The sequence below is a fragment of the Stenotrophomonas sp. 05N37 genome (assembly GCF_056397365.1).
Genome location: NZ_JBFTNG010000001.1, coordinates 792,105 through 849,636, shown reverse-complemented (window position 1 = coordinate 849,636; position 57,532 = coordinate 792,105). Strand labels below are relative to the sequence as shown.

Annotated in this window: 42 protein-coding genes (2 of these 42 only partly in view); 27 read left to right on the top strand and 15 right to left on the bottom strand. The window is 69.1% G+C overall.

Features of this window, described 5'->3' with window-relative positions:
* From AC1DGC_RS03730 to AC1DGC_RS03720, 3 genes are all read right to left on the bottom strand, one after another.
* Positions 1-380: the 5' portion of a CopL family metal-binding regulatory protein gene (locus AC1DGC_RS03730; protein ID WP_449334618.1), read on the bottom strand. 13 nt of this gene lie to the left of the window's left edge; 380 of the gene's 393 nt are visible here — the first part of the coding sequence; the start codon lies at positions 378-380; its stop codon lies off the left edge, out of view.
* Positions 381-475: 95 nt separating this feature from the next.
* Positions 476-2,278 (bottom strand): DNA helicase RecQ, encoded by a 1,803-nt coding sequence (recQ, locus tag AC1DGC_RS03725; protein WP_259206307.1) that lies wholly within the window; start codon positions 2,276-2,278, stop codon positions 476-478.
* A gap of 789 nt (positions 2,279-3,067) precedes the next feature.
* The gene (locus AC1DGC_RS03720; RefSeq protein WP_394161121.1) at positions 3,068-3,619 is read right to left on the bottom strand and encodes a Dps family protein; all 552 of its coding nucleotides are present in this window, start codon (positions 3,617-3,619) and stop codon (positions 3,068-3,070) included.
* Positions 3,620-3,708: 89 nt separating this feature from the next.
* Between AC1DGC_RS03720 and hrpA the strand changes: the two genes are divergently transcribed.
* Complete coding sequence (gene hrpA / locus AC1DGC_RS03715; RefSeq protein WP_478047237.1) at positions 3,709-7,806, top strand: ATP-dependent RNA helicase HrpA; 4,098 nt, start codon at positions 3,709-3,711, stop codon at positions 7,804-7,806.
* A 52-nt stretch (positions 7,807-7,858) separates the two neighbouring features.
* Here hrpA and AC1DGC_RS03710 read toward each other — a convergent pair whose 3' ends face one another.
* On the bottom strand, positions 7,859-8,383 hold the full coding sequence (locus AC1DGC_RS03710) for a hypothetical protein (RefSeq protein ID WP_478047236.1): 525 nt from the start codon (positions 8,381-8,383) through the stop codon (positions 7,859-7,861).
* Between the two features lie 170 nt (positions 8,384-8,553).
* On the opposite strand from AC1DGC_RS03710, the gene AC1DGC_RS03705 reads away from it, so the two are divergent.
* Both AC1DGC_RS03705 and AC1DGC_RS03700 read left to right on the top strand, forming a co-directional pair.
* The gene (locus AC1DGC_RS03705) at positions 8,554-10,734 is read left to right on the top strand and encodes a RelA/SpoT family protein (protein ID WP_394161116.1); all 2,181 of its coding nucleotides are present in this window, start codon (positions 8,554-8,556) and stop codon (positions 10,732-10,734) included.
* A gap of 29 nt (positions 10,735-10,763) precedes the next feature.
* A complete protein-coding gene (locus AC1DGC_RS03700; protein ID WP_478047235.1) occupies positions 10,764-12,320 on the top strand; it encodes a tetratricopeptide repeat protein in 1,557 nt (518 codons plus the stop codon).
* 4 nt (positions 12,321-12,324) lie between these two features.
* Here AC1DGC_RS03700 and AC1DGC_RS03695 read toward each other — a convergent pair whose 3' ends face one another.
* Positions 12,325-14,424: a glycosyltransferase gene (locus AC1DGC_RS03695; RefSeq protein WP_478047234.1), complete on the bottom strand. Its 2,100-nt coding sequence runs from the start codon at positions 14,422-14,424 to the stop codon at positions 12,325-12,327.
* Between the two features lie 104 nt (positions 14,425-14,528).
* Here AC1DGC_RS03695 and mrcB point away from each other — a divergent pair, with 104 nt between their 5' ends.
* From mrcB to tsaB, 4 genes are read left to right on the top strand one after another with little or no spacing between them, the layout of a single operon-like run.
* Positions 14,529-16,967, top strand: a complete 2,439-nt coding sequence (mrcB, locus tag AC1DGC_RS03690; RefSeq protein WP_259206297.1) for a penicillin-binding protein 1B — start codon at positions 14,529-14,531, stop codon at positions 16,965-16,967.
* A 22-nt stretch (positions 16,968-16,989) separates the two neighbouring features.
* Positions 16,990-17,520: a tetratricopeptide repeat protein gene (locus AC1DGC_RS03685; RefSeq protein WP_478047233.1), complete on the top strand. Its 531-nt coding sequence runs from the start codon at positions 16,990-16,992 to the stop codon at positions 17,518-17,520.
* A 36-nt stretch (positions 17,521-17,556) separates the two neighbouring features.
* On the top strand, positions 17,557-19,620 hold the full coding sequence (locus tag AC1DGC_RS03680) for a DNA repair helicase YoaA (protein ID WP_394161109.1): 2,064 nt from the start codon (positions 17,557-17,559) through the stop codon (positions 19,618-19,620).
* Between the two features lie 5 nt (positions 19,621-19,625).
* The gene (gene tsaB / locus AC1DGC_RS03675) at positions 19,626-20,333 is read left to right on the top strand and encodes a tRNA (adenosine(37)-N6)-threonylcarbamoyltransferase complex dimerization subunit type 1 TsaB (RefSeq protein WP_478047232.1); all 708 of its coding nucleotides are present in this window, start codon (positions 19,626-19,628) and stop codon (positions 20,331-20,333) included.
* A gap of 98 nt (positions 20,334-20,431) precedes the next feature.
* Here the strand turns inward: tsaB and AC1DGC_RS03670 are convergent, their stop codons facing one another.
* Together AC1DGC_RS03670 and gshB are read right to left on the bottom strand one after the other, a co-directional pair.
* The gene (locus tag AC1DGC_RS03670; RefSeq protein WP_259206290.1) at positions 20,432-21,319 is read right to left on the bottom strand and encodes an energy transducer TonB family protein; all 888 of its coding nucleotides are present in this window, start codon (positions 21,317-21,319) and stop codon (positions 20,432-20,434) included.
* Positions 21,316-22,266 (bottom strand): glutathione synthase, encoded by a 951-nt coding sequence (gene gshB, locus AC1DGC_RS03665; protein ID WP_259206289.1) that lies wholly within the window; start codon positions 22,264-22,266, stop codon positions 21,316-21,318. The genes AC1DGC_RS03670 and gshB overlap by 4 nt, the downstream gene beginning before the upstream one ends.
* A gap of 250 nt (positions 22,267-22,516) precedes the next feature.
* Between gshB and pilG the strand changes: the two genes are divergently transcribed.
* From pilG to AC1DGC_RS03630, 7 genes are all read left to right on the top strand, one after another.
* Entirely contained in the window at positions 22,517-22,918 is a 402-nt protein-coding gene (gene pilG, locus AC1DGC_RS03660) for a twitching motility response regulator PilG (protein ID WP_017356958.1), read from the top strand.
* 18 nt (positions 22,919-22,936) lie between these two features.
* Positions 22,937-23,299 carry a response regulator transcription factor gene (locus AC1DGC_RS03655; RefSeq protein WP_394161106.1) on the top strand — a complete coding sequence of 121 codons (363 nt, stop codon included), beginning with the start codon at positions 22,937-22,939 and terminating at the stop codon, positions 23,297-23,299.
* On the top strand, positions 23,299-23,829 hold the full coding sequence (locus AC1DGC_RS03650) for a chemotaxis protein CheW (RefSeq protein ID WP_259206286.1): 531 nt from the start codon (positions 23,299-23,301) through the stop codon (positions 23,827-23,829). The genes AC1DGC_RS03655 and AC1DGC_RS03650 overlap by 1 nt, the downstream gene beginning before the upstream one ends.
* A gap of 43 nt (positions 23,830-23,872) precedes the next feature.
* Complete coding sequence (locus AC1DGC_RS03645; protein WP_259206284.1) at positions 23,873-25,909, top strand: methyl-accepting chemotaxis protein; 2,037 nt, start codon at positions 23,873-23,875, stop codon at positions 25,907-25,909.
* Between the two features lie 94 nt (positions 25,910-26,003).
* The gene (locus tag AC1DGC_RS03640) at positions 26,004-32,993 is read left to right on the top strand and encodes a hybrid sensor histidine kinase/response regulator (RefSeq protein ID WP_478047231.1); all 6,990 of its coding nucleotides are present in this window, start codon (positions 26,004-26,006) and stop codon (positions 32,991-32,993) included.
* The gene (locus AC1DGC_RS03635) at positions 32,980-34,305 is read left to right on the top strand and encodes a chemotaxis protein CheB (RefSeq protein ID WP_449335896.1); all 1,326 of its coding nucleotides are present in this window, start codon (positions 32,980-32,982) and stop codon (positions 34,303-34,305) included. The genes AC1DGC_RS03640 and AC1DGC_RS03635 overlap by 14 nt, the downstream gene beginning before the upstream one ends.
* Positions 34,306-34,339: 34 nt before the next feature.
* Entirely contained in the window at positions 34,340-34,813 is a 474-nt protein-coding gene (locus AC1DGC_RS03630) for a chemotaxis protein CheW (protein ID WP_259206278.1), read from the top strand.
* 286 nt (positions 34,814-35,099) lie between these two features.
* Here the strand turns inward: AC1DGC_RS03630 and AC1DGC_RS03625 are convergent, their stop codons facing one another.
* Together AC1DGC_RS03625 and bioA are read right to left on the bottom strand one after the other, a co-directional pair.
* Positions 35,100-35,834: a 16S rRNA (uracil(1498)-N(3))-methyltransferase gene (locus AC1DGC_RS03625; RefSeq protein ID WP_478047230.1), complete on the bottom strand. Its 735-nt coding sequence runs from the start codon at positions 35,832-35,834 to the stop codon at positions 35,100-35,102.
* Positions 35,825-37,216, bottom strand: a complete 1,392-nt coding sequence (bioA, locus tag AC1DGC_RS03620; RefSeq protein WP_259206276.1) for an adenosylmethionine--8-amino-7-oxononanoate transaminase — start codon at positions 37,214-37,216, stop codon at positions 35,825-35,827. Before bioA ends, AC1DGC_RS03625 begins: the two co-directional genes overlap by 10 nt.
* A gap of 50 nt (positions 37,217-37,266) precedes the next feature.
* On the opposite strand from bioA, the gene nudE reads away from it, so the two are divergent.
* The 10 genes from nudE (at position 37,267) to AC1DGC_RS03570 (ending at position 44,811) form a co-directional block, all read left to right on the top strand.
* Positions 37,267-37,815 carry an ADP compounds hydrolase NudE gene (gene nudE / locus AC1DGC_RS03615; RefSeq protein ID WP_259206275.1) on the top strand — a complete coding sequence of 183 codons (549 nt, stop codon included), beginning with the start codon at positions 37,267-37,269 and terminating at the stop codon, positions 37,813-37,815.
* Complete coding sequence (cysQ, locus tag AC1DGC_RS03610; protein ID WP_259206274.1) at positions 37,812-38,615, top strand: 3'(2'),5'-bisphosphate nucleotidase CysQ; 804 nt, start codon at positions 37,812-37,814, stop codon at positions 38,613-38,615. Before nudE ends, cysQ begins: the two co-directional genes overlap by 4 nt.
* Positions 38,616-38,635: 20 nt before the next feature.
* Complete coding sequence (gene mazG / locus AC1DGC_RS03605; protein WP_478047229.1) at positions 38,636-39,448, top strand: nucleoside triphosphate pyrophosphohydrolase; 813 nt, start codon at positions 38,636-38,638, stop codon at positions 39,446-39,448.
* Complete coding sequence (locus AC1DGC_RS03600; protein WP_259206272.1) at positions 39,445-39,768, top strand: YnfA family protein; 324 nt, start codon at positions 39,445-39,447, stop codon at positions 39,766-39,768. Before mazG ends, AC1DGC_RS03600 begins: the two co-directional genes overlap by 4 nt.
* 109 nt (positions 39,769-39,877) lie before the next feature.
* Positions 39,878-40,180, top strand: coding sequence for an Mpo1-like protein (locus AC1DGC_RS03595; RefSeq protein WP_478047228.1), 303 nt, complete (start codon positions 39,878-39,880; stop codon positions 40,178-40,180).
* Positions 40,181-40,230: 50 nt separating this feature from the next.
* A complete protein-coding gene (locus AC1DGC_RS03590; RefSeq protein ID WP_259206269.1) occupies positions 40,231-41,193 on the top strand; it encodes an SPFH domain-containing protein in 963 nt (320 codons plus the stop codon).
* Position 41,194: 1 nt separating this feature from the next.
* Complete coding sequence (locus AC1DGC_RS03585) at positions 41,195-41,626, top strand: NfeD family protein (protein WP_259206267.1); 432 nt, start codon at positions 41,195-41,197, stop codon at positions 41,624-41,626.
* Positions 41,627-41,701: 75 nt separating this feature from the next.
* On the top strand, positions 41,702-42,814 hold the full coding sequence (gcvT, locus tag AC1DGC_RS03580) for a glycine cleavage system aminomethyltransferase GcvT (RefSeq protein ID WP_259206264.1): 1,113 nt from the start codon (positions 41,702-41,704) through the stop codon (positions 42,812-42,814).
* An 89-nt stretch (positions 42,815-42,903) separates the two neighbouring features.
* Positions 42,904-43,299 carry a glycine cleavage system protein GcvH gene (gcvH, locus tag AC1DGC_RS03575; RefSeq protein WP_259206262.1) on the top strand — a complete coding sequence of 132 codons (396 nt, stop codon included), beginning with the start codon at positions 42,904-42,906 and terminating at the stop codon, positions 43,297-43,299.
* A gap of 960 nt (positions 43,300-44,259) precedes the next feature.
* Positions 44,260-44,811, top strand: a complete 552-nt coding sequence (locus AC1DGC_RS03570; protein ID WP_128097885.1) for a histone — start codon at positions 44,260-44,262, stop codon at positions 44,809-44,811.
* Between the two features lie 487 nt (positions 44,812-45,298).
* Here AC1DGC_RS03570 and AC1DGC_RS03565 read toward each other — a convergent pair whose 3' ends face one another.
* Both AC1DGC_RS03565 and AC1DGC_RS03560 read right to left on the bottom strand, forming a co-directional pair.
* A complete protein-coding gene (locus tag AC1DGC_RS03565) occupies positions 45,299-46,672 on the bottom strand; it encodes a serine hydrolase domain-containing protein (protein ID WP_259206255.1) in 1,374 nt (457 codons plus the stop codon).
* A gap of 154 nt (positions 46,673-46,826) precedes the next feature.
* Positions 46,827-48,419: a GMC family oxidoreductase gene (locus tag AC1DGC_RS03560; RefSeq protein WP_478047227.1), complete on the bottom strand. Its 1,593-nt coding sequence runs from the start codon at positions 48,417-48,419 to the stop codon at positions 46,827-46,829.
* Positions 48,420-48,634: 215 nt separating this feature from the next.
* Here AC1DGC_RS03560 and AC1DGC_RS03555 point away from each other — a divergent pair, with 215 nt between their 5' ends.
* Positions 48,635-49,969 carry an NTP/NDP exchange transporter gene (locus tag AC1DGC_RS03555; RefSeq protein ID WP_259206253.1) on the top strand — a complete coding sequence of 445 codons (1,335 nt, stop codon included), beginning with the start codon at positions 48,635-48,637 and terminating at the stop codon, positions 49,967-49,969.
* 28 nt (positions 49,970-49,997) lie between these two features.
* Positions 49,998-50,354, top strand: coding sequence for a DUF1304 domain-containing protein (locus AC1DGC_RS03550; protein ID WP_394161084.1), 357 nt, complete (start codon positions 49,998-50,000; stop codon positions 50,352-50,354).
* A gap of 42 nt (positions 50,355-50,396) precedes the next feature.
* Here the strand turns inward: AC1DGC_RS03550 and AC1DGC_RS03545 are convergent, their stop codons facing one another.
* The 3 genes from AC1DGC_RS03545 to AC1DGC_RS03535 form a co-directional block, all read right to left on the bottom strand.
* A complete protein-coding gene (locus tag AC1DGC_RS03545; protein WP_478047226.1) occupies positions 50,397-50,867 on the bottom strand; it encodes a hotdog fold domain-containing protein in 471 nt (156 codons plus the stop codon).
* Positions 50,868-50,929: 62 nt separating this feature from the next.
* On the bottom strand, positions 50,930-53,410 hold the full coding sequence (locus AC1DGC_RS03540; RefSeq protein ID WP_259206249.1) for an acyl-CoA dehydrogenase: 2,481 nt from the start codon (positions 53,408-53,410) through the stop codon (positions 50,930-50,932).
* Entirely contained in the window at positions 53,407-54,327 is a 921-nt protein-coding gene (locus AC1DGC_RS03535) for an alpha/beta fold hydrolase (RefSeq protein ID WP_259206248.1), read from the bottom strand. The genes AC1DGC_RS03540 and AC1DGC_RS03535 overlap by 4 nt, the downstream gene beginning before the upstream one ends.
* A 165-nt stretch (positions 54,328-54,492) precedes the next feature.
* On the opposite strand from AC1DGC_RS03535, the gene AC1DGC_RS03530 reads away from it, so the two are divergent.
* Entirely contained in the window at positions 54,493-55,095 is a 603-nt protein-coding gene (locus AC1DGC_RS03530; RefSeq protein ID WP_259206247.1) for a TetR/AcrR family transcriptional regulator, read from the top strand.
* Positions 55,096-55,241: 146 nt separating this feature from the next.
* Here the strand turns inward: AC1DGC_RS03530 and AC1DGC_RS03525 are convergent, their stop codons facing one another.
* Positions 55,242-57,532, bottom strand: partial view of a TonB-dependent receptor plug domain-containing protein gene (locus AC1DGC_RS03525; protein ID WP_478047225.1) — the 3' portion only. The gene runs 670 nt beyond the window's last position; only the last 2,291 of its 2,961 coding nucleotides appear in the window; its start codon lies off the right edge, out of view — the gene reads right to left on this strand; the stop codon is at positions 55,242-55,244.

Here is a 57,532-nt window from a genome sequence, read left to right as displayed (position 1 = left end):
GGGCGGGTGATGCGGTCCAGCGGCGGCGCTGGCAGTGCTGGGCGCGGCAGGCTCACCGGTGCCAGCGACAGCGGCGGCGGGCTGGGCAGCCAGGCGATGGACGGGGGCAGGCTGGATTGCTGCGCGCAGCTGCGCAGGCAGTCCTTGATCGCGCAGTGGTCGCCGTCGTGCGGCGCCTGGGCGCCGGCATCGATGTGGCTGTGGTGGCCAGGCTGCATCGGCGTTGCGGCCGGTGCGTCGTGGCAGGGCGGGGCCGCCGTTGCGGCAGCGGGCGGGGTGGCCATCGCCAATGCCATGGGCGCGGCCATGGCGGCGTTCAACCCGTTGAGCAACAGGCTGAGCATCAACACCACGCGCAGGAGCAGGCCACCAGCAGACATGGGGCTTACCCTAGCGCCAAACCGGGCGGTGCGCACCTGCGGCTGAACGCGGTGTTCAACCCTGGACCCGGCTCCGTCAGGGCGCACGCGGGCCATCAGCCCTGCTCGCGGACGATTTCGACCAGGCGCTCACCGTAGCGGGACAGCTTGGTGCCGCCGATGCCGCCGACCCGGCCGAGCGCGTCGACGCTGGTGGGGCGCTGTTCGGCGATGTTGCGCAGGGTGCTGTCGTGGAAGATGACGAAGGCCGGGACATTCTGTTCCTTGGCCAGTTCGGCGCGCAGGCTGCGCAGCGCGTTGAACAGGGCCAGGTCCTCGGGCAGCACGGACAGGCCGGTGCGCTGGCCGCTGCGGTCGCGCTCGCGGGTCTTGGGGCTTTCGCGCCGCATCATGACCTTGCGCTGGCCCTTGAGGACCTCGCGGCTGCCGTCGGTGAGGCGCAGGCCGCCGTAGGCTTCGCTGTCCACTTCGAGCAGGCTGGCGGCCACCAGCTGGCGGAACACGCTGCGCCAGGTGCGGGCGTCGAGGTCCTTGCCGATGCCGTAGGTGCTCAGTTCGCTGTGCCCGAACTGGCGGATCTTGTCGTTCTCGCCGCCGCGCAGGATGTCGATGAGGTGGCCGACGCCGAAGCGCTGGCCACTGCGGTAGACGCAGCTGAGGGCCTTCTGCGCGGCGACGCTGGCATCCCATGCATCGGGTGGGGTGAGGCAGTTGTCGCAGTTGCCGCAGGGCTGGGGGTAGGTTTCACCGAACCCGGCCAGCAGGACCTGGCGGCGGCACTGCATGGATTCGCAGTAGCCGAGCAGGTGGTCGAGTTTGTTGCGCTCCAGGCTTTTGCGTTCCTCGCCGGCCTCGGACTGCTCGATCATCTGCTTGAGCAGGACGACATCGCCCAGGCCGTAGCAGAGCCAGGCGTCGGCCGGTTCGCCGTCGCGTCCGGCGCGGCCGGTTTCCTGGTAATAGCCTTCCATGGACTTGGGCAGGTCGGTGTGGGCGACGAAGCGCACGTCGGGTTTGTCGATGCCCATGCCGAAGGCGATGGTGGCGCACATGACGATGCCGTCCTCGCGCAGGAAGCGGCGCTGGTTGGCGGCGCGCACGTCGGCGGGGAGGCCGGCATGGTAGGGCAGGGCGTTCATGCCCTCCTTGCACAGGAACTCGGCGGTTTCTTCGACTTTGCGCCGCGACATGCAGTAGACGATGCCGGCCTGTTCGCGGTGGACCTTGAGGAAGTCGAGCAACTGGCGCTTGGCGTTGTCCTTCTGGACGACGGTGTAGCGGATGTTGGGGCGGTCGAAGGAGCTGACGAAATGCTGGGCACCGGTGAGGTCGAGCCGCTCGGCGATTTCGCGCTGGGTGGGCGGGTCGGCGGTGGCGGTGAGGGCGATGCGCGGGACGTCGGGCCAGCGTTCGTGGAGGACGGTGAGCTGGCGGTACTCGGGGCGGAAGTCGTGGCCCCACTGGGAGACGCAGTGGGCTTCGTCGATGGCGAACAGGGCGATGCGGCTGCGCGAGAGCAGGGACAGGAAACGGCCGGTGAGCAGGCGTTCGGGGGCGACATACAGCATGTCGAGCTCGCCGGCGAGGAGTTCGCGTTCGACCCGGGCGGCGGTCTCGCCATCGAGGGTGGAATTGAGGAATTCGGCACGGACGCCGAGCTGGCGCAGGGCTTCGACCTGGTCCTGCATGAGGGCGATGAGCGGGGAGATGACGATGCCGGTGCCGTCGCGGAGCAGGGACGGCACCTGGTAGCACAGCGACTTGCCGCCGCCGGTGGGCATCAATACGAGCGCGTCATTGCCGGCAGCGACATGTTCGACGATCGCTTGCTGCGGACCGCGGAAATCGTCGTAACCAAAGATGCGGCTGAGCAGGTCGTGCGCGGGGCGGGAAGACATCGGGCTAGTTTACCCCGGCGGGCGGGTTGGCCGTGTCCTCCAACAGAGGATCAGTGGGTAGGGGCTTGCCTTCGGGCCTCACGAGCCGCAGCGCAAGCCAAAGCCAGAGCCAAGGCCAGAGCCAAGGCCAGAGCCAAAGCCCATGGTCTCTGTGCTGATGGTTGGCGCGGGGTGGGTGGGTTGGCGGGACACGCCGTAAATCCATCCCTGGAGGCTCGTGGGCGCCATCCATGGCGCCCAACGGTCCCGCCAACCCACCCACCCCACGCCCCGACAGTTGGCTGGTGCGTATGGGAGGGTGGGGCAACGGCGAATGCGGGCCGGCGTTGGTGCTGGATCCAGAGCAACGGGTCAAAAGCAAAGAGCAAAAGGGGGGAAGGGGCCAAGAGCCAAGAGCAAAGGGCCAAGAGTAAAAGGCAAAAGGCAAAGGCAAAAGGCAAAGGCAAAAGGCAAAGGCAAAGGGCAGGAGGTGGAGCCAGATCCACAGCCAAGGGCAAAGACAAAGGGCAACGTGCGGAGCCACTGCCGAATCCGGGTCCAGAATTTTGTCTTCCATCCAGCAAAAGAGGGCCCATAACGCAGAACAGGCGCCACCGGGCGCCTGTTCTGCATGCTTTTCTCTCTTCCCAACCGCCGGATGCACATCCATCTGGGCGAGGGTCCGACCCCCTTGCCGGGACCGTCGGGCGCCATGGATGGCGCCCGCGAGCCCCCAAGGATGGGTTTACGGCGTGTCCCGGCAAGGGGGTCGGACCCTCGCCGCGCGCAGATGCCAGAAGCGCAAACGCTTTACTGCAACAAAGAACGCAGCATCCAGGCGTACTTTTCGTGCGTCTGCAGGCGCTGGGTCATCAGATCCTCGGTCGGCGCGTCGTCGGCGTCGTCGGCCACGTCCAGCACCTTGCGGGCGGTGCGGCACACGGCCTCGTTGGCCGCGACCAACTGGCGTACCATCTCACGCCAGTCCGCGCTGTCGGTCAGGCCCGGCTCCTCGGCGATCGAGGTCAGGGCCGCGAACTCGCGGTAGGAGCCCGGGGCATTGAAGCCCAATGCGCGGATGCGTTCAGCGACGTCGTCCAGGGCTGCCCACTGCTCGGTGTACTGGGTCTCGAACATGGTGTGCAACGAGTTGAACATCGACCCGGTGACATTCCAATGGAAGTTGTGCGTCTTCAGGTAGAGCGTGAACGCGTCCGCCTGGAAGGATGCCAGCCCATCGGCAATCTTCTTGCGATCGCCTTCCTTGATCCCGATATCGATGTTCGGGGCCGACGGGGCGGCCGATGCCAGCTTCTGCTTACCGGTCTGGGTCTTCTTGGCCGGTGTCTTGGTCTTCGCCATGGGGATGATCCTCCTTGTGGATTGGATGGCCTTCACAATAGATCAGACTACGCTTTCAGTAGTGATCAAAGTTCTAAACGATTCGATTGATGAGCACTATCGACAGACAAAATCTTCCACGCCTGCGCGAACAGCGCGCCGCGATTGACGGGGCCATGAGCCGCGACCGCGGCCGCTTGCTCGGGTTGCTTTCGCGCTGGCAGTCCAAGCCCGCCGATGCAGGCGTGGCCGCCGCGTTCGAGCAGGCCTTGCAGGCGTCGGTGCAGCGGCGCGAGACGCGCGCGCGGCACCTGCCGGCGATCAGTCTGGACGATAGCCTGCCCATTGCGCGTGAAGCTGAACGCATCACGGCCTTGATCCGCGATCACCAGGTCGTGGTGATCGCCGGTGAAACCGGATCGGGCAAGACCACCCAGCTGCCCAAACTGTGCCTGGCCGCCGGCCGCGGCGTGGCCGGGATGATCGGCTGCACCCAGCCGCGACGGATTGCCGCGCGTGCGGTGGCTACCCGCGTGGCGCAGGAGCTGAACACCGAGCTGGGCACGGTGGTCGGCTACCAGGTGCGCTTCACCGACCGGGTGGGGGATGACACCCGCATCAAGTTCATGACCGACGGCATCCTGCTGGCGGAAATCAGCAGCGACCGCTGGCTGTCGCAGTACGACACGATCATCGTCGACGAAGCGCACGAGCGCAGCCTCAACATCGACTTCCTGCTGGGCTATCTCAAGCAGCTGCTGCACAAGCGCCCCGACCTGAAGCTGATCGTCACCTCGGCCACCATCGATACCTCGCGTTTCGCCGAGCATTTCAACGATGCCCCGGTGATCAGCGTCGAGGGCCGCACCTTCCCGGTCGAGGTGCGCTATCGACCGCTGGAAGGCGAGGGCGGTGGCGATGCGGACGGTGGGCGCGACGGCGAACGCACCGTCAACGACGCCATCGTGGCGGCGGTGGATGAGATCACCCGCATCGATCCGCGCGGCGACATCCTGATGTTCTTCCCTGGCGAGCGCGAGATCCGCGACGCGCACCAGGCGCTGGAACGGCGCAAGTACCGCGAGACCGAGGTGCTGCCGCTGTACGCGCGGCTGTCGGTCAAGGACCAGGACGAGGTCTTCAACCCGGGCGGCAAGCGCCGCATCGTGCTGGCCACCAACGTGGCAGAAACCTCATTGACCGTGCCGCGCATCCGCTACGTGGTCGATCCGGGCCTGGCCAGGGTCAAGCGCTACAGCCCGCGCCAGAAACTGGACCGCCTGCATATCGAGGCGGTGTCCCAGGCCAGCGCGAACCAGCGCAAGGGCCGCTGCGGGCGTGTCTCCGAAGGCATCTGCTACCGGCTGTACTCGGAAGCCGATTTCCTCTCGCGCGCCGAGTTCACCGATCCGGAAATCCGTCGCTCCAGCCTGTCCGGGGTGATCCTGCGCATGCTGCAGCTGGGCCTGGGCCGGATCGAGGACTTCCCGTTCCTGGAAGCGCCCGACGAGCGTGCCATCGCCGATGGCTGGCAGCAGCTGGGCGAACTGGGCGCGGTGGATGCCGAGCGCCGGCTGACCCCGGTCGGGCGCCAGATGGCGCGCCTGCCGGTGGACGTCAAGCTGGCCCGCATGCTGGTGGCCGCCCAAGCGCAGGGCTGCCTGCGGCCGATGCTGGTGATCGCCTCGTTCCTGGGCATCCAGGACCCGCGCGAGCGTCCGCCGGAAGCGCGCGGCGCAGCCGATGCCGCCCACGCGCTGTTCGCCGACGGGCGCTCGGAGTTCGTCGGCGTGCTGCGCTTGTGGGACGGCTATCGCCAGGCCCACGAAGAGCTGACCCAGTCCAAGTTGCGTGGGTGGTGCGAACGGCACTTCCTGGGGTTCCTGCGCATGCGCGAGTGGCGCGAGCTGCATCGCCAGCTGCGCGTGCTGTGCGAGGAACTGGGCTGGACGGAGGAGCCGGCGGCGACGTCGTTGGCCCCGCTGCTGGCCGGGTCGTCCGCGCCGGCGCCGGCGCGCGACGACGACGCCCGGATCAAGGCGACCCGCGGTCAGCAGCATCGCGCCGCGCGCCTGGCCCGCGAGGGCAAGACCGAACCGGTGGCGGCCCCGGCCGCCGTGCCGGTGGCCGATGCGCGCGAGGCCGGGGGCGGGTTCACCGAGAAGGTGCGCGCGGCCGCCTATCAGACCCTGCATCGCGCGCTGATCGCCGGCCTGCCGACGCAGATCGGCCACCGCAGCGACAAGGGCGATTTCCTGGCCCCGCGCCAGCGCCGCTTCCTGCCGTTCCCCGGTTCGGTGCTGGCCAAGCGGCCGCCGCCGTGGCTGCTGACGGCCACGCTGCTGGACACCCAGAAAATCTGGGGCCTGACCAACGCCGCGATCGAGCCGGACTGGGTGATCGCCGAGCTGCCGCACCTGCTGCTGCGCAAGCATTTCGATCCGCACTGGTCGCGTGCCCAGGGGCAGGTGCTGGCCTCCGAGCAGATCAGCCTGTTCGGGCTGGTGCTGGCCCCGAAGAAGCCGGTGCACTACGGCCGCATCGCGCCGGGCGAGGCGCATGACATTTTCGTGCGCCAGGGCCTGGTGACCGGTGAGATCAATACCCGCGCCAGCGTCATCGCCGACAACCTCAAGGTGCTCGAACAGGCTCGGGAAGAGGAGGCCAAGCTGCGCCGCGCCGGCATCGTGGCCGACGAGGCCTGGCAGGCACGCTGGTACCTGGACCGGGTGCCGGCGGAGATCCATTCGGCCACCGCGCTGGACACCTGGTGGAAGGGGCTGGCCCCGGACAAGCGCCGCGGGTTGGCCTGGACCCTGGCCGACCTGTTGCCCGGCGAGGGCAGCGATGCCGAGCGCTATCCCAAGTACCTGCCGCTGGGGGATGCGCGGTTGGCGCTGCATTACCGCTTCGAGCCCGGCAGCGAGGACGACGGGGTCAGCCTGGATGTGCCGTTGCACCTGCTCAACGCGCTGGATGCGGCGCGCCTGTCGTGGTTGGCGCCCGGCTTCGTGGCCGACAAGGCGTCGGCGCTGATCCGCGGCCTGCCCAAGGCGATGCGCCGCAACTACGTGCCCGCGCCGGACTTCGGCCGCGCGTTCGCCGAGGCCTTCCCCGATCCCAGCGCCGACGACATCCGCGGCGAACTGGCGCGGTTCCTGTCGCGTGCCACCGGCGCACAGGTGGCCGCCACCGATTTCGACGATGCCGCGCTGGAAGCGCACCTGCGCATGAACCTGCGCCTGTTCGATGCGGGCGGAAAGCTGCTGGCCAGTTCGCGTGACCTGGACGCGCTGCGCGCGCGCTTCGGCGACAAGGCCGGCGAAGCCTTCGCCGCGCGCGCCGGGCGGGCATTGGCGGTAGAGGGCCTGCGCGACTTCCCGGCCACGCCGATTCCGCTGCAGGTGCCTGGCGAAGCCGGCGTGCCGGCGTACCCGGCACTGGTGGACGAGGGCGACACCGCCGCGCTGCGCATCTTCGCCGACCGCAACGAAGCAGCCGAACAGCATCCGCGTGGCGTGCGCCGGTTGCTGGAGATCGCCCTGGCCGACAAGGCCAAGCAGGCGCGCAAGCAACTGCCGGTGCCGCCCAAGACCGGGCTGCTGTACGCCGCGATCGAGTCGCAGGAGCGGCTGCGCGGCGACCTGGTCGATGCGGCGATGAACGCCGTATTGGCCGAAGGCCTGGCGGAGATCCGCGATCCGGCGGCCTACGCGCAGCGTCGCGACGCGGCCGCCAAGGGTTTGTTCGCCGAGGCGATGGCCCGGCTCACGCTGGCCGAGAACATCCTGGCCCACGTGGCGGAATTGAAGCCGCTGCTGGAATCGCCGCTGATGGGGTGGGCGCGCGGCAACCTGGATGACCTGGAGCAGCAGCTGGCCGCGCTGGTGCATCCCGGGTTCCTGCGTGAGACACCCGCCCATGCACTGGCCCAGTACCCGCGCTACCTGCGCGCGATGATCCTGCGCAGCGAGCGGGCCAAGCGCGATCCACCGCGCGACCAGGCGCGCATGCTGGAGCTGCGGCCGTTCATCGATGCATTGGCCGAGGCCGACGTGCGCGGCTTGCGCCAGCGTCCGCAGTGGCAGGCCCTGCGTTGGGACCTGGAGGAACTGCGGGTGTCGCTGTTCGCGCAGGAACTGGGGGCCAGGAGCGGCATCTCGGCCAAGAAACTGGCCCAGCGCATGGCCGCGTTGCGCCAGGCCTGAGTGCGCTGGCTGCGCCCCGTGCCCGATGGGCGGGGGGCGCAGCGGCGTGCGCTTACTTGGTGCGGCGCACCTTGGCGCGCGTGTTGACGCCTTCCACGCGCATGTACCAGACGCCGGCCACGCCGGGGGTGATCGAGACGGCAGGGTCGGTCTTGCGCACGGCCGAGAGCGTGGTGCCGTCGGTCTGTTCCCATTCCTGGGCGTTGGCCAGCACGTAGGTGCGGCCCTTGCCGAAGCCACGGAATTCGCCCGGCAGGGTGCTGGTGATCGGCTCGTTGCTGCCGAAGTCGAAGAAGCCGCGGTTCTTGACGATCACTTCCTGGCGGCCTTCTTCGCGGGCTTCCTCGCGCGCGCGCTGGCGCGCGTCGGCGGTCACCGCCGCCACTTTGCCCTGCAGCCAGCCGTTGAGCGCCGCCAGTTGGGCCGGGCTGAGCGTGTCCAGGCCGGCGGCCTTGAACTCGGCCGGCGACATCTGCTGCTGCAGATCCCCCTCGACCACGCGCTGGGCCAGGGCAGGACTGGCCAGGCTGAGCAGGACGGCCGCACTGGCCAACAAACGTAGACGGGAAAAGCGCATGGCAGGTCTCCGGAGGTTTGCCGCAGTGTAGGGCCAGAGGCGGGCGTTGAGGGGAACGCAGCCGGGGCGTGCGGGCGCGATTGGCGACGTGGCGCGCGCAGCAGGCATGAGCTGATGCGTGCCGGTGCGATGGTTTTGATTGTCCGGACGCGGTCGCGGCGCTAGTGTAGATGCCTCTGTCTTGCCTGCATGATGCTGTGAACCGCGCTTCTGTCCCCGGCCTGGATGCCTTGTTGAACCGACCCTCGGCCGCGTCGCTGCCGCCCGCGCTGCGCGAGGCGCTGCTGCTGCGCTGGCAGCTGCCCGAGGCCGATCCGCAGATGCGCAGCAGTTGGTCGGTGCTGGCCGACACGCTGGATGCGCTGGCCCTGTTGTCGGCCGACGAAAGCGCGCTGCTGGCGGCGGTGCTGTTCGACCTGCCGTGGCTGCGCGCGGGGCTGGACGGGTTGCCGCTCGGCGCGTTGAAACCGGCCGTGGCCGGGTTGCTGGAAGGCCAGGATGCCGCCGACCAGGTCTGGGCGCTGCATGCCGGCCGCGATGCCGGGCGCAACAGCGAAGGCCTGCGCCGGCTGCTGCTGTCGATCATCCAGGACCTGCGGGTGGTGCCGGTGCTGCTGGCGCGCCAGTTGGCGCGCATGCGCGGCGCCGACCGCCTGCCCGAGGAAGAACGCCGCGCGCTGGCCCAGCTCACCCGCGACATCCATGCCCCGCTGGCCAACCGGTTGGGCATCTGGCAGTTGAAGTGGGAGCTGGAAGACCTGGCCTTCCGCCACCTGGAACCGGAGACCTATCGGCGCATCGCGCGCGAGGTGGATGAAACCCGGCTGGCGCGCGAGCGCTACGTGGAGACAGTCAAGAAGGCGCTCTCGCGCGAACTGCTCGCGCAGGGCATCAGCGCCGAGGTCAGCGGCCGCCCGAAGCACATCTACAGCATCTGGCGGAAGATGCAGAAGAAGAAGCTGGCCTTCGAGCAGCTCTACGACATCCGCGCGGTGCGGGTGATGGTGCAGGACGTGGCCGCCTGCTACGCCGCACTCGGGGTGGTGCATTCGCTGTGGGCACCGGTGCCCAGCGAGTTCGACGATTACATCGCCCGGCCCAAGGCCAATGACTACCGCTCGCTGCACACCGCGGTGATCGGCCCGGAAGGGCGCACCATCGAAGTGCAGATCCGCAGCCATGACATGCACGCCCAGGCCGAGCTCGGCGTGGCCGCGCACTGGCGTTACAAGGAAGGCAGCAAGGGCGCGGAAAAGGCCTTCGACCGCAAGATCACCTGGATGCGCCAGTTGCTGGAGCATTCCCAGGACGGCGCGGCTGGCGAACTGGCCGGCGCACTGGATGCCGAACTGACCGAAGACCGCGTCTACGCGCTCAGTCCCAAGGACGAGGTGATGGACCTGCCGCAGGGGGCCACGCCGCTGGATTTCGCCTACCACGTGCACACGATGGTCGGGCATCGCTGCCGCGGCGCGAAGGTCAACGGGCGCATCGTGCCGTTGACCTACCGGCTGCGCAGCGGCGACCGCGTGGAGATCCTGACCGGCAAGGAGGCCGACCCCCGCCGCGACTGGCTGCTGGCCTCCAACGGCTTTCTGGCCAGCAACCGCTCGCGCGAGAAGGTGCGCGGCTGGTTCCACAAACTCGACCGCGCGCGCAACGTGCAGGCCGGGCGCGACCTGCTCGACCGCGAACTGAAGCGGCTGGGCCTGCAGCATGCCGACCTGGGCATCGCGGCGAAGAAGTTCCATGCCGACAGCGTCGATGACCTGTACATCCAGGTGGCGCTCGGCGATACCGGGCCCAACCAGGTCAGCCGCGCGCTGCTCGAAGCCGAACGCGCGGCCACCCAGCCGGCGGCGCCGGCGTTGCCGCGGCCGACCGCGCGCCGCGACAGCCTGGGCACGTCCAAGTTCACCGTGCAGGGCGTGGGCAATCTGCTGGTGCAGCTGGCGCGATGCTGCCAGCCGGTGGCCGGCGAACCGATCGTCGGCTACCTCACCCGCACCCGCGGGGTCACCGTGCATCGCACCGACTGCGCTGCGCTGGCGCGGCTGCAGGCGACCAGCCCGCAGCGGATCCTGCCGGTGGAGTGGGGCCAGGCCGGCGGTGGCTACGAAGTGGACGTCGTGGTCGATGCGGTGGACCGACGCTGGCTGCTCAAGGACATCACCAACCTGATCGCGCAGGAAGATGCCTACGTGCTGGATATCCACAGCGACAACGTGCGCAACAGTGGCCGCGCGCACCTGCGACTGCGCCTGAAGGTCAGCGACTACGGCCAGCTTTCCACGCTGCTGGGCAAGCTCGATGCCTTGCCCGGGGTGAGCGAAGCGCGACGTCTAGGCTGACCTCACGTGACGCACGCTAGGCTCAAGGAATGAGTCGCCCCCCAGACCACGAGGATGCCGCGCACGCCGCGTTGCGCCGGGTGCGCCGCGAGGGCCGCTGGTGGTGGCTGCAGGCGCGGCATGCCCGGCATGTGTGGCGTTGGGTGCTGCCGATGGCGGTGCTGCTGTTCCTGGCGCTGGTCCTGCTGCGTGCGCCGCTGGCCAACTGGTTCTGGAACGAACCGCAGATCGAACAGCTGCTCGACCAGGGCGACCGCGCGCTGGCCGCCGGTCGGCTGAGCGTGGCCGACGGCAGCGGCGCGCGCGAGTCCTACCAGGCCGCGTTGGCGCTGGACGGCGACCGCAGCGAGGCGCGCACCGGCCTGGCACGCACCGCGCAGGCGGCCCTGCAACAGGCGCGCGATGCGCTGGCCGCCGGCGACCTGGACGCTGCCCGCGCGCGACTGGCGCTGGCGCGCGACCTGCAGGTGCCGCAGCGCGAGGCCGAACAGGTGGCCCAGCAGCTGCGCCAGCGAGGCAACGCCCACGCCGGTGTGGCGGTACTGCTGGGCCGGGCCGAAGCGGCGTTGCAGGCGCAGCGCTTGGATGCTGGACCGGACAGCGCACTGCCGTTGTTCCAGCAGGTGCTGGCGGTGGCGCCCAACCAACTGCGTGCGCTGGAAGGGCGCGAGGATGCCTTGTCCGATCTGCTGCAGCAGGCGCGTGTTGCCTGCCAGGCAGGCGAGCTGGCGCGCGCGGCGGCGTTGCTGGACAGCGCGCGTCGCTACGACCCGGGGCACGTGGACCTGCCCGCCACCCAGGAAGCGCTCAACAACGCGTTGGAAAAACGCCTGCAGCAGGCCAACCAGGCGCTGCGAAGGCAACGCTGGGAGAGTGCCGCCGCCGATTTCCAGGCGGTGCTGGCGGCGGTGCCCGACGATACGGTCGCGCGCCAGGGGCTGCAGCGGGTGATTGACGCGCAGTTGGCCAATGCCGTGCGCCTGGCAGGCGATTTCCGTTTCGCGCCGGCCGAACAGGCGCTGGCCACGGCGCAGGGCCTGGGCGCCTCCGAGCGCGCGCTGGCCACGGCGCGGCAGGCCGTGGTCCAGTCGCGCCAGGCCGAGCAGGCACTGCAGGCGCCCGGTGCGCCGCGCGCGCAGCGCGAGCGGCGCCTGCGCGGGTTGCTGACCCGCATCGTCGAGGCCGAGGCGCGCGGCCAGTTCCTGTCGCCGCCCGGCCGCAGCGCCTACGATGCGCTGCGCGAAGCACAGGCGTTGGCCGCCTACGATCCGCGCGTGCGCGCCGCCGCCCAGCGCCTGCTGCCGGCGAGCCGCCGCTGTTTCGAAGACCGGCTGCGTGAAAACCGGGTCCAGGCGGCCGGCGCCTGCCTGGATGCCTGGCAGACCCTGGCTCCGGGTGACATGACCTTGCCGCCGGCGCGCCGGCGCCTGGCCCAGCGTTGGCTGGCGATCGGCAGTGAGCGGCTGGGCGCGGGCGACCTGGCGTTCGCCCAGCAGGCCCTGCAGCAGGCGCGGCACTGGCAACCGGACCTGGCCGAATTGGGCGATTTCGAGCAGCGCCTACGCAACGCAGGCGGCCCGGGCTGAGGTCTCAGCCCAGGAACACCCGCTGTACGGTGTCGCGCGCGGCATCCAGCGAGAAATGGTCGGCCACGTTGCGCCGCCCGGCGCTGGACAGCTGTTGCCAGAGCACCGGGTCCTGGTACAGGCGCACCACGGCGGCGGCGAATGCTTCCGCGTCGTCGGCCACCAGCACGTCCTGGCCGTCCTGCAGGTGCATGCCTTCCACGGCGCAGGTGGTGGCGACCACCGGCTGCCCGTGGGCCATGCTCAGGTTGACCTTGCCCTTGACCCCGGCGCCGAAGCGCAGCGGGGCCACCGCGATGCGGACCTGGTCCATGTAGGGCGTCACCACCGGTACGAACCCGTGGATCTCCACCCCGGGCTGGGTGGCGGCCAACGCGCGCAGCGCATCGGGCACGTCCGCGCCGATGCAGTGGAAGCGGACCTCGGGCAACTGCGCGCGGATGCGTGCGAACACCTCGCCGATGAACCACTGCATGGCGTCCACGTTCGGCGGGTGGCGGAAGCCGCCGACGAACACCAGGTCGTGGCGATGGGCCCAGTCTTCGCCACCCGCGGCCACTTCATGCAGGTTGGAGATGAGTTCGACGGTCACCCCGGGGGCGTCGATCCGCAGCTGCTCGCGCTCGGCCGCGCTGACCAGCACGGTCACATCGGTGGCGGCCATCACCGCCAGCTCGCGCGCGCGGGTGCGTTCGGCATCGCGCAGCAGCCCGGCGTTGCCGGCCAGTTCGGCGCCGCGTCGTTCGCGCAGGTAGTGCAGGTCGACCGTGTCGAACACCGTGCGCGCCTGCGGGGCATAGCTGCGCAGCAGCGGCAGGCATTCACTGGCCACGTGGTGGCGCACCATCATCACCACCGCAAAGCGCGGGCCATGCTCGCGCAGCCACGGGCCGATGCCCTGCAGGAACGGCGCATGCCATACCTCCACGCCCAGCTGCTGCAGGGCCTCGGTGGCCGCGCCGGCGTGTTCGCGCCGGGTCGGCACGAACACCACGTGGGCACCGCCGTCGACCAGCATGCGGATCAGGTTGTACTGGCGCAGCGAGCCGGAATCGCGGTCCGGCTGTGGCATCGCCTCGTCCAGGATCAGCACCTGGCGCTGGTGGCGGTGCAGCAGGGCGGGCGAGGGCACGCTGCCCACGGGCGGCTGCGCACGCAGCGCCTGCGCCCATTTGGCGGCGAACACGCCCTGGTTGCGGACCTGGTAGGCCTTGACCCCGCTGCCGGTATCGGTGCCGTTGCTGGTGCCTTCGTCGTGCACCACGCGGCTGGCCGGTTGCACCAGCACGCGATAGCCGGCGGCGCGCACCGCGAAGGCCAGGTCGGTGTCTTCGTAGTAGGCCGGGCGGTAGCGGGTGTCGAAGCCGCCCAGCGTGTCCCACAGCGCGCGCGGGATCATCAGCGCCGCACCGGAGCAGTAGTCGGCATCGCGCAGGGCGCTGTAGCGCGGGTCTTCGGCCGATTCGAAGCGGCCGTAGCTCCAGCCGCTGCCATCCTGGAAGACCACGCCGCCGGCTTCCTGCAGGCGCCCGTCCGGATACAGCAGCTGGGCGCCGACCAGGCCGGCGCGGGGCACGGCGGTGAAGGTGGCCAGCAGCGCATCCAGCCAGCCGGGCTGGGGCACGGTGTCGTTGTTGAGCAGCACGACGTAACGGCCCAGCGAGCGCGCGACGCCGTCATTGCAGGCCTCGATGAAACCGCCGTTGCGCTCGCGCACGACATAGCGCAGCCCCTGGACCTGGGGCATCCACGTGGCGGTCTGGTCGCTGCTGCCGTCGTCCACCACCAGGATTTCGCAGGGCACCTGCGGCGGGTGCGCGGCCAGCGCCCGCAGGCAGGCCAGGGTGTGCGCGGCCTGGTTGTAGACCGGGATGACGATGCTCACCACCGGCGCGGCACTGGCCGGCAGCGTGAACGGGGCGAAGGGTTCGGCGGCAGGCAGGTACAGCGGCGCGCGGCGCGGCGGCGGCAGGGTCTGGGTATGCACGCGGATGCGCTGCCAGGTGGCGCGCCAGCCGCGGGTACGCAGGCTGGCCAGGCTGCGGTGGAACAGACCGACCATTCGGTTCAGGAAGTAGCGTGCATCGGCCAAGGACATCGACATCCCGTTGCAACTCCAGCTTAAGCGGGGGAACCCGTGAGAACGCGCCGCTTGCGGTGGCTGCGTTAGACTCGCCGGAATTCATAATCTCCCATTCTCGCATCCCCGTGCCCCGACGCTACGATTCCGACGACATCGACGAGTTCGAAGACGACACCGAAAGCCGTGGCCCGCTGTGGCGGCGACGGTTGATTACCTGGGGCATGGCGGCAGTCGCGCTGGCCCTGGGTTTCCTGATCCCCTATACCGTCTACCTGAACAAACAGGTCACCCAGCGCTTCGGCGAGCTGCGCTGGCAGATCCCCACCCGGGTGTACGCGCGACCGCTTGCGCTGGCACCGGGGGTGGCGATGGACGCGGCCACGTTGAAGACCGAGCTGGCCGCCGCCGCCTATCGCGATGACGCCATCGGCAAGTCGGCCGGCACCTTCAGCCAGGACGGTGGCCGCTTCGTCATTTCCAGCCGCGGCTACAACGACGTCGATGGCCGGATCGCCCCGCGTCGGGTCGAACTGAGCCTGTCCGGTGGCCAGATCGCCTCGCTGCGCGATGCCGACAGCCGCAAGGCGCTCAAGGCCACGCGCCTGGATCCGGCGCGCATCGCCACGCTGTACGGCCAGAAGCAGGAAGAACGGCGGCTGGTGCGCATCGAGGAGACCCCCGAGCTGCTGGTCACCGGCCTGCAGGCGGTGGAGGACAAGGACTTCAACCGCCACCACGGCATCGACCTGAGCGGCATCGCCCGCGCGATCTGGGTGACCGTGCGTTCCGGCGGCCAGAGCCGCCAGGGCGCCTCCACGCTCACCCAGCAGCTGGCCCGCAGCGGCCTGCTCGGCATCGGCAAGGAACAGACGGTCACCCGCAAGTTCAACGAGGTGCTGTACGCGCTGATCATGGAGGCGCGCTACGACAAGCGCACCATCCTGGAGGCGTACCTCAACCAGGTGTACCTGGGCCAGCGTGGCAGCCAGGCCATCCACGGCATGTCCTCCGGCGCCGAGTTCTGGTTCGGGCGCGACCTGTCCTCGCTCAATACCGAGCACGTGGCGCTGCTGATCGGCCTGGTCAAGGGCCCGTCCTACTACGACCCGCGGCGCAATCCCGAGCGCGCGCTGGACCGCCGCAACTTCGTGCTGGGCAAGCTGCACGAGAGCCAGCTGATCGACGACGCCGAGTACCAGCGCGCGCTGAAGGCGCCGCTGGGCGTGCCCAAGACGCCGGGCCTGATCGCGGCCAATCGCTTCCCGGCCTACGTGGACCTGGTGCGTCGCCAGCTCGGCCATGACTACCCCGAATCGGTGCTGCAGGGCGCCGGCCTGAGCGTGATGACCGGCATGGCACCGTCGGCGCAGGCCTATGCCGAAGGCGCGGTCACCAAGACGATCAAGTCGCTGGAGAGCAAGAAGCGCCCCGAGCTGCAGGCCGGGATGGTGCTCACCGACGTGCACAACGGCGACGTGCTCGCCGTGGTCGGCAGCCGCGACGTGGCCGAGCCGGGCTTCAACCGCGCCATCGAGGCCCAGCGCCCGGTCGGCTCGCTGCTCAAGCCGTTCGTGTACCTGCTGGCGCTGGCCCAGCCGGATCGCTACTCGCTGGCCACCTGGGTGGACGATTCGCCGGTGACGGTGCAGCTGGGGCGCGGCCGCAACTGGTCGCCCGGCAACGCCGACAACCGCAGCCATGGCACGGTGCGGTTGATCGATGCGCTGGCCCATTCCTACAACCAGGCCACGGTCCGGGTGGGCATGCAGGTGGGCCCGGAGCGGGTGACCCAGCTCATCCACGTGCTGGCCGGGATCAAAGCCGACCCGAATCCGGCGGTGATCCTCGGCTCGACCGACCAGAGCCCGTATGCGATGGCCCAGCTGTACCAGTTCCTGGCCTCCGGCGGCGAGATCCAGCCGCTGCATGCGGTGCGCGGCGTGCTCGATCCGCAGGGCAAGCTCATGAAGCGCTACGACAAGAGCCCGGCGCCGGCGCAGGAAGGCGACTCGATCGCCGCCAACCTGATCAGCATCGGCCTGCAGCAGGTGGTGGCCAGCGGCACCGCGCAGCGCCTGAACGCCGACGGCCTCGGCCGCCTGCAGCCGGCCGGCAAGACCGGTACCACCAACGATGGGCGTGACAGCTGGTATGCCGGCTACACCGGCGACCACCTGGCGGTGATCTGGATGGGCAACGACCAGAACGAGCAGGCCGGGCTGTATGGCGCCACCGGTTCGATGCGGGTCTGGTCGAGCATCTTCCAGCGCCTGCCGAGCGCGCCGCTGAAGGTCAACAACAAGGGCCTGGACTGGCAGTACGTGGAGGCCAGCGGCACCGCCTCCACCGACGAGGCGTGTCCCGGCGCGCGCCGCTTCCCGTTCGTGGTCGGTTACGCGCCGGCCTTCGCCGCCTGCGCACCGCCGGCCGCCCTGCCCGAAGGCGAGGGCGGCGAAGCTGGCAGCGAAGGCGGCGGCTGGCGCAGCTGGTTCGGCCTGGACAAGAAGCCCGAGCCGGCCGCCGAGCCGGCCCCGGCGGCTGCATCGACTCCCCCCGCGCGATGATTCCGGAACGAGGCCGGCCCGCATGACCACCCGAACCCTGATCCGTTCCACCGCCGTGCTCGCCCTGAGCCTGTCCCTCGCGGCCTGTGTCACCCCGGCCGCGCCGGTGAAGGCGCCGGTGGACACCACCACGCCGGCCCAGCGCATGGCCGCGGTGGAGGCCGTGGCCGCCGGCTCGGATGCCAAGGAACTGGCCGTACAGCCACTGCGCGACGCCGAGATCGAAGACCTGCGCATGACCGCACAGGTCAAGCGCCAGGCCAACGACCTGGCCGGTGCCGCCGAGGCGCTGAACCAGGCGCTGCTGGTGTCCGACGGCGATCCGTCGATCCTGCAGGAGCGCGCCGAGATCGCGCTGCTGCAGGGCGACTGGGCGCGCGCTGAAACGCTGGCGCGCAAGGCCGTGGAGCTGGGCTCCAGGACCGGCCCGCTGTGCCGCCGCCACTGGGCCACCATCGAGCAGTCGCGACTGGCCCGCGGCGAAAAGGAAAACGCGGTGTCCGCGCACGCGCAGCTGGAAGGCTGCACGGTGCCGGGGATCAAGCGGTATTGACCTCATGCCGGCCGTTGGCCGGCATTGACCCCGTCCATGTCCCGCCTTGCCCATGCCAGCCGCGACGCCCTCAGCGAGGGCGGTACGCTCGCCAGCCAGCTGGATGCCTTCGTCGCACGACCGGCCCAGCTGCGCCTGACCGCGGCCATCGCCGAGGCCTTCGACCAGCGCGACGTGCTGCTCGCCGAGGCCGGCACCGGCACCGGCAAGACCTACGCCTACCTGGTGCCGGCATTGTTGTCGGGATTGAAGACGATCATCTCCACCGGCACCCGCGCGCTGCAGGACCAGCTCTACCATCGCGACCTGCCACGCGTGCGTGCCGCGCTCGGGGTCGGCCACAGCAGCGCGCTGCTGAAGGGCCGGTCCAACTACCTGTGCCGCTATCGGCTGCAGCAGGCGCGGGGCGAGCCGCGCTTCAGTTCGCCCGAACAGGTGGCGCAGTTCCAGCGCATCCTGGCCTGGTCCGGGCGCAGCCGTTTCGGCGACATGGCCGAGCTGGAGGCGCTGCCCGAGGACTCGCCGCTGTACCCGATGGTGACCTCCACGGTCGACAACTGCCTGGGAACCGAGTGCCCGTTCTGGAACGACTGCTTCGTGGTGCAGGCGCGGCAGCGCGCGCAGGCCGCCGACGTGGTGGTGGTCAACCACCACCTGCTGCTGGCCGACCTGGCGCTCAAGCAGGAGGGCTTCGGCGAAATCCTGCCGGGCGCGCAGGCGTTCGTGATCGACGAGGCGCACCAGTTGCCCGAGCTGGCCGCCAACTTCTTCGGCGAAGGCTTCGGCATGCGCCCGTGGCAGGAACTGGCCCGCGACTGCCTGGCCGAAAGCCGCAGCGTGGCCGGCGCGCAGGCGGCCCTGCAGGGCCCGGCGGCGACGCTGGAGCAGGTCCTGCGCGACCTGCGCACCGGCATGGACGGGCTGCCCCCGCGCGGTACCCAGTGGCGCGCGCTGGCGGTGCCGCAGGTGCGCGATGGCTTCGATGCGGCGATGAGCGCGCTGGTGACCCTGCGCGATGCGCTCAACGGCGTGCGCGAGGCCTCGCCGGGGCTGGATGCCTGCCATGCGCGCGCGATGGAAGCGGTGTCGCGGTTGTCGCGCTGGCTCGGCGATGACGCGCCCCTGCTGGATTTCGACAGCGACCCCGAGCAGGCGCCGCCGGCGGCGGACGTGCTGTGGTACGAACTCACCCCGCGCGGCTTCCGCTGCCAGCGCACGCCGATGGACGTGTCCGGGCCATTGCGCGAACACCGCCAGCGCTCGATGGCGGCCTGGGTGTTCACCTCGGCCACGCTGACCGTGGACGGCGGCTTTGCACATATTTCCCAGCGGCTGGGCCTGGACGATCCGGTCACGCTGCTGCAGCCCAGCCCGTTCGACTGGGCGACCCAGGCCTTGTGCTACCTGCCCACCGACCTGCCTGACCCGGCCGCGCGCGGATTCGGCACCGCGTTGATCCGCGCGCTGACGCCGGTGCTGGAGGCCTCGCAGGGCCGCGCGTTCCTGCTGTTCGCCTCGCACCGCGCGCTGCGCGAGGCCGCCGAGGCGCTGCGCGATGCGCCCTGGCCGCTGTTCGTGCAGGGCGAGGCCCCGCGCGGGACGCTGCTGCAGCGCTTCCGTGAGTCCGGCAACGGCGTGCTGTTGGGGTCGGCCAGTTTCCGCGAAGGCGTGGACGTGGTTGGCGATGCGCTCAGCGTGGTGGTCATCGACAAGCTGCCGTTCGCCGCGCCGGACGACCCGGTATTCGAGGCCCGGCTGGACGCGATCCGCCGCGACGGCGGCAATCCGTTCCGCGATGAACAACTGCCGCAGGCGGTGATCGCGCTCAAGCAGGGCGTGGGGCGGTTGATCCGCAGCGAGACCGACCGCGGCGTGCTGGTGCTGTGCGACCCGCGCCTGCTCAGCCGAAGCTACGGCCGGATCTTCCTGGACTCGCTGCCACCGTTCCGGCGCACCCGCGCGCTGGACGATGTCCGCGGCTTCTTTGCGCCACAATGGCCGCCTGCCGATGAACCGCCGGCGCGGGTTGCCGCAGCGGCGCCGGCTGCCGTGCCCGTGCCTGCTGCCGCCCCCGATGACTTCCCCACTTCCCTGTTCTGACCGCCATGAAACTGCTCGCCTTTGAAACCGCCACCGAAGCCTGTTCCGTCGCCCTGCACGTGGATGGGCAGGTGCTGGAGCGGTTCGAGATCGCCCCGCGCCGGCATGCCGAGTTGAGCCTGCCGTGGGCCGAGGCGCTGCTGGCCGAGGCCGGCGTGGCGCGTTCGCAGCTGGATGCGGTGGCGCTTAGTCGTGGCCCCGGCGCGTTCACCGGTGTACGCCTGGCGATCGCGATCGCCCAGGGCATCGCGCTGGCCCTGGACCGCCCGCTGGTGGCGGTCTCCACGCTGCAGGTGCTGGCGTTGCGCGCCCCGGCCGACGCCGACCACGTGCTGAGCAGCATCGATGCGCGCATGGGCGAGGTGTACGTGGCCCGCCAGGTCCGCGTGGACGGGCAGTGGCGGTTGCAGGGCGAGGAAACCGTGTGTGCACCGGAGGCGGTGACGTTGCCTGATGGCACGCGCTGGTTCGGCGTGGGGACCGGCTTCGGCGCGGCCGACGGGCTGCTGGCCGATCGCCTGGCCGATCAGCTCGACGGGGTGAACGCACAGGCATTGCCGCATGCGTCGGATGTGCTGGCGCTGGCGGTGCCGGCCTTCGCGCGAGGCGAGGGCATGGCCCCGGAGCGGGTGGAGCCGGCGTACCTGCGCGACAACGTGGCCTTGACCCTGGTCGAGCAGCAGGCGGCGCGGGCGGCGAAGCAGCAGTCCTAGGAAAGCCACAGCCACGCATGGCGTCGCTGCACGGGGCATGGCGCCGCGAGCGGTAGCGCCACGCCATGCGTGGCTGCGCCGTCCGGCGGTGCTGCCGGTCAGCGGTCGTCGCGCAGCGTGCCGCCGGGCAGGAACGCCCAGGTCCGGGTGACCTGCAGGATGTCCACGCCGTCGTCGGTCTTGGGCAAGGGCGGGAACGGCTGGGCCAGGCGCACCACGCGCAGCGCGGCCTCATCCAGCAGCGGCGTGCCGCTGCTGCGCAGGATACGCGCGCTTTCCACGCTGCCGTCGCGGCGCACGCCGACGGTGATCACCACCTGACCACCCAGGCGGCGCTGGCGCGCCTCGTCGGGATAGTTGAGGTTGCCCACGCGCTCGGCGCGATCCACCCAGGCGCGCAGGTAGTTGGCATAGGCGTACTCGCGGGTACTGGCCGAGACGAACTTGCGGTTGGGCCGCTTGGCGTACTGCGCCGAGCGCAGGTGGACCTCGGCGGCAAGCCGGGCCATCTCCGCGTCGCGCTGCTCGCGCGCATTCAATGGCGCCTCCGGGAGCGGGTGCTCCGGCAGCGGCTGCGGCTGCGCAGTGGCCACCTGCTCGGTGCTGTTGCGGCTGGCCACCACCCGCGCCTGCGGCGGGGGCGGGCTGGCCGCGTCCTGGCGCTGCTGCGGCACCGGCGACAGCCCGGCCTGCGGCTGCGGCACGATCCCGGCCTGGTTGTCGCGCGGGCGCTGCGCCTTGTCGTGGTCGCCGCCGCCCTGCTGGTTGGCCTGGGCCAGGAAATCGGCCTGCCGGGGCGTCAGCGGGGTCTGGGTCTGGCTGAAGATCACGTCCAGGGTCGGCACCAGCGCGGCCTTGTCGCTGACCGCGAAGCCCACCCCCAGGATCAACAGCGCATGCACCAGCAGCGACAGCGCAAGGGTCGCGCCCAGGCGCTGCGACTCGCGCGCCCGCAGCGGCAGCAGCGGCTCGACCGTCGCATTCATCGCGGCAGGCCGGCCTCGATCGCGTCGAACAGGGTGCCGGCGATGTTCAGCCCGAACTGCGCATCCAGCTCACGCACGCAGGTGGGGCTGGTGACGTTGACCTCGGTCAGGTAGTCGCCGATCACGTCCAGGCCGACGAAGCGCATGCCGCGGCGCTTCATCTCCGGCCCGACCTGGGCGGCGATCCAGCGGTCGCGCTCGCTCAGCGGGCGTCCTTCGCCGCGGCCACCGGCGGCCAGGTTGCCGCGGAATTCGTCGCCCTGCGGGATCCGCGCCAGGCAGTAGTCCACCGGTTCGCCATCCACCAGCAGGATGCGCTTGTCGCCGGCGGTGATGTCCGGGATGAACTTCTGCGCCAGGGCCAGCGTGCGCTCGCCGTCGGTCAGGGTTTCCAGGATCACGTTGAGGTTGGGGTCACCGGTGCCGCTGCGGAAGATCGAACGCCCGCCCATGCCGTCCAGCGGCTTGAGCACGGCCTGGCCGTGTTCGAGCACGAAGGCCTTCAGGTCGGCGTTGCGGCGGCTGACCAGGGTCGGCGGACAGCACTGCGGGAACAGCAGGGCGGCCAGCTTCTCGTTGAAATCGCGCAGCCCCTGGGGGTCGTTGACCACCAGGGCACCGGCCTGCTGGGCCACGCTGAGGACGTGGGTGTCGTAGATGAATTCGGCATCCACCGGCGGGTCCTTGCGCATCAGCACGACCTGGCCGGGGCCGAACACGGTCTGGCTGAACTCGCCCAGGGTGAACCAGTCTGCCTTGTCCTCGCGGACCTGCAGCGGCGCCGTCCGCGCCACCGCCTGGCCGTCGCGCAGGGCCAGCCCGCCGGGGCTGACGTAGTGCAGGGCGTGGCCGCGGCGCTGGGCTTCCAGCAGCATGGCGAAGGTGGTGTCCTTGGCAATCTTGATGTGGGCGATGGGGTCCATCACCACGATGACGTTCAACGGCATGGTCGCAACCTGGCAGGCAGGGCGATGATGGTAGCCGCAACCGCGCCCGCCTGCCTGCCCCGGACCGGCGCAACGCAGTGTCCGGCGACCGCCCCGGTTTGCGCAAAACCGGCCGTTGGCGCCGCCGCCGCCCCGGCTGCGGCTTGGCTGAAGTGATGGCGCTTGAAGCCTGCGCCGGAAGTGCGATATAGATACGCTTTCGCAGCGGCGCCGGACCAAAGCAGAAGCGTCGCGCGCTCGGGGAAAGGTAATGACTGAAAACATGGCTGCGGGTGGGGAACTCGCAGGGCTCAGGGTCATGGTCATCGATGATTCGAAGACCATTCGCAGGACCGCGGAAACACTGCTCAAGCGCGAAGGCTGCGAGGTGGTGACCGCGACCGATGGTTTCGAGGCGTTGGCCAAGATTGCCGACCAACAGCCCCAGATCATCTTCGTGGACATCATGATGCCGCGTCTGGACGGGTATCAGACCTGCGCGCTGATCAAGGGAAATCAGCTGTTCAAGTCGACCCCGGTGATCATGCTGTCCTCCAAGGACGGCCTGTTCGACAAGGCGCGCGGGCGCATCGTGGGCTCGGAGCAGTACCTGACCAAGCCTTTCACGCGTGAAGAACTGCTGGGTGCCATCCGCACATACGTAAACGCCTGACCAGGGGGGAAAGGCACAATGGCTCGAATCGTTCTGATCGAGGATTCACCGACCGACCGTGCGGTGTTCACGCAGTGGTTGACCAAGGCCGGGCATGAGGTTCTCGAAGCGGACAACGCCGAGGACGGGCTGGTGCTTGTCCGCGAGCAGTCGCCGCAGCTGGTCCTGATGGACGTCGTGCTTCCGGGCATGAGCGGTTTCCAGGCCACCCGCGCGATGGCCCGGGATGCGGCGATCAAGCACATCCCGGTGGTCATCGTCAGCACCAAGGCGATGGAGACCGACAAGGCGTGGGGGCTGCGCCAGGGGGCCGCCGACTACATCGTCAAACCGCCGCGCGAGGAGGAACTGATCGCGCGGATCAACGAGCTGGTGCTCTGATGCGTTCTCCTTTCGACATCCTCGAAGCCTACGAACGGCGCAGCCTGGCCCATGCGGTGCAGCTGCCCGAGCGGCAGTTCGCGCAGGACCTGTGGCGTGGCGTCGGCTACCGCGTGGGCAAGCGTCGGCTGGTCTCGGATTTCCGCGAGGTGGTGGAAATCGTACCGATGCCGCCGATCACCCCGGTCCCCGGCGCCCAGCCGTGGCTGCTGGGCGTGGGCAACCTGCGCGGCAACCTGTTCCCGGTGGTCGACCTGAAGTACTTCCTGGAAGGCGAGCGCACGGTGCAGCAGGAAGGCCAGCGCGTGCTGATCATGCGCCAGGCCGGCGGCGACGTCGCCCTGACCATCGATGAACTGTTCGGCCAGCGCAGCTTCGAGCTGGAGCAGGACATCGTCGCCGGCGACATCGCCAGCGGCCGCTACGCCCATTTCATCGACCGCGCCTTCCATGGCGACGGCCACGACTGGGGCGTGTTCTCGTTGTCGCTGTTGTCGCGTACTCCCGAATTCAGGCAGGCCGCAGCCTGAGCGCTGTGGTCTGTCTCACCGCATTGAAGATCGAGGTTGAACGATGAGTACTGCTTCGGAATCCGCCAAGGCCGGCAAGCTCGGGTCGGTGGGAACCAATTTCTGGCTGGGCCTGCTGGCCCTGTCGATGATCGTGTTCGGCGTCAATACCGGCGTGGCCACCTGGCAGGGCAGTCGCCTGGCCGGCGCCAGTACCGGCGCGGCCGACCTGCAGGTGCTGTCACAGCAGCTGGCCAACCAGGGCCGTGAGGCGGTCTCGGGCAACGCCCAGGCGTTCACCGCGTTCAAGGACACCAAGACCCGCATCGAGAGCACGGTGAGCAGCCTGCAGGGCCGCTACGGCGCCGAAGCCAACGTGTCCGGGCCGCTCAACCAGCTCAGCCAGACCTGGGAGCCGCTCGGCAAGAGCGCGGCCCAGTTGGTGGCCAGCGAGCCGGCGGTGCTGGCCCTGGCCGGCAACGCCAACAACTTCGTCAACGGCGTGCCGGCACTGCAGGCACAGCTCAATGAAGTGGTGCGCGCGATGTCGGCCGGCGGTGCGCCGGCCTCGCAGGTGTACAACGCGCTGCAGCAGGTCGTGGTGGTGGGCTCGATGGCCCGCCGCGTGACCGAAATGCGCGCCGGTGGCGGCAGTGCCGCTGCCGCGGGCGACGCGCTGGCACGCGACTCGGTGGTGTTCACCCAGGTGCTGGATGCGCTGCGCAACGGCAACGAGGAGCTGGGCATCGCCCCGGTCCGCAACGCCGGTGCCCTGGCCGCGCTGGAGCAGTCCCAGAAGCAGTGGGACACCATGAAAAAGGACGCCGACGCCATCCTGGCCAGTTCGCGCCAGCTGTTCTCCGCGCAGTCCTCGGCGGCGGCGCTGACCGGTGGCTCGACCAAGATGCTGGACGACAGCAAGAAGCTGTTCGAAGCCTTCTCCTCGTTCGGTTCGGTGCGCGACACCCGCCTGTTCCCGAACTTCTGGCTGGGCGTGATCTCCGGCGCGCTGTCGCTGATCGCCATCATCGGCTTCGTCAGCAGCACCGTGCGCAGCCGCTCGCGCGAGCAGGACCTGCGCTACCAGACCCAGGTGGAGTTCAACAGCCGCAACCAGCAGGCCATCATGCGGCTGCTGGACGAAATCAGCTCGCTGGGTGAAGGCGACCTGACGGTCAAGGCCTCGGTGACCGAGGACATGACCGGCGCCATCGCCGACGCCATCAACTACGCCGTGGACGAACTGCGCCACCTGGTCACCACGATCAACGACACCTCGGCCAAGGTCGCGCTGTCCACCCAGGAAACCCAGGCCACGGCCATGCAGCTGGCCGAAGCGGCCGGCCACCAGGCCAACCAGATCACCTCGGCGTCGGACCGCATCGGCGAAATCGCGTCGAGCATCGAGCAGGTGTCGCGCAACTCGGCCGAGTCGGCCGACGTGGCACAGCGCTCGGTGGTGATCGCCGCCGAGGGCGCCGGCGTGGTCCGCGAGACCATCCAGGGCATGGACCAGATCCGCGACCAGATCCAGGAAACCTCCAAGCGCATCAAGCGCCTGGGCGAGTCCTCGCAGGAAATCGGCTCGATCGTGGAACTGATCAACGACATTTCCGAGCAGACCAACATCCTGGCGTTGAACGCCGCGGTGCAGGCGGCCTCGGCCGGTGAGGCCGGTCGCGGTTTCGCCGTGGTGGCCGACGAAGTGCAGCGCCTGGCAGAACGTACCTCCGGCGCCACCCGACGCATCGAAGGCCTGGTCCAGGCCATTCAGGCCGATACCAACGAGGCGGTCAGCTCGATGGAGCAGACCACCGCCGAGGTGGTGTCCGGTGCGCGCCTGGCCGAGGACGCCGGTACCGCACTGACCGAAATCGAGCGCGTGTCCAACGCGCTCAACAACCTCATCAAGAACATCTCGATCGCCGCCCAGCAGCAGTCGTCGGCCGCGTCGGACATCACCCGCACCATGGGCGTGATCCGTCAGATTACCGGCCAGACCTCGCAGGGCGCGGGACAGACCGCCGAGTCGATCGGTCATTTGGCACAGCTGGCGGCCGACCTGCGCCGCTCGGTTGCCGACTTCAAGCTGCCGGCGTGAGCCGCGGGCAGGGCGGAGAGGGAAGGAATCAGCAGATGATGCATCGCCAGACGCAACAGCACGACACGCGCGCCCACCTGCCGGGAGTTTCGGCATGAGCACGCTGCGCGATGCCATGAGCCACGCTGCCCTGGGCTGGGTCAAGCCGGAGCTGGACGAGACCCTGCGCCAGGTGCGCAACGAGGTCGAGTACTACGTGGAAGACCCTGCCGACGGCAGCCGCATGCGCTTCTGCGCCGGGTACCTGCACCAGGTGCAGGGCACCTTGCGCATGGTGGAGCTGTACGCCCCGGCGATGGTGGCCGAGGAGATGGAGCAGCTGGCCAATGCCATCGGCGCCGGCCAGGTGCCCGACCGCGACGAAGCCTGCGCCACCCTGATGCGCGGCAGCGTGTTGCTGCCCGACTATCTCGAGCGCCTGCAGAACGGCCACCGCGACATCCCGATCGTGCTGCTGCCGCTGCTCAACGACATCCGCTCGGCACGCGCCGCACCGGGGATCAATGAAAGCGTGCTGTTCGCCTTCGCCCCGGACAGCGTCAGCGCCACCGAGGCCGAGCTCGACCATGCACGCGGCAGCCTGAGCGGGCGCAACCGCGAGCTGCTCGACACGGTCGGCAATGCGGTCAAGGAAGAACTGCTGCGGATCAAGGACGCGCTGGACCTGCACCTGCGCACCGGCGGCGAGCCGGTGCAGCTGCAGACCCAGGTCAATGAACTGGGCGCGGTCGCCGACACCCTGGGCATGATGGGCCTGGGCGTTGCCCGTGGCGTGGTCGTGCAGCAGCGCGATGCGCTGCGTGGCGTGGTCGATGGGCAGCAGCAGATCGATGAAGGCCTGCTGCTGGATATCGCCGGCGCGCTGCTCTACGTGGACGCCTCGCTGGACGACCAGGTCGCCCACCTGGGCGCCGGCGGCAGTGGCGAGGACGACCCGAGTGCGGTCGAGAACCGGCGCACGGTGGAAGTGCTGGCGCATGAAGCGATCGCCAACTTCGCCGCGGCGCGCGAGCATTTCGTCGCGTTCATCGAAACCAACTGGAACCACCAGCAGCTGCAGGAAGTGCCGCGCCTGCTCGGCGAGGTCGCCGGCGCGCTGCGCATGCTCGACCTGGCCACCCCGGCCGACTACCTGCAGGGCGTGCGCCAGTACATCGCGGTGGAACTGATCGGGCGCCAGCGCGTGCCCAGCGGTCGCCAGCTCGATACGCTGGCCGATGCCATGGCCAGCCTGGAGTACTACCTCGAAGCCCTGCGCGAACGCCGCCCGGGCCGCGAGGAAATCCTCGACATCACCCGCACCAGCCTGGAGACGTTGCGCTACTGGCCGCTGCCCGACGCGCATGCCGCTGCCGCCGATGCCAGCGCCGAAGCGCTGCCGGTCGCGCCGGAAGCGATCGAGCTGGCCCCGTGGGAAGCGCCGTCGGCCGACCTGGTCGACATCGCGGTCACGCCGGCCGCACCGGCCCCGGGCAGCGTGCCGCCCTCGTTGCCGGACATCACCTTCGACCCGTTGCCGGCAGCCGCCGACGCCTCCTCGCTGGTGTTCGCCGCCTCCACCGCGAGCGCGCCGGAAAGCGCCCAGTGGACGCTGTCGCAAGCCGCCGACCGCGACGAAGGCGCAGGCACCTTTGGCCATTTCGATCCGGTGATCGCCGAAGACAGCAGTGCAACCCGCTGGGACGCGCTGCCGCCGATGCATGCGGCGCTTGACGCATTGGATGCGGTCCACGCCGATGCGGGCGCCCCGGCCGATACCGCTGCCGAGCCGCTGGCCGAACCGACCGTCGCAGCGGCCGCATTCGCCGGCGGCTTCGACCCGGTGGCCGCCGAACACGATGCGCTGGAGATCAGCGACGAGCCGATCGAATTCACCTTCGATGCGCCGCTGCACAATGCCGGCGACGTGCTCTCGCTGCAGGTGGATGACGCCCCGACGGTGCAGGTGATGGACGCTTCGGGCGATGCCATGCCGGCGCTGGATGTGCAGCGCCTGCCGTCGTTCCTGCAGGCCAGCGAGGCCCGCGAGACCCAGGCCAGCGAGAGCCAGGCCAGCGAGAGCCAGGCCAGCGAGACCCAGGCCGACCGTGGCGACGTGCTGGCGATCCAGCCCGACGACGCGGTGGCATCGATCGGGATCGAGCATGCCGACGCGTGGACGGTCGAACCGACCGAACCCGCTGATGCGATCGAGATCGAGCATCTCGAGGCCGTCGAGGCCATCGCGGACGAACCGACCGACGCCACCGAGAGCGTCGACGCCTTCGACGCCATCGAGGCAGCCGAGGCAACCGAACAGATCGACACGACCGCACAGGCTGCGGCGCCGATCATCACCCACAGCAGCACCGGGGTGCATGCGGCGGTGATCGGCAAGATCGAACTGGACGACGAGTCGGCCCGCTTCCTCGCCGAGCTCGATGCGGCCGCCGCGCAGTTCAGCACCGAGTCGTCGGTGTCGCCCGCAGCCGAGCCGGTAGCGGCCGAGGCCGCCGCGCAGGACGTGGCCGGCAGCATCGAGGCGGGCTTCGAGGACGATGGCGAGAACATCGACCAGGACATCCGCGAGGTCTTCATCGAAGAGTTCGACGAAGAACTGGTCAACCTCGGCAACCTGTTGCCGGTCTGGCGCGCCGCGCCGGACAACATGGACCGGCTGCGTCCGATCCGCCGCGTGTTCCACACCCTCAAGGGCAGTGGCCGGCTGGTCGGCGCACGCACGCTGGGCGAGTTCAGCTGGAAGATCGAAGGCATGCTCAACCGCGTGCTCGACGGCACGCGTCCGGCCTCGCCGGCGGTGGTGGCCATGGTCACCCAGGCCTACGAGGTGCTGCCGCAACTCAACGCGGCCCTGCGCGGCGAAGGCCGCGTCAGCGCCGATCTGCAGGCCATGCAGGCCATCGCCGACCGCGTCGCGGCGGGGGAGGAAACCTTCCATGTGCCGCTGCAGCGCGCGACGCCCGTCGTCGCCGCACCGGTGGATACGGTCGAGACCGTGGTCGAGGCGCCGGTCGTCGACGCGCCCGTCGTCGAGGAAGCCAGCGGCACCCCGGCCAACATCGACGAGGTGCTGCGCGAGATCCTGGAAGCCGAGGTGGACGCCCACCAGGCGACGCTGCAGGCATGGCTGCGTGATGCCAGCGTGGCGCCACTGCCGGTGACCGACGCGCTGCTGCGCGCCGTGCACACCATGAATGGCGCGTTCGCGATGACCGACGTGCCGGAGATCACCGCCGTCACCGGTGGCGCCGAGAGCTTCATCAAGCGCTCGCTGGCCGCCGATGCCACCCCCGACGCCGATGGCGTGCAGGCGCTGTCGGCGACCGCCGCGGCGATCAGCGCCACCATGGACGCGCTGCAGGCCGAATCGCCGCGCATTCCGGTCCAGGCCGCGCTCGCCGCGCGCCTGCATGCACTGGCCGACACCTTGCCCGAGGCGCGCTGGCCGGCGCTGGTGGCCGATGATGACCTGGCGCTGGACGAGGACGACGCGGACACCCTGGCAGGCGAGGAAGCGCACGCAGACGGGCAGGGCAGCGATGCGCTGCTGGACGGCAGCGCCGATGCCGGGCTGCAGCAGGCAGACATCGAGGCCGATGACCTGTCGGTGATCGAACTGGCGACCGTCGAGGCTGAGGATTCCCTCGCGCTCGACGTGCGCGACGCCGCGGACACCCTGGCAGGCGAGGAAGCGCACGCAGACGGGCAGGGCAGCGATGCGCTGCTCGACGGCAGTGCCGATGCCGGGTTGCAGCAGGCAGACATCGAGGCCGATGACCTGTCGGTGATCGAACTGGCGGCCGTCGAGGCCGAGGATTCCATCGCGCTCGACACGCGTGACGCCGACGCAGCGGTGGTGGGCGAATTGACCGGCAGCGATGACCTGTCGGCCTATTTCGATGCCGACCTGCCGGCCAACGCACTGCCGTCCGTGCCGTTCGATAGCGAAGCGCCGACCGAGCCGGCCCGCTTCGAGGCGATCGAACTGGCCTCGATGGACGTCGAGGCCATCCACCTTGAGCCGGCCCATGACGACTCCGGCGCGACGCCGGCGGACGCAGCGGCGGGCCTGGAAAGCATCGAGCTGACCGACGCCGAGGACCTGTCGCGCTTCTTCGACGCGGCGGCCACGCCGCGTGCCGACGCCCCGGTCGCCGAGGCGGACGCTGGCGCACCGGTGATCGAGGCGGAGACCCCGCCAACCGCGCGCACGCCGGAGGCGACGCTGTCCGAGGCGCAAGCCGACGTGGACACGCCGGCGTTGGACACCTCCCCGCTGGTCGCCGAGCCGTCCTTCGCGGACGTCGAGCTCGACACCGACAGCGAGGCCCACTCGCTGGACGACGCGCTGCCGCCGCCGCCGGCGTTCGGCGACGTGGTCGACGAGCAGCAGGCGCTGGATGACGGCCTGACCGTGGTCGACGCCCTTCAGACCGACGATGCCGGCGACAACGTGCTGGGCCTGGAGGCCGGTGACGCCGCGCAGGACCACCGCAGCGAAGCCGACGCCTTCGTCGAGGACGCGGGCGACACCGACCTGGACGCCGCGGTACCGGCGCCGTTCTTCGAGCTGGAAGACGCACCGCTGGCCACCGCCGCCGAAAGCGCGGCGCTGGCCTCGCTGCCGGCCGCCAACGACCGGGCCGACGCGCTGGCCGTGGCTGCCGCGGACGCCGCCGACCACCAGGCCGACGCCGACACCGATGAGGCCGAGGCCAACGACGACGGCGCCGACGCGCTGGACTTCAGCGTGCTCGACCAGGAACTGGTCGACATCTTCGTGGAGGAAGGCAAGGACCTGCTCGACCATTGCGATGGCCTGATCAGCGAACTGCGTGCGGCCCCCAACGACCGCGAGGTCATTGCCGGGCTGCAGCGTGACCTGCACACCCTCAAGGGTGGCGCCCGCATGGCCGGGATCAACCCGATCGGCGACCTGGGCCACGGCATCGAATCGTTGCTCGAAGCGGTCGCGGCCAACCGCACCGACATCGACCGCAGCGACGTGCATCTGCTGGAGCGCGGCTTCGACCGCCTGCACCAGATGCTCACCCGCACCGGCCAGCACCGCAGCGTGGCCATGCCCGAGGACCTGATCGCTGCATTCGACCGGCGCACCTTGGGCCGGGTCGAGCCGGTCGTGGTTGTCGATGACAGCGAGGGCGCCGTCGATACCGCCCCGGTGGTGGTCGACCGTGCCGTCGCCGCCGCACCGCTGTCGGCCCCGGTTCCGCTGGAAAGCAGCACCGACGAGGACAGCCTGGCCCGTCCGCAGCAGGAACAGGTGCGCGTGCGCGCCGACCTGCTCGACCGCCTGGTCAACCATGCCGGTGAAGTGGCGATCTACCGCTCGCGGCTGGAACAGCAGCTCGGTGCCTTCCGCGGCGCCATGGGTGAACTGGACCGTACCAATGCGCGTCTGCGCGACCAGCTGCGCCGCCTGGATCTGGAAACCGAGGCGCAGATCGTCGCCCGCTACCAGCGCGAACAGGACCAGGCCGACCACAAGTTCGACCCGCTCGAGCTGGATCGCTTCTCCACCCTGCAGCAGCTCAGCCGCGCCCTGAACGAATCGGCGGCCGACTTGAGCGGCCTGCAGGGCGTGCTGGATGACCTGTCGCGCCAGTACGACGTACTGCTGCAACAGCAGTCGCGGGTCAGCTCGGAACTGCAGGACGGCCTGATGCGCGCGCGCATGGTGCCGTTCGACGGCCTGGTGCCGCGCCTGCGCCGCGTGGTCCGCCAGGCCGGCCAGGACACCGGCAAGCAGGTCCACGTCATCCTCGAAGGCACCCACGGCGAACTGGACCGCAACGTGCTCGACCGCATGGTCGCGCCGCTGGAGCACATGCTGCGCAACTCGGTCGCGCACGGCCTGGAGACCCCGGAACAGCGCCGCGCCGCTGGCAAGCCGGAAGAAGGCGAGATCGCCATCCGCCTGCGCCGCGAAGGCTCGGAAATCGTGCTGGAAGTGGCCGACGACGGCGCCGGGCTGGACCGCGAGGCGATCCGTCGCCGTGCCGAACAGCGTGGCCTGGTGCAGGCCGATGCGGTGCTCGGCGACGCCGAACTGGACGCGATGATCTTCTCGCCCGGGTTCAGCACCGCCGACCAGGTCAGCCAGCTGGCGGGCCGCGGCGTGGGCATGGACGTGGTCCACAACGAAGTGCGCCAGCTCGGCGGTTCGGTGGACATCCACTCGGTACGCGGCCAGGGCGTCACCTTCACCCTGCGCCTGCCGCAGACGCTGGCGGTCACCCAGGCGGTGTTCGTGCAGATCGGCGAGACCACCTTCGCCGTGCCGGTGGCCTCGGTCAGCGGTATCGGCCGGATCTCGCGCGAACGCTTCGAGACCGCCAACGGCGGGTACCACTACGGCGGCGAAGAGTTCGCGTTGCACGATCTGGGCACGCTCATCGGCCAGGCCCAGGCCCGCGCCGAAGGCCAGGCCCAGGTGCCGCTGCTGCTGGTTCGCGCCGGCGACCTGCGCGTGGCCGTGGCCATCGACCAGGTGCTCGGCAACCGCGAAATCGTGGTCAAGCCGGTCGGCCTGCAGATCGCCTCGGTGCCGGGTATCTACGGTGCGACCATCACCGGTGATGGCCGGGTCGTGGTCATCCTCGACGTGGCCCCGCTGGTGCGCCGCTTCATCGCCAACCCGCACAAGCCGATCGCCGAGACCACCCAGGTCAGCGACCGCGAGGCGCCGGTGGTGATGGTGGTCGACGACTCGCTGACCATGCGCAAGGTCACCGGCCGCATCCTGGAGCGCCACAACTTCGAAGTGACCGTCGCCCGCGACGGCATCGAAGCGCTGGAGCGCCTGGAAGAACGCGTGCCCGACCTGATGCTGCTGGACATCGAAATGCCGCGCATGGATGGCTATGAACTGGCCACCGCGATGCGCGCCGATCCGCGCTACAAGGACGTGCCGATCGTGATGATCACCTCGCGCAGCGGCGACAAGCACCGTCAGCGCGCCTTCGAAATCGGTGTCCAGCGTTACCTGGGCAAGCCTTACCAGGAACTGGACCTGATGCGAAACGTGTACGACCTGCTGGGGATCGCCCGTGTCCGCGACTGACCTGCCTTCACTGTTGTCCGTCGCGCTGCTGGCGCGGGTCGGTCCGGCCCGTGAACGCCTGCGCGAGGCGCTCGGTCAGGCCGGCGCCACCCTGGTGCTGGAGGAGGATCCCAACGCGCTGGACCTGCAGGTGCTGCGCGATGCGGCGCCGGGTGCGGTGCTGATCGCGCTGGAGCCGGCGATCGAGGATGCGCTGGAGCGGCTGGACCCGGTGCTGGGTTCGCCGTCGCTGACCCTGATCTTCGACGAGGCCGAACTGGCCGCCCGTCGCGAAGGCTGGGAGGCGCAGCGCTGGGCGCGCCACCTGGTGGCCAAGCTGCACGGCCACCTGGACGTGCTGCCGCCGGGGTCGGAACAGGAGGGCCTGCTGCAACCCGAACCGGGCCTGCCGACCACGCCGGCGCAGTTGCATGCCGACGCGCCGCTGGAATTCCATGTCCGCGAGGCGTTCGACGCCGCGGGCGAGGTGCCTGCCGACGGCCTGTACCAGGCGCCGGGTACGCTGAGCGAACCGATGTCTCTGGAAGAAGCGCTGGCGGCGTTGCAGCCGGCGCCCAGCGCGCCGGCCGAGCCGCCCCCGGCGCCGGCCGCCGCGCCGCCGATGGCACCGCCGCCGATACCGCTGGGCGACCACAGCAGCTGGTCGCTGGTCGACGATGACGCCGCCGCCCCGGCGCCGGCAATCCCCGTCGCAGGTCGCGAGCCGCCCCCGGCGCCGACCGATTTCGACACGGCACGGCTGTCGCTGGTCGAGCTGGACGCCGAGCGCCCCGCCGACGGTGCCGCCGCGGGTGCGGTGCTGGTACTGGCCGGTATCGGCGGTCCCGATGCGCTGCGCCGCCTGCTGGCGGCCCTGCCCGACGGGCTGGCCACGCCGGTGCTGGTGCACATGCGCCTGGATGGCGGCCGCTACGGCAACCTGGTCAAGCAGATGGCGCGCGTGTCTGCGCTGCCGGTGCTGCTGGCCGAGGCCGAGCTGCCGGTGCAGCCCGGCAACGCCTACATCCTGCCGGACGACGTCGGCCTGGCCGTGCGCAACCAGGGCCTGTACTTCACGGCCGATGCGCAGGGTGTCCAGGTGGGCGCGCTGCCGGCCGCGCACAGCGCGGTGGTGCTGCTCAGTGGTGCCGATGCCAGCCTGGTCGATGCGGTGCTGGGGCTTGCCGCCGACGGTGCGTGGGTGGCCGGGCAGGTCGGTGAAGGCTGCTATGACCCCACCGCCGCCAATGCCGTGGTCGCCGCCGGAATGGACGCGGGCGAGCCGCCGCAACTGGCCCAGAGCATCGTCGAACGTTGGGGCGTGAGCGAGTAATCGCGCGCGCCGTACCACTTCCAGGAATCACGCCATGAGCTACGCCAGCAACGACGAAATCCGCGGGGTATTGATCCAGGCCGGGCACGAGCGCGTGCTGCTGCCCAATGCCACCGTGGCTGAAATGATGTCCAAGGTCGCCGTGCAGACCGTTCCCGACGCGCCGGGCTGGCTGGTCGGGCAGATCGCCTGGCACGGTTGGGACGTGCCGCTGCTGTCCTTCGCGCGGCTGTCCGGGCTTGGCGACGAGCCGGTCACCAGCAACAACAAGGTGGTGGTGCTCAAGGCGCTGGGGGGCAATGCCAAGCGCCCGTACTTCGCGCTGCTCACCCAGACCTTCCCGCAGCTGATCTCGGTGCCGCGCGACGGCCTGCTGGCCGACGCCTCGGAAGAAACCCTGCCGCAGGGCGTGCACATGCGCGTGCTGCTCGGCGAACAGAGCGCGCTGCTGCCCGACCTGGATGCACTGGAAGCGGCATTGGACGAGGCCTACCCGGTCGCGGGGTGAGTCTTCGCGTTCGCGAAGGTTCCCACGATCTGCGTTGCAGATCGTGGGCCCCCCGTCACATGCCTCCAGATTCCGGCGCCTGACGGCGCGCCCCCTGACTCAAGGGGTTGTTCCACCCGATGTTTATCGGTGTGCTGGCGCACTTCGGCGCCCGTGCCTTCTGCTGCAAGTCGGCACCGCATGTGGCGCGGCGCCCGTATCGATCAATGATCCATACCCACCGAACGCACACGATTCGGCCCTCCAGTAGCGCCACGCCATGCGTGGCTGCCGGTGCCGTTGCCGCTTACCCCAGGTCGCCCAGTCGCGCCTGCACGGCGGCGATCGCGGCCAACCCGGCGGTTTCGGTACGCAGGATGCGCGGCCCCAGCTGCAGGCCCTGGAAACCGGCCTCGGCCAATGCCTGGCGGTCGCGTGGCGACCAGCCACCTTCCGGACCGATGGCGATCACCACGCCACCCGGTGCCGGCGGCAGGGTGGACAGGCGATGCTCGCCGAGCGGGTCCAGGGTCAGTTTGAGGGCGGCCGCCGGCACCTGCCGTGCGGCGTCCAGCAGCGATCGCGGCGCCGCCACCTTGGGCACCCGCGCGCGCCCGGATTGACCACACGCCGACACCACCACGCTGGTCCAGTGCGCCAGCCGCTTTTCGGCGCGCGCCGCATCGAGCTTCACTTCGGTGCGTTCGGCGTTGACCGGCACGATCGCGGCCACGCCCAGTTCGGTGGCCTTCTGCAGGATCAGGTCCATTTTCTCGCCGCGCGCGATGCCCTGCAGCAGCGTGATGTGCAGCGACGATTCGTTGTCCAGCGCGCTCGCCGCCTCGATCCGGACCTGCGCGTCGCGCTTGCCCACCACCACCAGGGTGGCGTGGTAATCGTGCCCATCGCCGTTGAACAGCACGCAGCCGTCGCCCTCGCGCAGACGCAGCACCCGCACCAGGTGGTTGGCCGCTTCCTCGGGCAGCGGCAGGGTCTGGCCGACGGCCAGCGGGTGGTCGACATGGCACCGGGTCACGCGCATGCAACGGCCTCCTCGATGGCGGCCAGGGTGGTCTGGGCCAGCAGGTCCAGGTGGTCGTCTTCCACGCAGTACGGCGGCATCCAGTACAGCACGTTGCCCAGCGGCCGCAGTACCACTCCACGCTTGAGCGCGGCCGTATAGGCGTGCAGCCCCACCCGCGCGGCGGCGGGGAAGGGGGTGCGCTTGTCGCCGTTGCGGGTCAGTTCGAAGGCCACCACCATGCCGGCCTGGCGTACGTCGGCCACGTGCGGATGGTCGTTGAACGGCGCCGCCAGCGTGCGCATCACCTCGGCGGTGCTGCGGTTGCGCGCAATCACGTCGTCGCCAGCGAAGATGTCCAGCGTCGCCAGCGCGGCCGCGCAGGCCAGCGGGTTGCCGGTGTAGCTGTGCGAATGCAGGAAGGCGCGCTCGCGCGAGTCATCCAGGAACGCGTCGTACAACGCCTGGGTGGCCAGCACCGCCGACAGCGGCAGGAAGCCGCCGGTCAGGCCCTTGGACAGGCACAGCAGGTCGGGCATCACGCCGGCCTGCTCGCAGGCGAACATCGTGCCGGTGCGGCCGAAGCCGGTGGCGATCTCGTCGGCGATCAGGAAGGCGCCGTTGGCGTCGCACAGCTCGCGGGCGCGCTGCAGGTAGACCGGGTCGTGCATGCGCATGCCGCCGGCGCACTGCAGGCGCGGTTCCAGGATCACCGCGCAGATCTCCCCGGGGTGCTGGTCGAACAGCGTGGCCAGGGCGTCCGCGGCCTGGTGGGCACGCTGCGCCGCGCTCTGCCCGGGTTCGGCCAGGTAGGCGTCCGGCGACGGCGCGAACAAGGCCTCGGTCAACAGCGGCGCATATACGCGGCGATACAGCGGGATGTCGCCCACCGACAGCGCGCCCAGGGTCTCGCCGTGGTAGCCATTCTCCAGCGCCACGAAGCGGGTACGGTGGGCTTCGCCGCGGTTGCGGAAGTAGTGGAAGGCCATCTTCAGGGCCACTTCCACCCCGGCCGAGCCATTGTCGGCGTAGAACACCTTGGCCAGCGGGTCGCGCCCGGCCTGGCGCGGGGCGATCGCCAGCAGGCGTTCGGCCAGCAGCACCGCCGGTTCATGGCTGAACCCGGCCAGCATCACCTGCTCCAGCTGGGTGGCCTGCCGGGCGATGGCCGCGCCGATCCGCGGCTGCGCATGGCCGAACAGGTTGGTCCACCAGCTGCTCACTGCATCCAGGTAGCGTTTGCCGTCATGATCGAACAGCCACGGGCCTTCACCCCGCGCAATCGGGATCAGTGGCAGGGTCTGGGGGTGCTCCCGCATCTGCGTGCACGGGTGCCACAGCACGGCCAGGTCGCGATCGCGCCACTGGTCGGCCAGCGTCAGGGGGGCTGGGTCTGCTAGCATTTCGGGCTCATGAAGACGTTTTCACCAGTCCCCATTCTAGAGATGCTCGCATGAGCCGTCGCCTGCCCATCATCCACAAGGTCACGGACGAGCAGAGCGGGCCGTTCCAGCGCCAGCATCTGGACCTGGAATTCTCCAACGGCGAACGCCGCCGCTTCGAGCGCCTGGTCAGCCATGGCCATGGCGCGGTGGTGGTGGTGCCGATGCTGGACGAGGACACCGTGCTGCTGGTGCGCGAGTACGCCGCCGGCGTGCACCGCTACGAACTGGGCCTGGTCAAGGGCCGCATCGACGCCGGCGAAACCCCCGTGCAGGCCGCCAACCGCGAACTGAAGGAAGAGGCCGGCTACGGCGCCCGCCGCCTGGACGTGCTGCGCGCGATGACCCTGGCCCCGACCTACATGAGCCACCAGTCATGGCTGGTCGTGGCGCGCGACCTGTACCCCGAGCGCCTGCCCGGCGACGAACCGGAGGAACTGGACGTAGTGCCGTGGAAGCTGGCCGAGCTGGACCAGCTGATGCTGCGCGAGGACTTCTCCGAAGGGCGTTCACTGGCGGCGCTGTTCATCGCCCGGCAGTGGCTGGGCGGCAGGGAATGATCAAGCTCACCACCGACCTGCGTGAAACCGTCATCGCCATCGCCCAGGATGCGGCCGCTGCGATCATGGCGGTCTACGCCACGCCGTTCGAGGTGGACATCAAGGCCGACCACAGCCCGCTGACCGCCGCCGACCTGGCCGCCAATCGGGTGATCGAGCGCGGCCTGCAGCAGCTCACCCCGGACCTGCCGATCCTGTCCGAGGAATCGGCACAGGTGCCGTGGGACGTTCGCCAGCACTGGGGCGCCTACTGGCTGGTGGATCCGCTCGATGGCACCCGTGAGTTCGTCAAGCGCAACGACGAATTCAGCGTCAACATCGCGCTGATCTACCAGGGCGCGCCGGCCTTCGGCGTGGTCCTGGCGCCGGTCAGCGGCATCGCCTGGCACGCCATGCGTGGCGAGCTGGCCTACCGCCGCCAGGGCATGCACGATTCGGTGCTGCGCACCCGCACCCCGGCCACCGCGCCGCTGAAGGTCGCGGCCAGCCGCTCGCACCGCAGCGTGCAGACCCAGGCGATGCTCGACCGCATGGGCGAGATCGAGCTGGTCGCGCAGGGCTCGTCGCTGAAGTTCTGCCGGATCGCCGATGGCACCCTGGACGTGTATCCCCGGCTCGGTCCGACCTCCGAATGGGACACCGCGGCCGGCCAGTGCGTGCTGCACGCGGCCGGCGGCGCGGTGTTGTCGGCAGCCACCGGCAAACCGTTCCGCTACAACCGCCGGCAGACGCTGTTGAACGGCGATTTCATCGCCCTCGGCGACACCCGCCTGCCCTGGCGCGACTGGTTGCCCGACTGATGCCTGCCCAGGAGCCCCCGATGTCCGCGACTGCCGAACTGGAACGCCTGCTGGGCATCATGGCGCGGCTGCGCGACCCGCAGCAGGGCTGCCCCTGGGACCTGCAGCAGGACTTCGCCAGCATCGCCCCGTACACCATCGAAGAGGCCTACGAGGTCGCCGACGCGATCGACCGCGGCGACCTGGATGACCTGCAGGACGAACTGGGCGACCTGCTGCTGCAGGTGGTGTTCCATGCGCAGATGGCCAGCGAGCGGCAGGCTTTCGCCTTCGCCGACGTGGCCCGCTCGATCAGCGACAAGATGCAGCGGCGGCACCCGCACGTGTTCGCCGAGGCAACGGTCGACGGTGCCGAAGCGGTCAACGCCAATTGGGACGCGATCAAGCGCGCCGAACGCGCGGCCAAGGGGCACACCGATACCTCCGCGCTGGCCGGCATCGCGCGCGGGCTGCCCGAGTGGCAGCGTGCGGTGAAGCTGCAGGCGCGTGCGGCGCGGGTCGGCTTCGACTGGCCGGGCCCGGCGCCGGTGATGGACAAGGTGCGCGAGGAGCTGGACGAAGTGGCAGCGGAATTCGCGCGCGGGCCGGTGGCGGACAACCACGCACGGCTGCAGGAAGAGCTGGGCGACCTGTTGTTCGTCTGCGCCAACCTGGCCCGCCATGCCAAGGTCGACGTCGGCGCCGCGCTGCGCCAGGCCAACCACAAATTCGAGCGTCGGTTCCGCGCGATGGAAGCGCAGGCCGATGCCGCGGGGCAGTCGATGGCCGCACTGGACCTGGACGCGCAGGAACAGCTCTGGCAACAGGCCAAGGCCGACGAAGCCAAGCCGTGAATACGCTGCTCCTGTTCATCCTCACCGCCGTGGCTGAAATCGTCGGCTGCTACCTGCCGTGGCTGTGGTTGCGCAGGGACGGCAGCGCGTGGCTGCTGCTGCCGGCGGCCGCCAGCCTGGCCCTGTTCGCCTGGTTGCTGACCCTGCATCCGGCGGCCAGCGGCCGCGTGTACGCCGCCTATGGCGGGGTCTATATCGGCACCGCATTGATGTGGCTGTGGCTGGTGGACGGGATCCGCCCCAGCCGCTGGGACCTGCTCGGCGTCGGCCTGTGCCTGGCCGGGATGATGGTGATCATGTTCGCTCCGCGCCCCGCCTGAGCAGGGCAGCGTCGCCCAGCGCCTCGGGCGGCCTGCGGAGCCGGCAAACGGCCGGCACTGCCGGGTGTCCCGCGCTATGCTGGGTGCATCCGGTTCCGCAGGGCGCGCCATGTCCCGCTTCGCCACCTTTCGCCAGTTCTACCCCTTCTATCTGGACGAGCACCGCCATGCCGTCTCGCGACGGCTGCGCTTTGTCGGCAGCTGCGGGGTCCTGCTGCTGGTCGCCTTCGCGCTCGTGCGCGGACAACCTCGTTGGCTGCTGGCGGCACTGGTCTGCGGCTATGGCTTTGCCTGGGTCGGCCACATCTTTTTCGAGAAGAACCGGCCGGCCACCTTCAGGCACCCGTTCTATTCTTTCGCCGGCGACTGGGTGATGTTCTGGGACATCCTCCGTGGCCGGATCCGGCTGTAACGGCAGCAACGCCACACCCGGGCGCGGCCCGGCATCAAGGGAGTGATTCGATGTTTCCAACCGTGCTGTTTTCGCTGGTACTGGCCTTCGTGGCCGTGGTCATCCTGTTCAAGGCGGTGCGCATGGTGCCGCAGGGGTATGAGTGGACGGTGGAGCGCTTCGGGCGCTACACCCACACGATGTCGCCCGGCCTGCATTTCCTGATCCCCATCGTGTACGGGGTGGGGCGCAAGGTGAACATGATGGAACAGGTGCTGGACGTGCCCGGCCAGGAGGTGATCACCAAGGACAACGCCGCGGTGCGCGTGGACGGGGTGGTGTTCTTCCAGGTGCTGGATGCGGCCAAGGCCGCCTACGAGGTGTCCGTGCTGGAGGTGGCGATGATCGCCCTGGTGCAGACCAACATCCGCACCGTGATCGGTTCGATGGACCTGGATGAATCGCTCAGCCAGCGCGAGGTGATCAACGCCAAGCTGTTGAACGTGGTCGACCACGCCACCAACCCGTGGGGCGTGAAGGTCAACCGGATCGAAATCCGCGACATCCAGCCGCCGCGCGACCTGCTCGATGCCATGGCGCGGCAGATGAAGGCCGAGCGCGAGAAGCGCGCGCAGATCCTGGAGGCGGAGGGCTCGCGGCAATCGGAGATCCTGCGCGCCGAAGGCGAGAAGCAGGCCACCGTGCTCGAAGCCGAGGGCCGCAAGGAGGCTGCCTTCCGCGATGCCGAGGCGCGCGAGCGCTCGGCCGAAGCCGAAGCCAATGCAACCCGGATGGTGTCCGAAGCCATCGCCCAGGGCGACGTGCAGGCGATCAATTACTTCATCGCGCAGAAGTACGTGGAGGCGTTCAAGGAACTGGCGACCTCGCCGAACCAGAAGCTGGTGCTGATGCCGATGGAGGCCAGCGGGGTGATCGGCTCCATCGCCGGCGTCGCCGAGCTGGCACGCGAGGCGTTTGCCAAGCAGGAAGACAAGCGCACCCCGCGCGCCGTTCCGCCGCGGGTGGGAGGCTGAGATGCGCTGGGAAGTCGTCGGCTGGGGCGCACTGGCGCTGGTCCTGTTCGCCGCCGAGGCGCTGGCCCCGGGCGCCTTCATGTTGTGGATCGGGATCGGTGCGGCGGCGGTGTTCGTGCTGGTGGCGGTGGTCGCCGATGTTCCGTTGCTGTGGCAGGTGGTTGCCTTCGTGCTGCTCAGCGTGGTGTCCATCCAGTGCTATCGGCGCTGGGGACGCGGGCGCGACCGGCAGAGCGATGCGCCATTGCTGAACCGGCGTGCCGAACAGCTGATCGGCCGCGTGGTGGAACTGGACCAGGCCATCGTCGCCGGCAAGGGCCGGGCCAAGGTCGATGATGCGTTCTGGCAGGTGGAGGGGCCGGACCTGCCGGCCGGCAGCGCGGTGCGCGTGGTGGCGGTGCAGGGCATGGCGTTGAAGGTGCAGCAGGTCTGACGCAACGCCGCAGGCGTTGTGAAGACGGTTCTGGGATAATGGCTGTCTTGCCTTCATTCCCCCGGAAAAACGGTCATGACCCAGAAGACGCTTCTCAACGACACCCACCGCGCGCTCGGCGCCAAGATGGTCGATTTCGGTGGCTGGGACATGCCCATCCACTACGGTTCGCAGCTGGACGAGCACCACCTGGTGCGCAGCGACGCGGGCATGTTCGACGTCAGCCACATGACCGTGGTCGACCTGCGCGGCGCGCAGGTCAAGCCGTTCCTGCGCACGCTGCTGGCCAACTCGGTGGACAAGCTCAAGGCCACCGGCAAGGCACTGTACTCGTGCATGCTCAATCCGCGCGGCGGGGTCATCGACGACCTGATCGTGTACTACCTGGCCGACGATTTCTTCCGCATGGTGGTCAACGCCTCCACCCGCGAGAAGGACCTGGCCTGGATCCGTGAGCAGGCCGCCGCCTTCGACGTGCAGGTCACCGAGCGCGAGGACCTGGCCATCATCGCGGTGCAGGGCCCGACCGCGCGCGCCAAGGTGATCGGCCTGGTGGGCGAGGGCGACCGCGCCGCGCTGGAAAAGCTCGGCCGTTTCGCCGCGCTCGAGGCGACCGCCGCCAGCGGCACCCCGCTGTTCGTGGCGCGCACCGGCTACACCGGCGAAGACGGTTTCGAGATCCTGCTGCCGCAGGCCGACGTGGTCGCGTTCTGGACGGCGCTGGCCGCCGCCGGCGTGCGCCCGGCGGGCCTGGGCGCGCGCGACACGCTGCGCCTGGAAGCCGGCATGAACCTGTATGGCCAGGACATGGACGAAGCGATCACCCCGTACGAGGCGGCGCTGGCCTGGACGGTGGCGCTGGACGAAGACCGCCCCTTCATCGGCCGCGACGTGCTGGAAGCGCAGAAGGCGGCCGGCGACGCACGCCAGATGATCGGCCTGGTGATGGACGAGAAGGGCGTGCTGCGCCACGGCCAGGCGGTACTCACCGCCAGTGGCCAGGGCGAGATCCTGTCCGGCACGTTCTCCCCCACGCTGGGCAAGGGCATCGCCTTCGCGCGTGTGCCGGCCGGTGAACTGGGCCAGGTGCACGTGGACATCCGCGGCAAGCAGGTGCCCGTGCGCGTGGTGAAGTTCCCGTTCGTGCGCGACGGCCAGGCCCAGCCGGGCGTGCTCGTCGAGGCTTGATTTTTTCATGGCGCCGGCCTGTCAGTGGTCGGCGCCGCTGGTTACACTACCCCCGTTTCTTGACCCCTGATATTCCTCGGAGCAGTCCCATGAGCGAGATCCCCGGCGACCTCAAATTCCTCAAGTCCCATGAGTGGGCACGTGTCGAAGGCAATGGCCGCGTCACCGTCGGTATTTCCGACCACGCCCAGGGCCTGCTTGGCGACCTGGTGTACGTCGAACTGCCGGCGGTGGGCGACGAAGTGAAGGCCGGCCAGCAGGCCGCCGTGGTCGAGTCGGTCAAGGCCGCCTCGGACGTGTACAGCCCGGTCACCGGCACCGTGGTCGAGGTCAATTCGGCGCTGTCGGACAAGCCGGAAACCATCAACGAAGACGCGTACGGCGAAGGCTGGATCTACGTGGTCGAGTTCTCCGCGAACGACGAGTTGAACGACCTGCTGGGCCCGGACGAGTACGCCGAACTGCTGGAAGACGACGAGCACTGATCGTCGCCTGCTCGAAGGAACGGCCGCCTGGTGCGGCCGTTTTTTTTTGCCCGCGCGCCGGCCGCGGCGGTCGACAGCGGGCGGTGCTTCCGCGCCTGGATCTGGCGCGCACGTTTCTGCTGTTATGCGTACGTGATGAAAAACCACCGCGATGCGCGCCGCTGGCGATCGGTCGGCGTGCTCATGCGCAACCGTTCGGTCGGCGTCCGCGGTGGTCATGAGCATGCCGCCGGGTGTCGCCGCGCGCGCATCGGACGCCAGCGCGATGGTCGCGCGCGGTGCGCGCGGCGTCTTCGGCAGGGGCGAACCTAACGGTCGCGACGGTCAGAAAGTTTGCGCATTTGCGCAAATCGGGTGTCAAAAAGCGATCGAAGATGTGAAAAGTTTTCGGGTCCGTTTGGGTGCCGTGTGGGTAGGCATTCGGGCGTTGGCCAACGCGCGTGCGGGAGCGATGGCGCGCATGCGCCGCGTGCGTGCCGAAAATACGAAAGTGCTTCTTTTAAGCGGTTTTCTTTTCGCGCGGGCTGCGCACCGCGTGCCGGTGCGGTGCGTGCGTGGTGTCGCGGCGCGCCGCCGACGGCGTTTGCAGCGGGGTTGGGGACGCTGTCGCGGAGACGCTCCATGTGAAAATTTTTCGCCTGGGTTGTTGACAGTGAAAAAAACCGTGATTAGGTTTCGCCACAGCAGACCTTGCTGCGAACAGAGTGAGCAGAATCGACATCCAGTCGCGAAGCACAACCTGGACATCCACCTCGCGTCAGAAGACGGTGGAGATGGCGTCGCTTCCCCCGGCGAACTCCAAGGCCCCTTCCCATTCGATACCTGCCCGGCCACCTGCGGTGGGTATCCCTGTATCCGTCACGACGCGCTTGACGCGACGGCGGTCCCCGCGATGTCCCACTGCGGGTTTGCTTTACCTGGGCGTTTCAACTCCATAGATCACTGACGAGGAGCCATCCCATGGCAACCAAGAAAGCTGCGAAGAAAAAGCCGGCCGCCAAAAAGGCCGTCAAGAAGGTAGCCAAGAAAGCCGCTGCCAAGAAGGCCGTCAAGAAGGTAGCCAAGAAGGCGGCTGCCAAGAAGACGGTGAAGAAGGCAGCCAAGAAGGCGACCGCCCGCAAGGCAGTGAAGAAGACGGCAAAGAAGGCAGTCCGCAAGGTCGCCAAGAAGGCCGCCGCCAAGAAGACCGCGAAGAAGGCAGTAAAGAAGACGGCGAAGAAGGCGGTCCGCAAGGTCGCCAAGAAGGCCGCCGCCAAGAAGACCGCGAAGAAGGCCGTCCGCAAGGTTGCCAAGAAGGCTACGGCCAAGAAGGCTGCCAAGAAGACCGCCAAGAAAGCCGTCCGCAAGGTAGCCAAGAAGGCCACCGCGAAGAAGGCCACCGCACGCAAGGCGCCGGCCAAGAAGGCGGCCGCCAAGAAGGCGGTGAAGAAGGTCGCAAAGCGCAAGCCGGCCGTTCGCAAGAAGAAGGCCGCTCCGGTCGCCCTGCCGGCAACCCCGGCACCGCTGATCTAAGTCGTTCCCGATAGCCGTACCTGAAACCCCCTTCCCTGGCAGCCCAGCGGGGAGGGGGTTTTTTTATGCCCTGCACAGTCTCCCGGTAGCGCACGCGAAGGGTAGAGCCGAGCCACGCTCGGCTGCCGTTGCCGTTGCCGTTGCCGTTGCCGTTGCCGTTGCCGTCGCCGTTGCCGTTGCCGTCGCCGTTGCCGTTGCCGTCGCCGTTGCCGTTGCCGTCGCCGTTGCCGTTGCCGTCGCCGTTGCCGTTGCCGTTGCCGTCGCCGTTGCCGTCGCCGTTGCCGCTGCCGCTGCCGCTGCCGTTGCCGCTGCCGCTGCCGTTGCCGCTGCCGTGCTTACCCCGCGCTTCGGGCAGTGCCGGCCGTCGGCCGGCTCCCGGCAATGCCTGCCGCTCCCCGACGCTGCAGACGACCCACGTCGGGCGGATCGGTTGGACCAAAAAAAGGCGGCCATGCGGCCGCCTCCTTGATTCACGCCAGGCCCGCGATCAACGCGGCGAGGCCACCGCGCGGTTGGACGACACGCCCTTGCGCTTGGTCGCCGGTGCGCCGTCTTCGGCCATCAGGCTGTCGCTGCCGAAGTCGGTGTCCACGTCCAGCCAGCGCTGGGTCGGCAGGCCCATGGCCTGGTCCAGGATGGTCGGCAGCAGGCCGCTGGGCAGGCTGCTTTCGCCGTTCCACATGATGGCGATGCCGAGATCGCGCTCCGGCACCAGCGCGACCAGGCCGCGATAGCCCTGCACGGCACCGGCGTGGAAGACCACTTCATGCCCGGCGTAGTCGAAGTTGCGCCAGCCCAGTGCATAGCCGGCCGAGTGCAGGCGCTCGCGGCGCCAGCCCGAACGCATTTCGCCCGGGGTATTGATCAGGGTCGAATGCAGCGTGGCCAGCAGCGGGGCGGGCAGCACGTCGGGGCGGTGGCCGGTATGCGCCAGCAGCCATTGCGCCATGTCGCTGGCACTGGCGTTGACGCCGGCGGCGGGGGCGAGGCGGTAGTAGGTGGGCTTGGGATTGAGCGACACCCACCCATTGCGGCTGCGCACGTGCGGGCGGGCCCAGCGCGAACTGGCCTGGATGCCGGCCAGGCCGAGGCTGGCATCGTCCATGCCCAGCGGCTTGAACAGGCGGCGCTCGACCGACTGCTCGTAGAAGCTGCCGGAGGCGGCGTAGACGACGTCGCCGATCAGGCTGAAGGCCACGTTCTGGTACGCATAGCAATCGCCCGGCAGGCACTTGAGCGAGGTCGAGGCCAGCTTGTGGGTGAGGGTGTAGTACTCGGCGTTGGCTTCCACGTCGCGGTCGTAGGCGTTGTAGGGCAGGCCAACGCGGTGGCTGAGCAGGTCGGCCACGGTCAGGCGCTCGGTTGCCTCCGGCGTGCTCAGCTGGAAGCCGGGCACGTAGTCGGTGACCTTGCTGTCCCAGCGCAGCGTGCCATCGTTGACCAGCAGGCCGGCCATGGTGCCGGCGAAGGCCTTGGACAGCGACGCCAGGCGGAACACCGTGTGCGCATCGACCATCTGCGGGTTGTTGACGTCGGTCACGCCGTAACCGCGCGCGCTGAGGACGCGGCCGCCCTGGACGATCGCCACCGCCATGCCCGGCACGCGCTCACCATAGGTGAGCTGCTGCGCCATCGATTCGATCGCGGCGACGTTGAAGCCCTGCGCCGGCGGCAGCACCTGCGGGTTGGCCGCCGTGGCGCGATACGCGGCCGGTTGGGTGTGCGGGATCGCCGCGGCGTTCTCGATGTTGACGGGGAACGCGGGGGTCTGGGCAGTGGAAGACATTGCGATGGGCATCAACATGCCCAGCAACCCGGTTGCCGCCGAACGGATCGGTCGGCGCCTGCTGTTCTGATTCATCGTTTGGGGCCCGTGCGCAACTGCTGTAGGGGATTCTAGCGCCGGTTTTCCCGATTGCACAAACCAAGCGAAGATGAATGCGTATCTGGTTGAAAAGGCGCGCTTTTTGCATCACCCGGTCATGTCCGGCCGGCGCCCGCTGGCGCAGCCCTGTTCAGGCGTTCGCGGCCGCCTCGACGATCCACGCCGCGGCGCGTTCGGCCAGCATGATCGTGGGGGCATTGGTGTTGCCGCTGACCAGGGTCGGCATTACCGAGGCATCCACCACCCGTAACCGGCGCAGGCCGTGCACGCGCAGCTGCGGGTCGACCACGGCCTCGGCATGGGTGCCCATCGCGCAGGTGCCGACCGGGTGGTAGATGGACTCGGCCTTGGCGCGGATGAAGGCGACCAGGGCCGCATCGTCCAGGGTGTCGCCGGGCGGAAAGATCGGTGCGCCACGCCAACGGTCGAAGGCGGGCTGGCCCAGGATCGCCGCGGACATGCGCACGCATTCCTTCATCATCGCCAGGTCCACGCCCTCGGGATCGCCCAGGTAGTTGGCCTCGATCCGCGGCGGCGAGGCCGGGTCGGCGTCGCGCAGGCGGATCCGACCCCGGCTGCGCGGGTGCAGCGCGCAGGCATGCAGGGTGTAGCCATCGCCGGGCAGGCGGTGGCGGCCATGGTCATCGAGCATGGCGGGCACGAAGTGGAACTGCACATCGGCGCGTGCGTCGCTGGCCAGCGCGGAGCGGGCGAAGCCGCCGGCTTCGGCGATGTTGCTGGTGCCGGCGCCGCGATGGCCGCGCAGGAAATAATCGATGGCGATGCGCAGCTGGTTGCTGCGGTCGTAGCTCACCCCGGGATGGGTGTGGACCAGGGTGCAGATGTCCAGGTGGTCCTGCAGGTTGCCCCCCACCCCGGGCAGGTCCGCGCGCGGGGTGATGCCGTGCCCGCGCAGTGCCCTGGCCGCGCCGACGCCGGACAGCATCAACAGCTGCGGGGAGTGGACCGCACCGCCGCAGAGGATTACTTCGTTGCGGGCGGCGGCATGCCGGTGCTGGCGACCGTGGCGATAGTACACGCCCGTCGCGGTGTCACCACGGAAGCTGAGCACGGTGGCACGCGCGCCGGTCAGCACGGTCAGGTTGCGGCGCGCGCGTGCGGGGTGCAGGTACGCGGTCGCGCTGGAACAGCGCGCGCCATCGCGCTGGGTGACCTGGTACAGGCCCACGCCGAGCTGCCGCGTGCCGTTGAAGTCGTCGTTGCGGGCGTGCCCGGCCTCCGTGGCGGCCGCCAGGAACGCGTCGGACAGGGGGTTGTGGTGGCGCAGGTCGGACACCGACAGCGGCCCCGCATCGCCGTGCAGCGCGCTGGCGCCGCGGCTGTTGGCTTCGCTGCGCACGAACCACGGCAGCACCTGCGCCCAGTCCCAGCCGGTGGCTCCGGCGGCGGCCCAGCCGTCGTAATCGGCGGCCACCCCGCGCACGTAGCACATCGCATTGATCGAACTGGAGCCGCCGAGCACCTTGCCGCGCGGCCACCACAGGCGGCGCCCGTCCAGGGCGGGCTCGGGCTCGGTGTCCAGGTTCCAGTTGATGCGCCGGTTGTTGACCAGGCGGGCCAGGCCGGCCGGCATGTGGATGAAGGGATTGCGGTCGCGCGGCCCGGCTTCGAGCAGCAGCACCCGGCAGTGCGGGTCGGCGCTGAGCCGGTTGGCCAGCACGCACCCGGCCGACCCGGCGCCCACGATGATGTAGTCGTACATGGTTCCCCTCTAAGACGGACCGCTCCCCAACGGTGCCCTGCGAGCATAGGGCAGGGCGGCCGGCAGCGGGGACCGGATTGCGGCCACGCTGCGTTGCGCGGATGAGCCGGCAAAGGCTGGCGATGTTGCGGTGCATCGTTTACCTTGCGCGCTCTGCTGCCGGGAGTTGCCACGATGCCGCCGTTGTCACGCCGCCCGAACCGGGAGTGGGTGCGATGAGTGCTGCAGCACCGGCACCGGTGCGGTCGGGACTGCGCGGGGCGCTGCGGCAATCCCCGCCCCTGATCTGGGCGTGCCTGTACTTCTTCTGCCTGCTCAGCGGCTACTACGTGCTGCGCCCGGTGCGCGAGGCGATGGCCGCGTCGGCCGACCCGAGCGCGGTGTTCCCGCCGTGGCTGATCGACTGGTTCAGCGCGCACGGCATCGCCCTGCAGGACTTCGTGCTGCAGGTCCTGTTCACCTGCGTGTTCCTGATCATGCTGGTGCTGCAACCGCTGTACGGCGCGGTGGTCAGCCGCTATCCGCGGCGGGTGTTCCTGCCGGCGGTGTACGTCTTCTTCATCGTTTGCCTGCTCGGGTTCTATCTGCTGTTCGACAGCGGCGTGCCCGGGCGCGGCATGGCGTTCTTCTTCTGGGCGGCGGTGTTCAACCTGTTCGCGGTCGCGGTGTTCTGGAGCTTCATGGCCGACGTGTTCTCCAACACGCAGGCACGTGCGGTGTACGGCTACATCGGTGCCGCCGGCACCGTGGGCGCCTTCCTGGGGCCGATCATCACCTCGGCGCTGGTGCAGCGGATCGGCATCGCCAACCTGATGCTGGTCTCGGCCGGCTTCCTCACCGCCTGCCTGGGGTGCATCTGGCGACTGCGGCTGTGGGCCGTGGCGCGCGAGCAGGAGCAGCAGCTGGCCTCGGGCGAAACCCCGATGGGCGGCAGCGTGCTGGACGGCCTGAAGCTGATCGCGCGCGAACCGCTGCTGCGCTGGCTGGCGGTGCTGGTGCTGTTCGGGGTGGGCATCGGCACGCTGCTGTACAACGAGCAGGCCTCGATCGTGCGCCGCCTGTACACCGACCCCGCGGCCAGCACGGCGTTCTTCTCGCGGGTGGACCTGGCGGTCAATGCGCTCACCCTGCTGCTGCAGTTGGGCCTGACCCGCTGGCTGTTGTCGCGCCACGGCATCGCCCCGGCGCTGCTGATCCCCGGCTTTGCGATCATCGTCGGCTTCTCGGTGCTGGCCGCCTCGCCGTTGCCGATGCTGGTGGCGCTGGTACAGATCATGACCCGCGCCAGCGAGTTCTCGCTGGCCAAGCCCGCACGCGAGACGATCTTCACCCGTGTGGACCGCCAATGGCGCTACAAGGCCGGCGCGGCGATCGACACCGTGGTGTACCGCGGCGCGGACCTGACCTTCGCCTGGGTGCACAAGGGGCTGTCGCTGTTCGGGTCGCACGCGGTGTTCGTCGGCGGCCTGGTGGTGGCCGCTGCGATGACCACGGCCGCGTTCGGCCTGCTGCGCGAAGAAAAGAAGCTGCCCGGCGAACGGCCGGAGTAAGCTCTGCTCAACTCATCGAGGCCTGCCCATGTACTGGACCGCACTTTCCCTGACCCTACTGGTCGCCTTGCTGCACGTGTACTTCCTGGTCCTGGAAATGTTCCTGTGGACGCGCCCGCTGGGCCTGAAGACCTTCCGCAATACGCCGGAGAAGGCCGAGACCACCCGCGTGCTGGCGGCCAACCAGGGCCTGTACAACGGCTTCCTGGCCGCAGGCCTGTTCTGGGGCGTGTTCGATCACCTGCCGATGCTGGTCAACTTCATGCTCGGCTGCGTGATCGTGGCCGGCTGCTACGGCGCCTGGAGCGTGAACAAGCGGATCTTCTTCATCCAGGCCGTGCCGGCCCTGCTGGCCGTGGCCGCGTGGTGGATGGTGCCGGCCTGACCGGTGCCACCGGCCCCTCGATGGGGGGCGCGGTGGCAACGATCAACGCTTGAGCGGCGACACCCACATCTGGATGTGCGCGTCGAACACCGGAGTGCCGGCGTCGTCGCGCACCTGCACGTGGACCGGCAGCGCGTAACCGGCGTCCGCGGCCACGATGGGCTGGGCCGGCGTGGCCACGGCATGCAGGGTTCCGGTGGCCTTGGCCAGGTACGTCACCTCCATGCCCTTGGGGATCCAGCGCATGCCCCTGGGCAGCGACGCATCCACCATCAGTCCGGCGGTGAGCTCGGCCAGGTTGCACAGCGCGATCGCGTGCACGGTGCCGATATGGTTGGTGACCTTGCGGCGATGCGCGATGCGGCCTTCGCAGCGACCGTTTTCGAGCAGGGTGATGCGCGGGGCGATGCTGGCGAAGTAGGGCGCCTTGAAGCACACCGCGCGCGAGAACAGCCAGTTGCCGGCAGGCCAGCGCTGCAGCCGTTGGTAGAGGGTCAACAGGGGAGCGGACATGGACGTCTCTCAAAAAAACGGCGGACCGAAGTCCGCCGTTGTTGCTTACATGGCTGCGTGGATCACGCCGCTTCCTGCGACTGCTGGTCCTTGCGTTCGCGGTCGTAGTAGCCGGCCGAACGCAGCTCGTGCGGATCGAAATCGTCCACCGTGATCGTTTCCAGGGTCAGCGCGCGCAGCTCTTCCAGCAGCGTGCGCTCGTCCTGGGTGATCACGCCTTCGGCCACGGCTTCGTCCAGCTGGGTGGTGAAGTCCAGGGCTTCGATGCCCTTGGTCTTGACCGCCTTGATGAACTTGCGCTCGACCGGCTCGGCCATGATCGCCTTGGACAGGTAGCTGTTGATGCGGCCACCCGGGTTGTTCTCGCACGGGGTCAGGAACACGCCACTGGCCAGACGGTCGCGGGCTTCGTTGGGCGCCATCAGCAGCGCGGCCACGCGGTGGCCCAGGCGATCGCCCGGTGCTTCGGCGCGGCGGCCGAACGGGAAGATCAGCAGCCACATCAGCCAGCCGATCGGACGGATCGGGAAGTTGCGCAGCGCCGCCGACAGCGAGGTCTCGATCGTGTGCACGCTGTCATGGAAGGCCCAGGCCAGCAGCGGCTGGTCGGCGACGGGGGCGCCTTCGTCGTGGTAACGCTTGAGCATGGCGCTGGTCATGTAGATGTGGCTCAGCACATCGCCCAGGCGGCCGGACAGCGATTCCTTGAACTTCAGCTTGCCGCCGAGCGTCATCATCGAGATGTCGGCCATCAGCGCCAGGTTGGCCGAGTAACGGTCCAGCTTGCGGAAGTAGCGGCGGGTGTAGGCATCGCCCGGGGCCGCGCCGAAGCGGGCGCCGGTCAGGCCGAACCAGAACGAACGCACGGCGTTGGAGATGCCGAAGCGGATGTGGCCGAACAGGCTGCGGTCGAAGTCCTGCAGGCCGGCCTTGGTGTCCGGATCCTGCGCGGCCTTCATTTCCTTCAGCACCCACGGATGGCACAGGATCGCACCCTGGCCGAAGATCAGCAGGCTGCGGGTCATGATGTTGGCACCCTCCACCGTGATCGCGATCGGCGCGGCCTGCCAGCTGCGGCCGGCGAAGTTGCGCGGCCCCAGGATGATGCCCTTGCCGCCGATCACGTCCATCATGTCCGAGATCACCTCGCGGCTCATGGTGGTGCAGTGGTATTTGGCGATCGCCGACGGTACCGACGGCACATCGCCGCGGTCCACGGCAGCGGCGGTGGCCTGGCACAGCGCGCTGATCGCATACGCCTTGCCACCGATCCGGGCCAGCGCTTCTTCCACGCCCTCGAAGCGCCCGACCGACAGGCCGAACTGCTTGCGGATGCGTGCGTACGCGCCGGTGATCACCGCGCCCGCCTTGGCACCACCACTGGCGGTGGAGGGCAGGGTGATCGAGCGGCCCACGGCCAGGCACTCGTTGAGCATGTTCCAGCCCTTGCCGGCCTTCTCGGCGCCGCCGATCAGCTGGGTGAGCGGAATGAACACGTCCTTGCCGCGGATCGGACCGTTCTGGAAGGTCGAGTTGAGCGGGAAGTGGCGACGGCCGATTTCCACGCCGGCGGTGTCACGCGGCAGCAGCGCCAGGGTGATGCCGATATCGCGGGTGCTGCCGATCAGGCCGTCCGGGTCGTACATGCGGAACGCCAGGCCGATCAGCGTGGCCACCGGGGCCAGGGTGATATAGCGCTTGTCGAAGGTGAGCTTGACGCCGAGCACCTGCTCGCCGTTCCACTCGCCCTTGCAGACGATGCCGTAATCGGGGATCGAGGTGGCATCGGAGCCCGCGAACGGACCGGTCAGGCCGAAGCAGGGCACTTCGCGGCCATCGGCCAGGCGCGGCAGGTACTGGTCCTTCTGCGCCTGGGTGCCGTAATGATTGAGCAGCTCACCCGGCCCGAGCGAGTTGGGCACGCCGACGGTGGAGCTGACCACGCTCGACACCGAGGCCAGCTTCTGGATCACCTTGTGGTGGGCCAGCGCGCTGAAGCCCAGGCCGCCGTATTCCTTCGGGATGATCATGCCGAAGAACTTGTTCTTCTTGATGAAGCTCCACAGTTCCGGCGGCAGGTCGGCGTAGACGTGGGTGATCTCCCAGTCGTTGACCATCTTGCACAGCTCTTCGACCGGGCCATCCAGGAAGGCCTGTTCCTCGGCGGTGAGCTGCGGCTTGGGGTAGTTCAGCAGGATGTTCCAGTCCGGGTCACCGGTGAACAGCTGGCCTTCGAAACCGACCGAACCGGTTTCCAGCGCGATGCGCTCGGTCTGCGACAGCGGCGGCAACACCTTGCGGAACACCTTCATCATCGGTGCGGTCAGCAGCGGCTTGCGGATGAAGGGCAGCAGCAGCGGCACGGCGATCACCGCCACGATGGCGGCGGCGACGAGGGTGGCGGTCTGGTTGACGTACGGAATGAACCAGCAGGCGGCCAGCAGCACGAGGCTGACGATCGTCCAGGTGATCAGCCGCATCCGATGGTAGGCGACGAAGGCGCCCGCCAGCAGGATGGCCAGGAAGGGAACGACAATGCTCATGAGCGTGCTCCGGTGACGTGCTCGGTAGTGGCGGACTGTGCCACGGCGGAGGCCGAGGGCAACACGTCCAGATAGTCCAACACAGTAGCGGTAAAGGCGTTGTTGTCGTCACCGGCGACCATGTGCGTGGCCTCCGGCAACTGCACATGGCGCGCATGCGGCACCAACGCGAGGAATTCGGCCACCGTCTGCGGGGTGACCAGGGTGCTGCGCCCGCCGCTGACCAGCAGCAACGGGCATTTCACCTGGCGCGCCGCCTCGGCGAGCGCGTCCTGGTGCTGTTCGCTGTCGCGTGCCAGTTCGGCGACCAGGCGCGGGTCCCAGTGCCAGCGCCAACGGCCGTGGCCGTCCTCGCGCAGCAGCGCGCGCAGGGAATCGTCGGACTTGCGCGGGCGGTGCGGCATGTAGGCCGAGATCACATCGGCGGCCTGCGACAGGGAGGCGAAACCGTCCGGGTGGGCGGTCATGAACATCAGGATGCGTTCGACCCCCGCGGTGTCCCAGCGCGGAGTGATGTCCACCAGCACCATCGCCGAGAACAGGCCCGGCCAGCGCGATTCGGCCAGCAGCCCGAACAGGCCGCCCATCGAGGCGGCGACCAGGATCGGCGGCTGCGGTTGTTCGCCGGCCAGCACGATCAGGTCATCGGCGAACTGTTCGCCGTGGTAGGCACGTTCGGCCGGGTTCCAGTCCGAGTCGCCGTGGCCGCGCGCATCATAGGCAAGCGTCTGGTAACCGGCCGCCGCCAGCGAGTGGGCGGTGGCATTCCACGCATGCCGGGTCTGGCCGAAGCCATGGGCGAACAGCACCGTGCCACGGCGCCCCGGCGAGGAGCGGGTAGCGGCCAGCACGGCGTCATGCGCGCCGGTCAGTCGCTCATCTTCAAAACGGGGCAGGGTAGCGGAAGGATTGACCATACTCGCTAGTATGGACCTGGCCCGTGGCATGTCAATACTTGGGGGTATGGTGATGGCGGCCGTGGTCCGCGAACGCCGCCACGGCAGGGCTGGCGAGGGCCCGGGCATGGTCCCGCGCCGCGCTTTTGGCGGACACGGACCCCGGCGTATGGTTAAATCGTCGGCATGAATGAACCTGACGCTTCCGCCGGCGAGCCACGTGCCGGCCGCAACAGCCGCCTGAGCGCGGAAGACTGGGCCCAGGCCGCCCTGGACCTCATTGCAGAACAAGGCGTTGGTGCGGTGGCGGTCGAGCCGCTGGCGCGTCGCCTCGGGGTGACCAAGGGCAGTTTCTACTGGCATTTCCCGTCACGCGATGCCCTGCTGCAGGCGGCGCTGGAGCGCTGGGAGCTGTTCGAGCAGGAGCAGGTCTTCGGCAGCCTCGAAGACGTGCCGGACCCGCGCGTGCGCCTGCGGCAGCTGTTCCAGGTGGTGGCCCATGAAGTGCAGCCGCACATCATCTACAGCGAGCTGCTCAAGGCGCTGGACCACCCCATGGTGCGCCCGGTCATCGACCGCGTGTCGCACCGCCGCCTGGAGTACCTGGTGGCCTCCTTCCGCCAGGCCGGGCTGAGCCGCACCGATGCGCAGCACCGCGCGCGCCTGGCCTATGCGGCCTACGTCGGCTTCCTGCAGTTGTCGCTGCAGTTGCAGCAGCCCAAGCAGGCGCGCGAGGATTTCGAGGCGTATGTGGAACACGTGATCGAGACACTGATCCCGATCGGCTGAAGTAGTGCCGGGTTGCAAGCGAAAAGGCCGCGGAGACGCGGCCTTTTTCGTGGACGGGCGTAGCTGCAGCGGCGGTCGGAAGCACAAAAAACAACGGCCCCTTTCGGGGCCGTTGCTTCAAGCGGTCAGATCGCGTGCAGCGGCGATCAGAAGCGCTGGGTGTACTGCATGAAGAAGTAACGGTCGAAGTCCAGCATCGGATCGATCGACGAGGAGCTGTTGTTGGTCTGCGAGTAGCTCTGCGGCGGCTGCTTGTTGAAGATGTTGCGCGCACCGACGGTGACCGTGCCATTCCACGGCGCGGCCCAGCTGACCGAGACGTCCTGGTAGGAGATCGAGCCCTTCTTGTTGGCACCTTCGCCGCCGCCCCAGCCACCGTTCGGGGTCAGGTAGGTCGGGTCGTTGCACTCCTGCGCAGAACCATCGAAGCAGAAGTCGCGGTAGCCGCCGTAGTAGCGCATGTTCCACTGCGCGGACAGGTCACCCTTGGCCCAGTTGACGCCCAAGGTGGCGCGCACACGCGGGAAGTTCCAGTAGCCGGCGTAGTTGTCCCACTCGGCCGTGGCATCGCTCTTCTGGCGGTAGGCCACCAGGTAGTTGCTGTCCAGGTGGACCGAGAACTGACCGACCGCGAACTCCGGCAGACGGTAGTTGGCGCCGAAGTTGTAGCCTTCGGTTTCCAGCGAACCCAGGTTGGTGTTGCCGCGGCTCAGCGAAACGACCTGACCACTGGCAGCGTCACGGGTGTAGTTGCAGAACGACTCAACGCCGTTGTAGCACTGCTGCAGGACGTAGGTCGCCGACACGGCGGTGATCACGTTGTCGATGGTGATCTTGTACCAGTCCAGCGAGAAGTCCAGACCCTGGACCCAGCGCGGGCTGAACACCAGGCCGACGGTACGGGTCTTGCTGTATTCCGGCTCCAGCTCGGCGTTACCCACACCGGCCTGGAACGGCGCGGTGCTCTGGCTTTCGCGGGCTTCAACCGGGACGCCGGCGCTGTCGGTCTGGTGGAAGTTCGGGCCCAGGCCTTCGCTGTTGCAGCGAGCCGCGGCCGCGGCATTGCCGCTGCGGATGCCGAGGTCGACGTCGCACGGATCGGTGAAGTAATCGAAGGTCTGCGAACCGCCACCGAAGGTGTCGTCCAGGGTCGGGGCGCGGAAGCCCTTGCCGTAGGTGGCGCGGACCAGCAGGTCTTCGACCGGCTTCCAGGTCAGGCTGAACTTGCTGTTGGTGGTGTCACCGAAACGGTCGTAGTCGGAGTAGCGGCTGGCCACGTCGAACGACAGTTCCTTGGCGAACGGCAGATCCTTCAGGACCGGGATCATCAGCTCCAGGTAGACTTCATCGGTCTTGTAGCGGCCGCTGGTGGCGCCGGCAGCAAGATCGGTGGTGTAACCGGCAGCGGACAGCTGATCCGGGTAGTCATAGCCTTCCACGGTGCGGTGTTCCACGCCCGCTGCGAAGGCGAATTCGCCCGCGCCGCCCGGCATGTCGAACAGGCCGCCGGTGATGTTGGCGAAGTACTGCTTGCTGACGCTCTGCTGGGTCGCCTGGCTGATGGTGTTGACGTACTTCAGCGCATCGGCGGTGGAGGCCGACGGGCCGCCCAGGATGTTGAACGGGGTGCACTGGCCGGCCGACAGGCTGGTGCCCAGCGCGATCGGGTTCAGTGCGCTGCCGCACTGGACCACGCCCTGGCTGTTCAGGAACGACGGACCCAGGGCCTTTTCGAGGGCGAGCAGGTTGATGTTGCCGGTGCTGATCTGGGTGACATCGAACTTGTTGTAGTTCATGCCGACGTCCCAGTTCCAGCCGTGGGAGCCGACGTCGAAGGCACCTTCAAACGCGCCGTCGAAGTGGTAGGACTTCACGTTGTTCTGCGAGACGCGCGGAATCTCGACGGTACGGCGGTACCAGTCGGTGATTTCGACGCCCACCGGGTTGTAGTAGCTGTCGGCGCTGATGTAGACCGGGTAGGTCGGCTGCGCGTTGGCGCTCAGCGGGTAGCCGGCGACCTGACGGGTCGAGTCGCGCTCGGAGTACATCACGGTCGACTTGAAGCTGATGTTCGGATTGAACTCGTAGCCCACCGAGGTGAAGATCGACTTGGTCTCCGACTCCTGCTGCAGCATCATCTGCTGGGTGGAGTTGAAGCGGTCGTCGCGGGTTACGCCGGCATGGTAGTTGGCGATGTTGCGCGAATCCGAACCGGTGCCGACGCCATCGAAGGTGCCGGTGTGGTTGAGGACCTGCATGTTCGGCGTCCAATCGCCTTCACCGGGACCAACGATGTCACCGTCGTCATTGATGTAGTTGCCCGCGCCAAGGGTGCCTTCGGGGCGCGGATCGGTGAAGCGGCCCCACGGGCCGGTGGCGCTCAGGCCGGAGAACGGGTGGTTCGGGCCGTAGGTGTAGCGGGTCAGCTCACGGTCCT

Excerpts from the sequence above, each read along its gene's own strand:
- recQ (WP_259206307.1), bottom strand. The coding sequence starts at position 2,278 with ATGTCTTCCCGCCCCGCGCACGACCTGCTCAGCCGCATCTTTGGTTAC.
- AC1DGC_RS03720 (WP_394161121.1), bottom strand. The coding sequence starts at position 3,619 with ATGGCGAAGACCAAGACACCGGCCAAGAAGACCCAGACCGGTAAGCAG.
- hrpA (WP_478047237.1), top strand. The coding sequence starts at position 3,709 with ATGAGCACTATCGACAGACAAAATCTTCCACGCCTGCGCGAACAGCGC.
- AC1DGC_RS03710 (WP_478047236.1), bottom strand. The coding sequence starts at position 8,383 with ATGCGCTTTTCCCGTCTACGTTTGTTGGCCAGTGCGGCCGTCCTGCTC.
- AC1DGC_RS03705 (WP_394161116.1), top strand. The coding sequence starts at position 8,554 with ATGCCTCTGTCTTGCCTGCATGATGCTGTGAACCGCGCTTCTGTCCCC.
- AC1DGC_RS03700 (WP_478047235.1), top strand. The coding sequence starts at position 10,764 with ATGAGTCGCCCCCCAGACCACGAGGATGCCGCGCACGCCGCGTTGCGC.
- AC1DGC_RS03695 (WP_478047234.1), bottom strand. The coding sequence starts at position 14,424 with ATGTCGATGTCCTTGGCCGATGCACGCTACTTCCTGAACCGAATGGTC.
- AC1DGC_RS03685 (WP_478047233.1), top strand. The coding sequence starts at position 16,990 with ATGACCACCCGAACCCTGATCCGTTCCACCGCCGTGCTCGCCCTGAGC.
- AC1DGC_RS03680 (WP_394161109.1), top strand. The coding sequence starts at position 17,557 with ATGTCCCGCCTTGCCCATGCCAGCCGCGACGCCCTCAGCGAGGGCGGT.
- tsaB (WP_478047232.1), top strand. The coding sequence starts at position 19,626 with ATGAAACTGCTCGCCTTTGAAACCGCCACCGAAGCCTGTTCCGTCGCC.
- AC1DGC_RS03670 (WP_259206290.1), bottom strand. The coding sequence starts at position 21,319 with ATGAATGCGACGGTCGAGCCGCTGCTGCCGCTGCGGGCGCGCGAGTCG.
- gshB (WP_259206289.1), bottom strand. The coding sequence starts at position 22,266 with ATGCCGTTGAACGTCATCGTGGTGATGGACCCCATCGCCCACATCAAG.
- pilG (WP_017356958.1), top strand. The coding sequence starts at position 22,517 with ATGACTGAAAACATGGCTGCGGGTGGGGAACTCGCAGGGCTCAGGGTC.
- AC1DGC_RS03655 (WP_394161106.1), top strand. The coding sequence starts at position 22,937 with ATGGCTCGAATCGTTCTGATCGAGGATTCACCGACCGACCGTGCGGTG.
- AC1DGC_RS03650 (WP_259206286.1), top strand. The coding sequence starts at position 23,299 with ATGCGTTCTCCTTTCGACATCCTCGAAGCCTACGAACGGCGCAGCCTG.
- AC1DGC_RS03645 (WP_259206284.1), top strand. The coding sequence starts at position 23,873 with ATGAGTACTGCTTCGGAATCCGCCAAGGCCGGCAAGCTCGGGTCGGTG.
- AC1DGC_RS03640 (WP_478047231.1), top strand. The coding sequence starts at position 26,004 with ATGAGCACGCTGCGCGATGCCATGAGCCACGCTGCCCTGGGCTGGGTC.
- AC1DGC_RS03630 (WP_259206278.1), top strand. The coding sequence starts at position 34,340 with ATGAGCTACGCCAGCAACGACGAAATCCGCGGGGTATTGATCCAGGCC.
- AC1DGC_RS03625 (WP_478047230.1), bottom strand. The coding sequence starts at position 35,834 with ATGCGCGTGACCCGGTGCCATGTCGACCACCCGCTGGCCGTCGGCCAG.
- bioA (WP_259206276.1), bottom strand. The coding sequence starts at position 37,216 with ATGCTAGCAGACCCAGCCCCCCTGACGCTGGCCGACCAGTGGCGCGAT.
- nudE (WP_259206275.1), top strand. The coding sequence starts at position 37,267 with ATGAGCCGTCGCCTGCCCATCATCCACAAGGTCACGGACGAGCAGAGC.
- cysQ (WP_259206274.1), top strand. The coding sequence starts at position 37,812 with ATGATCAAGCTCACCACCGACCTGCGTGAAACCGTCATCGCCATCGCC.
- mazG (WP_478047229.1), top strand. The coding sequence starts at position 38,636 with ATGTCCGCGACTGCCGAACTGGAACGCCTGCTGGGCATCATGGCGCGG.
- AC1DGC_RS03595 (WP_478047228.1), top strand. The coding sequence starts at position 39,878 with ATGTCCCGCTTCGCCACCTTTCGCCAGTTCTACCCCTTCTATCTGGAC.
- AC1DGC_RS03590 (WP_259206269.1), top strand. The coding sequence starts at position 40,231 with ATGTTTCCAACCGTGCTGTTTTCGCTGGTACTGGCCTTCGTGGCCGTG.
- AC1DGC_RS03585 (WP_259206267.1), top strand. The coding sequence starts at position 41,195 with ATGCGCTGGGAAGTCGTCGGCTGGGGCGCACTGGCGCTGGTCCTGTTC.
- gcvT (WP_259206264.1), top strand. The coding sequence starts at position 41,702 with ATGACCCAGAAGACGCTTCTCAACGACACCCACCGCGCGCTCGGCGCC.
- gcvH (WP_259206262.1), top strand. The coding sequence starts at position 42,904 with ATGAGCGAGATCCCCGGCGACCTCAAATTCCTCAAGTCCCATGAGTGG.
- AC1DGC_RS03570 (WP_128097885.1), top strand. The coding sequence starts at position 44,260 with ATGGCAACCAAGAAAGCTGCGAAGAAAAAGCCGGCCGCCAAAAAGGCC.
- AC1DGC_RS03565 (WP_259206255.1), bottom strand. The coding sequence starts at position 46,672 with ATGAATCAGAACAGCAGGCGCCGACCGATCCGTTCGGCGGCAACCGGG.
- AC1DGC_RS03560 (WP_478047227.1), bottom strand. The coding sequence starts at position 48,419 with ATGTACGACTACATCATCGTGGGCGCCGGGTCGGCCGGGTGCGTGCTG.
- AC1DGC_RS03555 (WP_259206253.1), top strand. The coding sequence starts at position 48,635 with ATGAGTGCTGCAGCACCGGCACCGGTGCGGTCGGGACTGCGCGGGGCG.
- AC1DGC_RS03550 (WP_394161084.1), top strand. The coding sequence starts at position 49,998 with ATGTACTGGACCGCACTTTCCCTGACCCTACTGGTCGCCTTGCTGCAC.
- AC1DGC_RS03545 (WP_478047226.1), bottom strand. The coding sequence starts at position 50,867 with ATGTCCGCTCCCCTGTTGACCCTCTACCAACGGCTGCAGCGCTGGCCT.
- AC1DGC_RS03540 (WP_259206249.1), bottom strand. The coding sequence starts at position 53,410 with ATGAGCATTGTCGTTCCCTTCCTGGCCATCCTGCTGGCGGGCGCCTTC.
- AC1DGC_RS03535 (WP_259206248.1), bottom strand. The coding sequence starts at position 54,327 with ATGGTCAATCCTTCCGCTACCCTGCCCCGTTTTGAAGATGAGCGACTG.
- AC1DGC_RS03530 (WP_259206247.1), top strand. The coding sequence starts at position 54,493 with ATGAATGAACCTGACGCTTCCGCCGGCGAGCCACGTGCCGGCCGCAAC.